This window comes from Candidatus Omnitrophota bacterium (assembly GCA_030688425.1).
Classification (GTDB): Bacteria; Omnitrophota; Gorgyraeia; order Zapsychrales; family JANLHA01; genus JAUYIB01.
On the sequence record JAUYIB010000016.1, the window covers coordinates 1 to 57,671 of the forward strand.

Here is a 57,671-nt window from a genome sequence, read left to right on the forward strand (position 1 = left end):
GACGCACCCGACAGCTTCCTGTGCAAGCCCTTCAAGGACCGCGACCTGACCGACCACCTGTTGACGGTGCAGGTCGCCCCCGACGACTGCACCGGGTGCGGGGTGTGCGTCGAGGCCTGCCCGGCGGTGTCGAAGGAGCAGGTCGGCCACCAGGCGATCGACATGGAGCCGGCCGCCGAGCACCGCGACCGGGAACGTGACAACTTCCGCTTCTTCCAGTCGATCCCCTACCCGGACCGCACCACGATCCGCCAGGACACGGTCAAGCACACCCAGACGTTGCAGCCGCTGTTCGAGTTCTCCGGGGCGTGCGCGGGCTGCGGCGAAACCCCCTATCTGAAGCTGATCAGCCAACTCTACGGCGACCGCACAATCATCGCCAACGCCACGGGCTGCTCCAGTATCTACGGCGGCAATCTGCCCACCACCCCCTGGGCCACCAATGCGGACGGTCGCGGCCCCGCCTGGAGCAACAGCCTGTTCGAAGACAACGCCGAGTTCGGTCTCGGCATCCGGGTGGGGCTCGACGAGCAGCGTGTCGTGGCCGAGCACCTGCTGGGTCAGCTCTCCGCGCACCTCGGGGGCGACCTCGTCGGCGCGGTGCTCGCTGGTGCGGCAGCTGGTGACGAGGCGGGGCTCGCCGCACAGCGTGAACGTGTGGCGCAGTTGCGGCAGCGGCTGACGGACGCACCCACGGATCTGGCGCTCGTGGCTCGTCAGCTGGAGGCCATCGCCGGCGTCCTGGTCCGCCGGGACGTGTGGATCGTCGGCGGGGACGGGTGGGCCTACGACATCGGGTTCGGCGGGTTGGACCATGTCCTGTCCTCAGGGCGGGACGTGAATGTCCTGGTCCTGGACACGGAGGTGTATTCCAACACCGGCGGCCAGATGTCGAAAGCCACGCCGCGGGCCGCCGTGGCCAAGTTTGCCACCGGCGGGAAATCCATGGCCAAGAAAGACCTGGCCCGGATGATGATGACCTACGGCTACGTTTATGTCGCGGCCGTGGCCATGGGAGCCAAGGATGAGCACACGGTGCGTGCCTTCCTGGAGGCCGAGGCCTATAACGGACCGTCGCTGATCATCGCGTACAGCCATTGCATCGCCCACGGGATCAACATGACGACCGGCCTGCAGGACCAGAAGGCGGCGGTGCTGTCGGGATACTGGCCGCTGTTCCGTTTCAATCCCCTCCTGGCGTTTGAAGGCAAAAATCCGCTGGTCCTGGATTCCACGGCTCCGAAAATTCCTTTGAGTGAATACGCTTACCGGCAGAACCGGTTTAAGATGCTGAGCAAAAGCAAGCCCGATGAAGCCAAACGGCTCATGGAGCTCGCTCAAAAAGACGTGCATGACCGCTGGAAGATTTACGAGGCCATGTCCGCGTCCGGTTCGAACGGTCAGCAACCCGTCAACGGTTAATGAGTCCCGCTTTTTGCCCAGGCAGCGGGACGAATTAACCCCAGCGCCTTGCCCGCCATGCGATTGGGCAACTGGGGTTAGCAACAGGGAAAGGGAAAAGATATGGATCTTTCAACAACCTACATGGGGCTGAAGCTCAAAAATCCCCTTGTCGCCTCAGCTTCGCCATTGTCCGAAAGCATGGATAATCTTCGCCGCATGGAAGACGCGGGGATCTCGGCGATTGTCTCGTATTCCTTGTTTGAGGAACAGCTGAACCGCGACGCCGATGAGTTTAACCATTATCTGACGTACGGCACCGAGAGTTTCGCGGAATCGCTCACGTATTTTCCCGAGCCGTCCAATTGTGTCCTGGGGCCCGAGGAATACCTGGAGCATATCCGCAAGGCCAAGGCCGCCATGGGCATCCCGGTCATCGGGAGCTTGAACGGATACACCGCGGGCGGATGGGTCAAATACGCTAAGCTCATCGAGGAGGCGGGCGCGGACGCCCTGGAGCTGAATATTTATTTCCTGGCCACGGACCCGGACGTTTCCGGGGAACAAATTGAAAAAACGCACGTGGACATTCTCAAAGCCGTGAAGGCCAGCGTGACGATCCCGGTGGCCGTGAAGATGGGGCCGTATTTCAGCTCGATGTCCAACATGGCCAAGCAGCTGGACGCCGCCGGCGCGGACGCCCTGGTGCTGTTCAACCGTTTTTACCAGCCGGATATCGATTTGGAAAATCTGGCCGTCGTTCCCAACGTCCTGTTGAGCACCCCGCAGGCCATGCGCCTGCCTTTGCGGTGGATCGCCATTCTTTACGGTAACGTGAAGGCGAACCTCGCGGCCACGAGCGGGATTCTGGACACGCGGGATGTGCTGAAGATGCTCATGGCCGGCGCCGACGTGACCATGGTCTGCTCCACGCTTCTGCGCAACGGGATCGATTACACCCGGAAGATCCTGACCGGGGTCGAACAGTGGATGAAAGAGCACGAATATGAATCCGTGAATCAGATGCGCGGCAGCGTGAGCCAAAAATCCTGCCCGAACCCGGAAGCGTTCGAGCGGGCGAATTATATCAAGATGTTGAAAAGTTATTATTAATGAGCACGTAACTTGCGGAACGAAGTGAACGCAAGTTACTGTGCGAATTAACCCCGGCCGCCTTGCCCCGCGAAGCGATGGGGCAGCCGGGGTAAGAGTCAGAGAGGACCATCACCTATGATCATGGCCAAAGAAAAGCACAAGTCCGAACTCCCCAAGGACGATCCGCGCACCAAGCTGATCATGGCGGCGATCAAAAAGGAGGGGAACAGGCCGGACGCGCTCATCCAGATTTTGCATTCGGCGCAGACCGTCTACGGGTATCTGCCGATGAACGTGATCCGTTACATCACGCGCGAACTGCGCCTGCCGCCGAGCCGCGTATTCGGGGTGGTGACGTTTTACCATTTTTTCACTTTGAAGCAAAAGGGCGAGCACAACTGCCTGGTGTGCACCGGCACGGCGTGCTATGTCAAGGGAGCCCAGTCCCTCCTTGAAGAATTTGAGAAAGAATTCCATCTCAAACCCGGGGAAGTCACGGAGGGCAACCGGTTCGGCCTGCAGGTGGCCCGATGCCTGGGGGCGTGCGGCCTGGCTCCGGCGATGGTGATGGACGAGGTCATGTTCCCCCGGGTCAAACCGGAAGATATTAAAGGGTTGGTCCATTCAAAGATTGGAGCCCAGAAATGAATTTGCAGGAACTTCACGACATCGCCAACAAGGTCCGCCAGGAAAACGCCGGCTTCAAGAAAAAAGTCTGCGTCTGCTGTGGGGCCGGTTGCATTTCCTCGGGAAGCGAGCAGGTCCTTAAGGGCCTGCAGCAGTCGGTCAAGGACAAGGGGCTGGACAAAGAGATCCGGGTGATCCCGTCGGGGTGCATGGGGCCGTGCAACCAGGGCCCTCTCGTCAAGATCCTGCCGGACGAAACGATTTATCAAAAGGTGACCGAGGACAATTTCAGGCCGATCGTGGAAAGCCATCTTGAAAAGCAGGAGCCGGTCAGGCCGATGTTGTTGTTTTCCGATTCGCGCAAAGAAGCCCCGGTCAAGACGTCCGAGGACCCGTTTTTCAAAAAGCAGCACAAGATCGTTTTGGAGAACTGCGGGAGGATCAATCCCGAGGTGATCGAGGATTATATCAGCGAGGAAGGGTACCTGGCGCTCAACAAAGCGATCCGCATGATGTCGCCGGAAGAGGTCATCGCCGAGATCAAGCACAGCCGCCTGCGCGGGCGCGGCGGGGCCGGTTTCCCGACGGGTTTGAAATGGGAAACGGTTTACAAATACGTGTCCAATGAGAAATATGTGATCTGCAACGGCGATGAGGGCGACCCCGGCGCGTTTATGGACCGGAGCGTCCTTGAAAGCGATCCCCACCGCGTGCTGGAAGGCATGATCCTGGCCGGTTACGCGATCGGGGCGCAGAAAGGTTACGCCTACATCCGCGGGGAGTATCCTCTTGCGATCAAGCGTTTTGAACAGGCCCTGAAGCAGGCGCGCAAATATGGGCTTCTCGGCAAGAATATCATGGGCACCGAATTCTGTTTTGACGTGGAGATCCGTATCGGCGCCGGCGCTTTTGTCTGCGGCGAGGAAACCGCTCTCATCGCTTCCATCGAAGGCAAGCGCGGGGTCCCGAGGCCCAGGCCGCCGTATCCGGCCGAAGCCGGGCTGTGGGGCAAGCCGACCTTGATCAACAACGTCGAGACGTTCGCCAGTGTCGCGCCGATCATCCTCAGGGGCGGTGAGTGGTACAGCGAGCTCGGCACGCCCAAGAGCGCCGGGACCAAGGTCTTCGCGCTCGCCGGCAAAATCAATTATTCCGGGCTGATCGAGGTCCCCATGGGCACGAGCCTGCGGGAGATCATCTTCGACATCGGCGGCGGCATCCCGGGCGGCAAGAAATTCAAGGCCGCGCAGACCGGCGGTCCGTCGGGCGGATGCATTCCCGAGCAGCACCTGGACACTAAGGTGGATTACGAATCGCTTGTCGGCCTGGGTTCCATCATGGGCTCCGGCGGGCTCATTGTCATGGACGAGACATCCGACATGGTGGACGTGGCGCGGTTTTTCATGGAGTTCTGCATGGACGAGTCCTGCGGGAAGTGCGTGCCCTGCCGGGTCGGCACCAAACAGATGTATGATCTGCTGAACAATATCTGCACCGACCAGGCGACGCTGTATGAACTGAAACTGCTCGAGGAGCTGGCGGTCTATGTGAAGGAAGCCAGTCTTTGCGGGCTCGGCATGTCGGCGCCTAACCCTTTATTGAGCACCTTGCGGTATTTCCGCAACGAATATATGGACCACATCCAACAGAAACCCGCGAACACCGCGGCGGCTTGAGGAGATCATAATGACCGTGACAGCCAAGATTCCCATCATGCTTGACGACAAGCCCCTGGAGGTCGAACCGCACAAGACCATCCTTGAGGTTTGCAAGGAGCACGGGGTCGAACTCCCCGTCCTTTGCCATTTCGAAGGGCTGACCGACGTCGGCGCCTGCCGCCTCTGCCTCGTGGAGATCGAAGGCGTTCCGCGGCTGCTGCCGGCCTGCACCACCAAGGTCGCGCCCAATCAGAAAATAAAAACGCAAACCGATCGGCTCAAAAAATATCGCCGGATCACCATGGAGCTGTTTTTCGCGGAGCGCAACCATGTCTGCGCGGTGTGTGTCGCCAACAACAAATGCGAACTGCAGGACCTCGGTTATAAGGTCGGCATGGAACATGTGAGGTTCCCCTATTTGTTCCCGTCCTGCAACGTGGACGCCTCGCATCCCAAGTATGTCATCGATCACAACCGTTGCATCATGTGCACGCGCTGTGTCCGCGTCTGCGGCGAGGTGGAAGGCGCGCACAACTGGAATATCATGGGCCGGGGTTTTTCGTCCCGGATCATTTCCGATTTCAATCAGCCGTGGGGCGAATCTGTGACGTGTACTTCCTGCGGGAAGTGCCTCAACGTCTGCCCGACGGGCGCGCTGTGGGATAAGAATGTTTCGCAGGGCCAGATGAGCAAGGCGCCCGAATCCATCGTTGACCTGGTCCAAAAGAGAAGGATGAACCTATGAGTAAAAAAAGGATTGGTACCGTATGGCTGGCCGGATGCTCCGGATGCCACATGTCCCTGCTGGACATTGATGAGAGGATCCTGGATGTGGCCAAGCTGGCCGACATCGTGAAAAGCCCCATTGTGGACGGGAAGGAATTTCCGGATGTGGACGTGGCCCTGGTGGAAGGGGCCGTGGCCAGCGACGAGCATCTGCACGAGATCCAGCTGATCCGGCAGAAGGCCAAGGTCCTGGTTTCGTTCGGCGACTGTGCCGTGACCGGCAACGTGGCGGCCATGCGCAACGCCGTCACCAAGGAAGCGGCCCTGACCCGCGCCTATGTGGAAGCGGAGAGCAACGACACTGAGGGCCAGGTCCCGGATTCTCCGGAGATTCAGAAGCTGCTCGACCGTGTGCGGCCGTTGCACGAAGTGGTCAAGGTGGATTATTACATCCCCGGCTGCCCGCCGTCGGCTGACCTTATCTTTTACGTGCTGTTTGAGCTGCTGAACGATCGAATTCCCGATCTCGAGCAAGGAAGGAAGCTGAAATATGGTTGATAAAGCGAACGAAAGAAAGATCACGATCAGCCCCGTGACCCGCATCGAAGGGCACGCCAAGATAACTCTCCAATTGAAAGAAGACGGCTCTGTTGAGGACGCCCGCTTTCACGTCAACGAATTCCGCGGGTTTGAGAAGTTTTGCGAAGGCCGCCTGTTCACCGAGATGCCGTCCATCACCCCCCGGATCTGCGGGATCTGCCCGGTGAGCCACGCGATTTCCAGTGCCAAGGCCTGCGAGATGATCATGAAAATCGAGGTGCCGTACACCGGCCATCTTCTGCGCCGGCTCATCCATCTCGGCCAGGTGATCTCCTCGCACGCGCTGAGCTTCTTTCATCTCTCTTCTCCTGACTTGTTGCTGGGATGGGATTCGGACCCGGCCAAGCGCAACATCATCGGCATCGCCGAGAAATTTCCGGACCTCGCCAAGCGCGGGATCCGTCTGCGCAAATTCGGCCAGGAGATCAGCGAACGGCTGAGCGGCAAAAAGATCCACATCATGGGGATCACGGCCGGCGGGTTCGCGTACCCGATGAAAGACAGCGACCGCAAGGCCCTGCTGGACTGGATCCCCGAGGCCCTGGAAACGACGCGGATGGGATTGGACATTTATAAAAAATATTACGAGGCAAATCCGGCCGAGGTGGATTCTTTCGCCAACTTTGAAACCCTGTACCTGGGCACGGTCGGACCCGAGGGAGAGTTTGAGCTTTACGACGGGCGTTTGCGCTTTGTGGACGCCGCCGGCAAGGTCGTGGCCGATCAACTGGATCCGGCGCGGTATCTTGAGTACATCGCGGAGCGGCCCATCTCCTGGTCATACCTGAAATACCCGTATTACAAACCGTACGGGTATGAAAAAGGTTTTTACCGGGTCGGGCCGCTGGCCCGCCTGAACGTGGCCAGCCGGATGAAGACGCCTTTGGCGCAAAAGGAATTCGAGAATTTCAAGGCCCTGGGCAAGGGCCGGCCCGTGCACGGCACATTCCATTTTCATTACGCGCGGTTGATCGAGACCTTGGGCTGCATTGAGGAAGCGAAGGTCATTCTCGATGATCCCGGGATCCTCTCGCAGGAGGTCCAGGCCTCCGCCGGGCGGAACCAGGCCGAAGGGATCGGCTGCAGCGAGGCGCCCCGCGGGACGCTGTTCCACCATTACACAACGGACGCCAACGGGGGCTTGACCAAGGTCAATCTCCTGATCGCCACAGGGCAGAACAATCCGGCCATGAACCGGTCCATCCTTGAGGTCGCCCGCCAATATGTCAATGGCAAAGATGTGCGCGAGGGGGCCTTGAACCGCGTGGAAGCGGCCATCCGCTGTTATGACCCGTGCCTTTCCTGCTCGACACATGCGATCGGGTCCATGCCGCTTCAGATCGAGATTTTGAACGAGAAAGGGGACGTGCTCAATCTTATCCAGAGGGGGTGACAGGGCAACGAGTGAAGAGCCCTGACTGTCACGCCCGGTGAGCTGGTGAGCCGGGGCGGGAGGTGTTACAATGTTGGTGATCGGGTACGGCAATCCAATGCGGTCGGATGACGGTGTCGCGGGGGTTGTCCTCCGGCGGCTGGAAGAACACCACATCCCCAACCTGACCCTTAAATCCGTCCATCAATTGCATCTTGAGCTTCTGGAAGAGGCCTGCGGGCACGACGGGGTCATTCTCGTGGACGCTTGCGAAACAGGCGAGGATGTATCTTTTGAAAAGGTCGGCGTGGATCCTTCCGCAGGCATGGCGTCTTCTCATCATTTAAGTCCTCAGCTTTTCCTCCATTTGGCCAGAATCATCTATAATAGAACGTTTCCTTTATATTTGTGCTCGATCCGCGGGGAGTCTTTTGAGATGGGGGAGACGCTGTCCCCCCGTGTCCTGGCCCGCGTTGATGAGGCCGTGGCCTTGATCAAGAAGTTTATTGTGGAGGGACCGCCCGATGCATGAAGCCGGTTTTACAGAGCAGATCGTCAAGGCGATCATCGCGCAGGTGAAAGAGGCGCCTGATATCTGGCCCAAACGCGTGAAGGTCAAGGTGGGAGAAATTTTCCATTTGAACAAAGAGGCCGTCTTGTTCCACTACGATATGCTTGCCCGGGGCACCGAGCTCGAGGGCATCATGGTTGAGCTGGAAGAGGAGCCGGTCCGGGTCCTGTGCCGCCATTGCGGGATGGAAGGCGGGGTCGAGGACCATCATCTGATGCTGTGCTCGTCGTGCGGTTCCCGCGACGTGGAGATGATCGCCGGAGGGAGCATCACGGCAGAATTGATCACCCCGGACCGCTGACGGATTGAGATGAGGAAACCGAAATGTCTTTACGGGCTTCACCCCATTGCCGGACGAAACGGATGCGCGTCGTTCTTGATGGAACGGTGCAGGGCGTGGGGTTCCGTCCGTTTGTTTACCGGCTGGCCACGGATCTGGGGCTCAAGGGCTGGGTGAACAATTCTCCATCGGGAGTGACCATTGAGGCGGAAGCCGGGGTGGACGCGCTCCGGATTTTTTTAAGCCGCCTTGTTTCCGAAAAGCCGCAGCACGCCGTGATCCGGGATGTCCGCCATTTCTGGCTGGATTCCGTCGGGGACACGGATTTTCGCATCCTGGCCAGCGAGTCTTCCGGTAAAAAAACCGTTTCTCTCCTCCCTGACCTGGCCACCTGCCCGGAATGCCTCAAAGAAATTTTTGATTCTCAAGATCGCCGGTTTTTATATCCCTTTACCAATTGTATCCACTGCGGCCCGCGATTTACGATCATCGAAGGCATTCCCTACGACCGGAAGAACACGGTCATGAAAAAGTTCGCGTTGTGCCCGGAATGCAGCCGGGAATATCATGACCCGTCAAACCGCAGGTTCCATGCCCAGCCGAACGCCTGCCCGGCGTGCGGGCCGCGCCTGCAGGCGAGGGATGAGGGCGGCGCGCTGCTCGGCGAGAACCACGATGCGCTCCTGGCCGCGGTGAAAACGGTGGAGGGCGGAAGAATCCTGGCCCTCAAAGGGATCGGCGGATTTCAATTGATCGCGGACGCCCGCAACGAAAAGGCCGTGAACGAACTGCGCCTGCGCAAACACCGGGAGGAAAAACCGTTTGCCCTGATGTTTCCGTCGATCGAGGACGCGCAGAACGCCTGTGTTGTCAACGGTCTGGAGCGCGGGCTGCTCCTGTCACCGGAAGCCCCCATCGTGTTGTTGCGGCGCAAGCCCGGCGGGGACATCTCCCTGTCTGTGGCGCCGGAGAACCCCAACCTGGGTGTGATGCTGCCGTACAGCCCCCTGCATCATATCCTGATGCGGGAATTGGGTTCTCCTGTGGTGGCAACCAGCGGCAATTTGAGCGACGAACCCATTTGCACTGATAATAATGAAGCGATGGCCCGGCTGAAAGGCATCGCGGACATTTTTTTGATCCACGACCGCCCCATTGTCCGGCCGATGGATGACTCTGTGGTGAGGGTGATGATGGACCGTCCCTTGGTGATCCGTCGAGCGCGCGGCTATGCCCCGGCACCGGTGGTATTACCGCCGGATGTCACGACTCCGCATGCCTCTGTTCTTGCTGTCGGGGCCCATTTGAAAAATACCGTGACTGTTTCGGTCGGCGGAAACGCGGTCATCAGCCCGCACATCGGCGATCTGGAAACCGAGGAATCGTTGCGGGCCTTCACGGCCAGCGTGCGGGACTTGCCGCGGTTGTATGGGGCGGACCTTTCGGCGGTCGCCTGCGACATGCATCCGGATTATGCCTCGTCACAGTATGCCCGGCGCCAGGGACTTCCTGTCCACGCCATTCAGCATCACCATGCGCATGTGGTGTCCTGCATGGCGGAGAACGGTTTGACGGGGACGGTGCTGGGGGTGGCCTGGGACGGGACGGGGTGGGGGCACGACGGGACGGTCTGGGGAGGCGAATTCCTGGTCTCCACGTTCTCATCGTTCCGCAGGGCGGCGTATTTCCGGCATTTCCGGCTGCCCGGAGGAGAAAAAGCGGCGCGTGAACCCTGGCGGTCGGCGATGGGCGTTTTGCACGAGATGTATGGGAAAGACATCTCGCTTTATAAGGATCTTCCTCCTTTTGCTGCGTTGACAGAGGCGCAGCTGGGGGTCTGTCTCAGGATCATGGAGCAGAACATTGCGGCTCCCCGCACATCGAGCGCAGGCCGGATTTTTGATGCTGTCGCGTCTCTGCTGGGCCTGCGCCAGGGCAGAAGTTTTGAGGGGCAGGCCGCCATGGCCCTGGAATTTATTTTGGAAGGATTTTCCACGGATATGTGCTATCGTTTTGATGCTGGCGGTCAGCAGGGCGGGGGGGCCGGCTTTGTGATCGACTGGGCGCCGATGATGGAGGATGTCATTCGGGACCGGGAGGCTGGAACGCCGACGGGTGAGATTTCGGCCAGGTTCCATAATACGATGGCGGAGGTCGTTGTGAAGATCGCCCGCCAATCGGACCTGCGGGACGTGTGCCTGACCGGCGGCTGTTTTCAGAACCGTTATCTGACCGAACGGGCCGTGAGGCGATTGAGAGAAGAAGGTTTTGTCCCGCACTGGCATCGTTATGTCCCCTGCAACGACGGCGGCATTTCTTTCGGCCAGGCGGTTGCGGCCCTGCAGCGGATGAAGGAGGAAAGATAGCATGTGCCTGGCGATCCCGGGAAAAGTGATGAGCGTGAACGGTGAAGACGTATTTTCACGTACGGGCAAGGTCAACTTCGGCGGCATCGTGAAAGACGTGTCCTTGGCGTATGTGCCGGAGGCCAATGTCGGGGATTACGTCATTGTGCATGTCGGGTTCGCGATCAGCGTCGTGGACGAGCAGGAGGCCCTGCTGGTGTTTGAGTATCTGAAAAAAATGGATGAATTGGAAGAATTGAAAAGCACGTGAGGTCAGGGAGGGAGGATTGAAAATGGAAGATGGACGGGGAAAGATTAGCGGGCTCACTTAAAAAGTTAGTTCAGCGGCTTTTAGTATCCATTTCCCATTCTCAGGTTTTAAGCCATGAAATACATCGACGAATACAGAGACGCGCAGGCGGCCCGGGTGTTGAGCCGTGAGATCCATAAGATCACCACTCGCCCGTGGACGATCATGGAGGTGTGCGGCGGCCAGACGCACGCCATCGTCAAATTCGGGATCGACGAGGTCCTTCCGGACAAGATCACCCTGGTCCACGGCCCGGGGTGCCCGGTCTGCGTCACGCCGCAGGAGCTCATTGACAAGGCGATCGAGATCGCCTCCCGGCCGGAAGTCATTTTTTGTTCGTTCGGCGACATGCTGCGGGTGCCCGGGTCGGACAAAGACCTCCTGGCCGTCAAGGCCGAGGGCGGGGACGTGCGCATCGTCTACTCGCCGCTGGACGCTCTGAAGATCGCGCAGGCCAATCCGCTCAACCCGGTCGTGTTTTTTGCCGTCGGATTTGAGACAACGGCGCCGGCCAATGCCATGGCGGTCTTTCAGGCCAGGCGCCAGAAGGTCCATAATTTTTTCATGCTGGTTTCTCATGTCCTTGTCCCGCCGGCCATGGAGGCTATCCTGTCTTCGCCCCACAACCGGGTGCAGGGATTTCTCGCCGCCGGGCACGTGTGCACGGTCATGGGGTATACGGAATACGCCCCGCTCGCGGAGAAGTACAAGGTCCCGATGGTGGTGACCGGGTTTGAGCCGCTGGACATCCTGCAAGGCGTCTATCTGTGCGTGAAGCAGCTGGAAGAAGGGCGGCATGAAGTTGAAAATCCGTATTCCCGCGCCGTCCGCAAGGAAGGGAACCGCCCGGCCCAATATCTGATCGGCGAGGTCTTCCGTGTCGTTTCCCGCAAGTGGCGCGGCATCGGGGAGATTCCGCAGAGCGGCTTGGGGCTCCAGCCGGAATACGCGCAATTCGACGCGGAGTCGCGTTTCCCGTTGACCGTGAAGGAAAACGAAGAGTCCAAAGAATGCATCAGCGGTATGATCCTGCAGGGGATCAAGAAGCCGCACGAGTGCCCGGCGTTCGGGACGCGCTGCACGCCGGAGCGTCCGCTGGGAGCCACGATGGTTTCCTCCGAGGGCGCTTGCGCGGCGTATTACCGGTATCGTCATGTTTATGCCAGGAAAACCGGCGGGGAGACGGCATCATGACCCCTCCTAAAGATTTTTCTCTGTCCTGCCCTGTTCCGATCAAGAAATATCCTCACGTGTTGATGGCCCACGGCGGCGGCGGGACGCTGATGCACGAGCTGATCAATAAAATTTTGCTGGCCGCTTTTGCCGATTGCGCGTTCAAGGCCGAACACGACTCCGCCGTCCTGACGCTGGAGCGGACGAAGATCGCCATGACCACGGATTCTTACGTTGTGCGGCCGCTGTTCTTTCCCGGCGGAGACATCGGGTCCATGGCGGTCCACGGAACGGTGAACGACCTGGCCATGTCCGGCGCCCGCCCGGTGTATATCAGCGTCGGGTTGATCCTCGAGGAGGGCCTGTCCATCGAGACGTTGTGGCGCATCGCCTGTTCCATCCGCGAGGCGTGCCTGAAGTCCGGCGTCAAGATCGTGACCGGCGACACGAAGGTCGTGGACAAGGGGAAAGGCGACGGGATTTTTATCAACACGACCGGCATCGGCGTCATTGAGCACGGGCTGACGATCGCGCCCAAAAGCGTCCAGCCCGGCGACGCGGTGATCGTCAGCGGAGATTTGGGCCGGCACGGGATCGCCATCATGGCGGCGAGAGAAGGCTTGGAATTTGAAAGCAAGATCGAAAGCGACTCAGCCCCGTTGTGGGGAGCGGTCAGCCGGCTGTTGGCCGAAGGGATCGGGGTCCATTGTCTGCGCGACCTGACCCGCGGCGGGCTTGCCAGCGCCCTGAACGAGATCGCGCAATCCTCCGGCGCGGGGATCGAGATCGAGGAAACATTGATCCCGGCGCGCGAGGACGTCCGCGGTGCCTGCGAAATGCTGGGGTTTGATCCTCTGTATGTGGCCAACGAAGGACGGATGGTGATTTTTGTCCCGGCTGGAGAAGCCGAAAAGGCGCTCGCAATTTTACGGTCGACGCCGGAAGGCAAAGACGCCTGTTTGATCGGCGTCATTTCTGGCAAGAATCCGGGGATGGTGACGATGAAGAGCCGGATCGGCGTCAACCGTATCGTGGACATGCTCAGCGGAGAACAATTGCCGAGGATCTGTTAAGAAGATTAAGGAAGATGGAACATGGAAGATAGAGGATGGATAAAAAATAGTAGCAGATTTTTCCATCTTCCATCATCCATTTTCTATCTTCGTTTTTCCAGACAAGCTTATGCAATACTACGAACCCTATAAATTCAAGAAACGTTCGCCCGTCTGGGTGGACGCCGACGCGGCGATCCGGAAGATCCATAAGGGCAAGCGGATCCTCGTCGGCTCGGGCTGCGCCGAGCCCCAGCACCTGGTCCGGGCGCTTGAACGGAACGCCTCGCATTTTCATGACAATGAAGTTGTCCATTTGTTGACGCCGGGGATCGCCCCTTACGCCGAAGTCCGGTACGCGCAGAATTTCCGCCACAACGCATTTTTCATCGGCCCCAACGTCCGCAAGGCGGTCGAGGACGGCTACGCGGATTATATCCCGATCTTTCTTTCCGAGATTCCCCGGCTGTTCAAGACCGGCCAGATGCCCATTCATGCGGTCTTGCTGCAGGTTTCACCGCCGGACAAACGCAATTATGTGTCCCTGGGCGTGAGCGTCGATATCCTGCCGGCGGCCATCGCCGTGGCAGACATCGTGATCGCCCAGGTCAACAGGCACATGCCGGAAACCCTCGGGCAAAGCAAGCTCCCGCTGAAGGCCGTGGATTATCTGGTCAAGATGGACGAGCCCCTGGTGGAATTTCCCCAGGGCGATCCGGATGAGACTTCGACCGAAATCGGCAGGCACCTGGTCCGGTATATCCGCGACGGAGACACGCTACAATTGGGGATCGGGAACATCCCGGACGCGGTCCTGCGGAACCTTTCCGATAAAAATGATCTTGGGATTCATTCCGAAATGGTGTCTGATGGCGTTGTTTCTCTCTATAAGAACGGGAACATCAACAACCGGCGCAAAAAACTGCACCGGGGCAAGTCCGTGGTCAGCTTCACGCTCGGCAGCCGGAAGATTTACGACGTGGTGGACAAGAATCCGGATTTTTATTTTTGCACGACCGAATACGCCAACGATCCGTTCGTGATCTGTCAGAACGACAACATGGTTTCGATCAATTCCGCGATCCAGGTCGACCTGACCGGCCAGGTCTGCGCCGACAGCATCGGCACGCGGTTTTACAGCGGATTTGGAGGGCAGGTGGATTTTGTCCGCGGCACCAAACGGTCCAAGGGGGGGCGGTCGTTCATCGCCCTGACCTCGACCGCCAGGCATGGCGAGGTGTCGCGCATTGTTACGGCGCTGTCCCCCGGCGCCGGCGTTGTCACGACCCGCGCGGACGTGCATTATGTCGTGACCGAATACGGGACCGCTTATCTTCACGGAAAAAATATCCGCGAGCGGGCCCTGGCGCTGATCCAGATCGCGCACCCCAAATTCCGGGACGGGCTGCTGGATTATCTTAAACAGAGAAATTATATCTACCTCGATCAGAAAACGATCAAGGACGACCATAGCCCGGTCAAGGACCTGATCCCCCACAGCCACATGTTCAAGGGCAGGACCGTGTACTTCCGCCCCCTGCGCCCCCACGACGAGAAAGCGATCCAGGATTTTTTTTACAGTCATGAACCGGACACGATTTATCAGCGGTATCTTTCCTATGTCGACGCCATGCCGCACGAGGTCGCGCAGGCCAGGGTCTCGGTGGATTATAACCGCGACATGGCCATCGCCGGTTTTGACAGCTGGCAGCCCTACGGTCAGATGGTCTGCCTGGGCCGTTACATCCGCCAGGACGACGAAGCCGCCGAAGTCGGGATCGTGGTGAAAGAGAATTATCAGCGCCTCGGCATCGGAACGTTCCTCTGTGAGTGCCTGACCAAGGCGGCCCGGAGCCATGGCGTTAAGCAGTTGTTTGCCACGATGTCCAAGACCAACAGCCCGATGCTGAAGATTTTCAAGCGCAACGGATTTTTGGCTGAGGAAAGCAAAAAAGTGGACGGTTATCACGTCCACCAGGACATGGCCCCCGGCAGTTCTCCGGAACAATCCCCCCGCACATAGGCAGGGCGCGCGGGCCCGCGCCGGTCGTGAAATTTTCAGATATCTCCCCCCGAGAATGTGTTATACTTTTATCCAGTGCTTTGCCGTCGCTGCCAACCCATCCAAGGAGGATTATGGGCAAACTCATCCTGTTGATGAAGCGCTTCCAGGTCAAGGTCGCGCTTTTGATGATTCTCTCTATGCTCGTCGTCCTGTCCGTCAGCAATTCCCTCATCTATAAATTCACCCTCGACGCCGAATTCAACATGATCCGGAATCACCTGAAATCCATCGCCCAGATGACCGCCTGGGGGATCGATCCCGACCTTCTCCAGCAGGTGCCTTTGCGCGAGGAGGGCCTGAAGTCTTCCGCCTACCGCCATATCGCCGACCAGCTGAGGAAAGTCAAGGACGCGAACCCACACATCAAATATGTATATACGATGAAAAAAACAGACAAGCATGGGATCTGGCAGTTCATCGTCGATCCTGACCCGGTCGAGCGCAAGGCCCACTGGGGCGACCTGACGTCTTATCCCGGCGACACCTATGACGCGTCCCGTTTTCCGGAAATGATGGCGGCCTTTGACGGCCCGTCCGTGGACAAAAATTTTGAGGTGGATGAATGGGCCGTCACCCTGTCCGGATACGCGCCCATCCGCGACCGGGAGGGGCGCGCGGTCGCGATCGTCGGCGTGGACGCCGAGTCCAAGGATGTTTATTTGATGCAGAGGGAGGTTTACCGCCGCACGATTTTCGTCCTGGTTCTGGGGATCCTGATCTGCTTTCTCGTGGGGGCCCGCCTGGCGTGGAGCGTCACGTCCCCCGTTGAAGAATTGATCGAGGGGACCCGGGTCCTGGCCAGGGGGGATCTGGACCATCGCGTCACGGTGAAAGGGGACGATGAGATCAGCGAACTGGCCTCGTCGTTCAACGACATGGCCCAAAGCCTGGGCGAATCGCGCAAAAGGATCATCAATTATTTTTATGACGTCGTGAGATCTTTGGTCCTCGTCATGGAGGCCAGGGACCATTACACCCGGGGCCATTCCGAGGCCGTGGCCGAACTGGTCGTCAAGATCGCGGGGCGCATGGGATTCCCTTCCGAGACCGTGGAGATGCTCAAGCAGATGACCCTCCTGCACGATATAGGCAAGGTCGGCGTGCAGGAAAGCATCCTCAACAAGAAGGACAAGCTGTCTCCCGAAGAGTGGGCGGTGATTAAGCAACATCCCGTCATCGGCGAGGAAATCTTAAAGCCGGTCCTTATCGATAAAGAGATGCTGGCCGTTGTCCGCGGGCACCACGAGCGGTATGACGGCAACGGTTATCCCGATAAGCTTCAGGGGGACCAGATCAGCATTTTCGCCTCCATCGTTTCCGTGGCCGACGCGTATCACGCCATGACATCCAATCGACCCTACCGCCATGCCATGAGCCGGGGGGAGGCGATTGAGGAGCTGAAGAAACACAAGGGAGGCCAGTTTAACCCCGAAGTCGTCGATATTTTTTTGCAGATTCTTCGTGAGGAAAAATTTTAAGATTTTCATGCTGGTCAACCTCGAGGCCTTGCGTCAAGAGGCGCGCCGCATCATGGATTTGGAATAGAAGGGATGAGCATTTTGGAGTTTTTTCGGTATTTGGGAGTAAGCGATTTCTGGAAGGTCCTGGTCGTCCAGCACTTGTTCCGGACGCTGGGCCGGGATATCGCCCGTTTTCAAAAGAGGACGCGCCTCGGATGCCAGCCGGGATGCGGGCGTTGCTGCGAAGGCCCCCATGTGGAAACGACTGTTTTGGAAATGATGCCGCTTGCCGCGCATTTGTGGCAAAAAGGCGAGGCCTCCCGCTGGCTGGAGACCGTTGAAAAGGCCGGCAACCCTTCCCCCTGTGTTTTTTATCAACCGGATCCCGCGGGACAGGGGAAAGGGCGTTGTTCCGTGTATCCCCTGCGTCCGTTGATCTGCCGCCTGTTCGGATTCTCGGCAAATCGGGACAAGCAAGGCCATCGGGTGCTTATGACCTGCGCCCGGATCAAAGAGAATCAGACCGCGGATTATCTGGACGTCCAAAAGCACATCGATTCAGGCCTCCCCGTGCCTGTCATGAGCGATTATATCCTGCGTGTTTCCCCCATCGATCCCGTTTTGGGCCAGAAGCAGGTGCCGATCAACGACGCGATCCACCGGGCCATCGAAAGGATCGGGCTGCGGATGAGCCTGCGGTCCCGCCGTTAACGGCGGGGCGCTGTCCTTGCCGTTTTCTTACCGGATGTAAGGCAATTCCGCATTGAGAAATGAGACGACGCTTTTTGGGGCGGACGCTTCCTTGAGGAGGAGCTGGACCGCGAGCCGGTCATGCCTCGCCTTCCAGGCCTTGAGCACAATGGTCCGGTTGTTATGCTTGAGGGTGAGGTCGTAAGCGTAAGCTTGGCGCAGCTTGGATCGTTCGACCCCGCCCAGCCATAGGGCTACCTGATTGTAATTCCTGATTTGGTTGAGGATCATCCAGGCGGCATTCAGGTCCCGCACATTTCCCAGCGAATTTACCAGAAGCGTGGCACTGAACAGCGCCACAAGGATGCCGCCCCTGGGGACGCGGTCGCGCACCATTTTCAAAAATAGGGCCATCATCACGGCGAACAGCGCGCTGAAACTGCTGGCGTACCAGCCGCACCCGGAAATAATGTTGTTGGTCGTGTGCAGGTAAGAGAAGAAAGCCGCGTAGAGGACCAGGGCGGCCACGGATTTGAACAGATAAAAAGGGATCGCACGACTGGCGTTGGTTTGTGTTTTTCTGGTCAGCGCGAAACCCCCCGCCGCCAATAAGGCCATGGTGAAGATGTTGTGGAGGACTTGAAGCAGGGAAGGGTCCCTGTTGAGGAGGATGTCCCATCCGATCCGGATATTGTCCGGATGGTCGAGCGTGTTGCGCACGGATAGAAAATTGGTGATGCAGACGCTGATGTCGGGATTTTTCAGCCCGGCGTTGAGTCCTGCCAGAAGGTTGTCGTGCAGGCAGAGAACAAAATTTACGGACGTTATCCACGGGTTGAATATGGGAAGACCTTTGTCGAAATCCGTGGCCGTGAACACATTGAACCCGGGGAAGCCGGCGGCCGCGTAAAGGGCCGGCAGGGCGGCGGTCACGGTCAGGAAAAACAGCGCGGCTGTGGCGAGGAATCCGGCGGTGGCCCATCCCTTGGCCGGGCCCGTGAACAGCCGGTGATAAAAAACCGGGATCAGCACAAAGAGAAACAGGGAATATTCGTCGAAGAAGAGGGAAACAAACAGCGCCAGACAGAGCCGGATGTATTCCTTTCGGAAATGTTTTCCATCGCCTGCTTCCGCCGCCCGGGCCGCCTTGAGCCCGAGGTAAAGACAGAGGATATAGAAGAAGTTGCTCATGGTCTTTGACGGATGAAAGAGCATGATGACCGGGATGAGGTTTCCGGCCGAGCAGAGGTAAATGAGGGCGCCGGCAAGCCCGGCGAATTTGTCGGCGGTCAATAGGGCGAGGAAACGGTAAAGGAGATAGGGCGACAGAAACAGCGCCACCGGAATCCACAGAGAGAGGGACGGGTGCGGCGGGACGGCATGAAAAAGTCCGTTGCGAAAGAGGATGTTGGCGACCTCCAGGATGTGGGACAGGATCCGCGGCCTCGACCGGGGGATCCCTTCGTAAGCCCCTTCGAGCAGTCCCCAGTTCAAGGCCTGGAGGAAGCGTTCCGGGGCGGAGGGCTGGCTTAAAACCGCCGGAGTGATTTGCGCGGTTTCATAGTGCATCCAGGCGTTCTCATAGTTGAAAAGAACGGCGAGAATATAGAGGTAAACAACGGCGAACGCGGCCATTCCCCAGAAACGGTCAAAACGCATGGGGTTATTATAACATCAATTTTCCAGGAGCAAGATGGCAAAAATTTTTCCGCTGGCTGACGGCGGTTTGTTTTAATGAAAGCCATGAAAAATGGCGGCATTCGGAGGAGGGCCATGCGGGTTTTTGTTTTGTTGTTCATGGTGATGACGGTTTGTGCCAACGGAGGGGCCGATGAAATGAACGCTCAGAGCGGAGGCGCTGAGCCGTCCAAGGTCCGCGTTTTTAAGGCGGCGAAGGGCGGTTATGAAGAAGTGGGCCGCGTGGTCAGGACAGAGGACGAGTGGAAAAAGATCCTGACTTCCGAGCAGTACAAGGTCACCCGCCGGAAGGGGACGGAGCGGGCTTTCACCGGCGAATACTGGAACTACAAAAGCCACGGGGTCTACGTCTGTATCGGTTGCGGTAACGATCTGTTCAGTTCCGAAACCAAATATGATTCCGGCACGGGATGGCCGAGTTTCTGGAAGCCATTGGCCGAGGAGAATATCCTTTACGAGGACGATAACGGCTTGTGGGCGAAGCGGATCGAGGTGTTGTGCTCCCGCTGCGGGGCCCACCTGGGGCATGTCTTTGACGACGGCCCTCCCCCGACGCACAAGCGTTATTGCCTGAATTCGGCGGCGCTGCGGTTCATCGAAAAACGAAAATAATCCCTGGCATGGCGTCAGGAAAACAGCTTGACATTCATCGAGTTTTTTATAGAATAAAACTTAATATTGCTTTAACAAATCCGCGGACTTCAATATTTCCAATTCAACCCAAGGATTTACGGAAAGCCTTCTCTCGAGCCGTCCTCATAAAGGCGGCGCGGGGGATGCTTGCTTAAGCACGTATAAAAATGGCCGGGCCAGGGCGCCTTGCCGGTTGGTATTAATCTTCCCAAAACAGGATCGTGAGAGATGAAAAAGAGCATTGTCGTGACGGGTGTCGTTCTCGGAGGAATCATGTTGGCCGGATGCGGCGGGCAGCAATCGAAGGAAGACAGTTTTTTGGAGGACATGGAGATCGTTCTGGAGGAGAATGCGACGACGGGGTCCAATGAAGCCGTCCTCAACGAGGTGACGATGATCGACCCGACCCAGCCAGTGGATCCGGCCGCGGTCGCTTCCGCCAACCCCGAGACAGCTCTGGAAATCACGGTGGCCAAGCATCAAGAGATCATGAACCAGTCGCGGGCGTTTGAGAAGCCGGGCGCGCAGGACATTCAACAGTCGTTAAAAAATGCCGGATTTTACGATGGCAGCGTGGATGGCGTGATAGGCCCCCTAACCCGCAGGGCCATCCGTGAATTCCAGGAACAGAACAGCCTGACCGCCGACGGCAAAGTCGGGCCGAAAACCTGGGAAAAGCTTGCGCCGTATCTCACGGCCAACCAACAGGCCGCTGTGACCCGGGGCGTCACCAATTAATATCTCGGCAGTGCCTTTTTAGGACTATTGTCAAAACCCGCTGGAGGGAATCCGTTGTTGATCCTTGCCGCGGGTTTTGTTTTTTGTCCCCGGGATGCGAATTTTCCGCTTTTCTCGTATTTTGGGGCAAGGTTTGGTAAAATGGGAACAGCTTGGACCTCTTTTTGAGAAGTTGACTTTCATGATCATCGATATCCTTTTCTTGATTTTGGGCTTTGGGCTGTTGATCAAGGGCGCCGACCTTCTGGTCGAAGGGGCGTCCTCTCTGGCCCGCCTGATGAAGGTCTCGGACCTTGTGGTGGGACTCACGGTCGTGGCGTTCGGGACCTCCATGCCGGAGATGTTCGTCAACGTCTTCGCGAGTTTTACCGGTCATTCAGAGCTGGCGATCGGCAACGTGGTCGGGAGCAATCTTTTCAATATCCTCGTGATCCTGGGGATATCGGCGGTGGTCTATCCTCTGCAAGTCACCAAAAATACGACCTGGAAAGAGATCCCTCTTGCTTTTCTCGCCGCCGTCCTTGTTCTGGTCCTGGCCAATGACCAGTGGATAGACGGCGCGGAGACTTCTTCCCTGTCCCGTATTGACGGCATTGTTTTTTTGTCATTTTTCGTCATTTTTTTGTATTATGTTTTTGTTGTTGCCCAGGACTATGAAAGTCTGGCCGAAGGGCATGAGCCGGTCCGCTTCGGGATGGCGAAATCGTTCGCCTTTATTGCCCTGGGCCTGGTCGGGCTTGTGGTCGGCGGGAAATGGATCGTCGATTCCGCGATTCACATGGCCACGGCTTGGGGTGTCAGTGAGTCCCTGATCGGGATCACGATCGTGGGGGTGGGAACCAGTCTTCCGGAACTTGTGACGTCCTTGGTGGCGGCCCGGCGGAAGAATACGGACATCGCGATCGGAAATGTGGTGGGTTCGAATATTTTCAACGTGTTTCTTATTCTCGGCGTCAGCGCCGTGATCCGGCCGTTGCCCTTTGCCCCCAAAAACAATTTCGATATTGGGATCATGATCGCGGCCACAGCGCTGTTGTTTGCCGCGATGTTCACCGGCAAAAAGCGCCTGCTGGACCGCTGGGAGGGGATGGCCTTTGTTGCGTGCTATGTGATTTATGTGATCGTCCTGATCAATCGGGGATAGTTGCACAGGGGAGGGGCCGGTGAAAGAAATTCCAGGAAATGCCGTGAAACCGAAGAGAGAGAATTGGTCGTCCAGGATCGGGGTGATCCTGGCCGTGGCCGGATCGGCCATCGGACTCGGCAATTTTTTGCGGTTCCCGGCCATGGCCGCGGCCAACGGCGGCGGCGCGTTTTTGATCCCGTATTTTATCTCGCTTCTCGTGCTGGGCCTTCCGCTTATGTGGATCGAGTGGACCCTGGGGCGTTTCGGCGGCGGCTTCGGCCACGGCACGGCGCCGGGAATCTTCCATACGGTCTGGCAGAAAAACCGGTTCATCAAATATTTCGGCGTGATCGGGATCTTTGGCCCGCTGGTCATTTTTATCTTTTACACCTATATCGGATCCTGGAGTCTGGCTTACAGCGTCTTTTCGCTGATGGGCAAGTATCAGGGGCTGGGGAACCAGGACGCGATGCGGAGTTTCCTGAGCGGCTACCAGGGGCTGGAGCAGAACCAGTTTTTTGACGGCATGGGATGGGCGTATTTATTTTTCCTGATCACGTTTGGGCTTAACATCTCTGTCATTTATTTCGGGATCAAGGGCGGGATCGAACGGCTGTGCAAGATCGCGATGCCGCTGTTGTTCTTTTTTGCGGTGATCCTTTTGATCCGGGTGGTGACACTCGGGACCCCGGACCCGTCGAGGCCGGACTGGAACATCTCCAACGGCTTTGGTTTTCTCTGGAACCCGGACTTCTCGGCCCTGACCAGGGCCAAGGTCTGGCTGGACGCGGCGGGGCAGATCCTTTTTACATTGAGCGTCGGGATCGGCGTGATTTTAACTTATGCCAGTTATCTGTCAAAAGCGGACGACGTCGTGCTTTCCGGCACCACGTCCGCCGGGACCAACGAGATCGCGGAAGTGATCCTGGGGGGCAGCATTGTCATCCCGGCGGCGTATGTTTTCTTCGGACCTCAGCAGATCCAGGAAATCGCGAGTAAGGGGACCTTCGACCTGGGTTTCGTGACCATGCCCATCATTCTGGGACATCTGCCCTGGGCCCAGATCATGGGATTTCTCTGGTTCTTTCTTCTGTTCCTGGCCGGGATCACGTCCTCGGTGTCCCTGGCCCAGCCGGTCATCGCATTTATGGAAGATGAATTCGATATTTCCAAAAAGAAAGCCGTGGCCATTTTTGGCGCGGTGTCATTTGTCTTGTGCCAGCCGGCGATCTTTTTCCTGAAAAACGGCGTGGTGGAAGAGCTTAATTTTTGGGGAGGGACATTTTTCCTCGTCATTTTCGCCACGATCGAAGTCGTACTGTTTTCCTGGGTCTTCGGCCTGGAGCGGGCGTGGGACGAGATCCACCGCGGTGCGGACATGCAGGTCCCCAGGATTTACAAGTTCATCATCAAATACGTGACGCCGGCGTTCCTTTTTATCATCCTGGGGACCTGGTTTTGGCAGGAATGGCTGCCGTTCATCATGATGAAGAACGTTCCGCCGGAAAACCAGATTTATGTCCTTGCCACGCGCATCGGTCTGCTGGTGATGCTGTTGGTCCTTGTCAATCTTGTCAGGCTCGCTTGGCAGAGGAAGAACAAGGAAGAGTTGTTTTTTAAGCTGGATTCGTACCAAGACTTCGACATCTAATGAGCGCATCTTTTACGGAGCCCCGTAGGGCGACGTAAATAATTTGCGCGAATTAGTCCCGACGGTTTGCCGAGCCATGGCGAGGCAGTCGGGATTCATGAGGGTTGTGCCCCGCTGTTTTGCTCCGTAGCATGAAGTAGCTGGGGCTTATGAGGGAGTTAGATATGACCATCGGCGGCTGGATTTTTCTTGTTTTGTCCTGGGGGACCATCCTCGTGGTCGCCGGGTATTGTTACAAGCGGGTCCTGTTTAAGAAGTGATTTTGGGGATGCGCACTGCCGGTCTGCGGGCGTTGTTTGGAGAAATCGTTTAAGGAGGGGTACATGAAAAAGTTCCTGGGGCATCTCCGGATGTATGTTTTCCGCGGCCTTTTGGCGATGATTCCCATCGCGCTGTCCGTGTTGGCCGTGCGGTTCATCTATTTCTTTATTGACAAGAAGATCATCAACCTGGTTTCAAAATATATCGGGTATTCGATCCCGGGGCTGGGGATCCTGCTGCTTTTGGTCGTGCTGTATGTTATCGGGCTCCTGGCCAGTATTGCCATCGGCAAACAGCTCTTTGGGCTCATTGAGAAGATCACCGCCCGGATCCCGCTGATCCGGACGATTTATCAGATCGGCCAGCAGGTGTCGTTCAGTCTCTCTCTTCCGGAGAAGCAATTGTTCGAGCGGGTGGTGCTGGTGGACTTCCACGGGATCTGGGCGATCGGTTTTGTGACGGGGGCCTTTAAAGAAAATAAAACCGGGCGTCAGCTTTTGAGGGTCTTTTTTCCAAACGTTCCCAATCCCACGACGGGATTTGTGACGGTTGTGGACCCCGCCAAGACCAGGGACCCCAAGTGGACCGTTGAGGAAGGGATCCGTGTCGTGGTTTCCGGTGGGATCATCGGGCCGGACATGGTCGACTAAAGGTCCCGAGGAGGGGAACATGCGCCGATTATTTTTTGTCCTCCTGTTCATCATGGTGACGTCCTGCACGGGTTGCGACGCGGTTTACCGGCTGTTGCAGAAAGAGGGGGCGGAGGAAAAGGATCTCCTGGGGGAGGTCGTGCCCGGCCAGAGCAGCCCCGCGGTCAAGGAAATCCAGAAGCTGCTGAAGCTTTACGGTTATACCGTTGGCACGCCGGACGGCGTCCTCGGCGTCAACACCCGCACGGCCATCCGGAGATTTCAGGAAGACAATGATCTGGAGATCACGCGGTTCGTGGACTACGCCACGTGGGAAGCCCTCAATCAGTTTGAGCCGTACGGGCTGGTCAAGGGTGGAGACCTGAACATCAAGATGGTCCAGCAGGCGCTTCAGAACGCCAAGGTGTCCCCCGGGGGCGTGGACGGGAAAATGGGCCGGAGGACCGTTGAGGCGGTCAAAAAGTTTCAGGCCATTAAAAAGCTCAAACAGGACGGGAAGATCGGGTTTAAGACGCTGAAAAATCTTGCCGTGTATCTCCCTCCGCCCAGCTCGGTCGAGGAAGCGAGACCTTCCGCGGCCGCGCGGAAGAAGCCGCCGGCCAAGCAGCGGGGCAGCCGATAAAATTTTCGACATCAAAAATGATCTGTGATAATATGTTTCATCCATTCCGCCCCGGGCGGAAATCTTTTTTCCTCTCATGAAAATCCACGAATATCAAGCCGTTGACCTTTTTAAAAAAGCCGGGCTTCCCGTGCTGGAAGGCCAGGTCGCGGCCACCCTCGAAGAGGCCCTGAAGATCGCGGACAGGATCGGGTATCCCGTGGTTCTCAAGTCCCAGGTCCTGGTCGGCGGCCGCGGCAAGGCTGGCGGCATCAAGGTCGTCAAGACCAGGGACGATCTCGCCAAATTGTTCCCGCAGCTGCGCAGCCTTGTCATCAAAGGCTACCCGGTCGAGAAGATCCTGATCGTCCGCGCCATCGATATCAAAAAAGAATTTTACGCGGCCGTGACGGTCGATCCTGTGCGCGGCGACGTGGTCCTGATCGCCAGCTCCGAAGGCGGGGTGGACATCGAGGAAACCGCCAAGACCCATCCGGAAAAGATCCAGAAATATTATCTCGAGGGGCAGAAACGCATCGACCCGGCCCGTTGGCCCGCGTTTATCAAGGCGGTCTTTGCCGACAAAGGATCCCAGGAGCAGGGGACGAAGATCTTTGAAGGGATTTTGAAGGTATTTTTTCAGTATGACTGCTCCCTGGCCGAGGTGAATCCTCTGGTGATCGATGCCAAAGGGGATTGGTATGCGGCCGATGCCAAGATCAATTTCGACGACAACGGGCTGTTCCGCCACGAGGAGCTCGTTGCTTTGCGCGACATGCGTTATGAGGACCCGGACGAGATCGAGGCCAAGGACCACAATCTGAGCTTTGTCAAGATGGACGGCAATGTCGGCTGTGTGGTCAACGGCGCGGGTCTGGCCATGGCAACTATGGACGTGACCAAGATCCTGGGCGGCGATCCGGCGAATTTCCTGGATGTCGGCGGGAGCTCCAATCCGGAGAAGGTCCTCAGCGCCATGAAGATCATTCTGAGGAACCCCAAGATCAAGGCGATCCTGATCAATATTTTCGGCGGGATTACCCGTTGCGACGACATCGCCAACGGCATCATCGCCGCGCGCCAGCAGCTCAAGATCAGCGTGCCGCTGGTGGTGCGGCTGGCCGGGACCAACGAGAAAGAGGCCAGGGATATCCTGGAGCCCACCGCGATCCACGCGTATTCGTCCATGCGCGAGGCCGTCCAGCAGGCGGTGGCATTGGCGAAATGAAATAACGTCGCACGACACAAGTCACACGTCACACGTAAAAGTGTCTTTGCGTGCGACCTTGTGACGCGCGACCTTGTGACATGTGACTTTCAACTATGAGCATCCTTGTCGATCAAAATACGCGTTTGCTGGTCCAGGGCATCACAGGCCGTGACGGTTCGTTCCATGCCCAGAAGATGAAGGAATACGGGACCAACGTCGTGGCCGGCGTCACCCCGGGCAAAGGCGGCCAGGACGTCGCCGGAATTCCGGTGTTCAATTCCGTTCAGGAAGCTAGGGTCAAGACCCAGGCCAACACCGCCGTCATTTACGTCCCGGCCAAGTTCGCCAAGGACGCCATGCTGGAGGACATCCGCGCCGGCATTGAGCTCATTATTTGTATCACCGAGGGGGTCCCGGTCCTGGACATGGTCGAAGTCAAGCAGGCCATGAAAACTTCCCAGAGCCGGCTGATCGGCCCCAATTGCCCGGGCCTGATTTCCCCCGGAAAGTCCAAAGTCGGCATCATGCCTGGCCATATCCACAAGCCCGGCCCCATCGGCGTTGTGTCCCGCAGCGGCACGCTCACGTATGAGGTCGTATATAATCTCACCATCGCCGGCATCGGTCAGACGAGCTGTGTGGGGCTCGGGGGCGACCCCATCATCGGCACCCGTTTTGTGGACGTCCTGGAGCTGTTCGAGAAGGACCCTGAGACCAAAGGGATCGTCATGGTCGGCGAGATCGGGGGCGAGGACGAACAGCTCGCGGCCCAGTTCATCAAATCCCGGATCACCAAGCCCGTGGCCGGGTTCATCGCCGGCCGCACCGCGCCCAAAGGCAAGCGCATGGGCCATGCCGGCGCCATCATCTCCTCCGGCGACAGCACCGCTGAGGCCAAGATCGAGGTCCTGCGCAAGGCCGGCGTTGCCGTGGTCGACCTCCCCGATGAAATCCCCGCTGTTTTCAGGAAAACCCTGGGCCTATAGCCCGTTTTCCCGGTCTCTCTTCGTGAAAATTCCTTAACCATTGCCCTGCAAAAGCGGTTATAATAATTTTAATTTTCCGCAAAGGGGAGCGTATGAAAAACGTCTTTGTTTCGTCCATCTATCAGAACGCCGGCAAGACAACGCTGTCGCTGGGGCTTTACAAGGTCTTTGTGGAGCGCGGCCTGGCCACGGCTTTTATGAAGCCGCTGGGCCAGCAGACGGTTGTCGTCAAAGAGCACAACATCGACAAGGACACCTACCTGATCGGCGAGGTCTACCACTGCCGCCGCCAATATAAGGAAATGAGTCCGGTCACCATCGGCCCCGGGTTCACCGAGGAGTATATCTTCAAGCCGAACAACGACGTTTTGCGCGCCAAAATCGAGAAATCGTTCAAGAGCCTGACCCGCGGCAAGGACGCCATCATCATTGAAGGCACCGGCCACGCGGGCGTGGGATCGGTCATCGATCTCTCCAACGCGGACGTGGCCGCGATGCTCGGCTCCAAGGTCATCATCGTCAGCGAAGGCGGGATCGGCCGCAGCATCGATGAGATCATGTTGAACAAGGCGCTTTTCGACCTGAAGCATGTCGAGGTTGTCGGCGTGGTGGTCAACAAGGTCCTCCCGGAAAAATACGACAAGGTCAAAAAGGCCCTGGCCCAGGGCTTGAAAAACAAGGGCATCCGGCTGCTGGGCGTTCTCCCCCTGGATTTGATCCTGAAGGCGCCGACCATTGAGCATCTCATGAGCCGTCTCAGCCTGAAACTGCTGAGCGGCAAGAGCCGCCTGAATTCCCATGTCCACGCCACGATCGTCGCGGCCATGGAACCGCACAACATGGTCAATTATCTGAAGGCCAATACCCTGGTGCTGACCTCCGGCGACCGGGTGGACAACATCATGGTGGCGGTGACGTCGCACCTGATCAACCCCGGTAAGCGCGGGCAGATCTCGGGCATCATCCTCACCGGCGGGCTCATGCCCAACGAGAAGATCATGGATTTGCTGAAGAAGAGCCGGATCCCGGTCTTGATCACCAATGACGACACATTTACGATCGCCGGTAAGATCGAAAATTTGATTTGCAAGATCCAGAAGCAGGACAAGGACAAGATCGCCGAGGCCTGCCAGCTCATCAAGCAGCACGTGGATGTGGACACGATTTTGAATGCGCTGTGAAAATGGAAGATTGAGGATAGAAGAGAGAAGAATAAAACCTGCGGGGTGAAGTGATTTCAACCTGTGAGGTTGAGCGGGGGAAGTGTGGGAAAGAGTTCATCGGTCTATCTGGTTGACGGGGTCCGGACGCCCATCGGCAGTCCGTTCAAGTCCCTGCGGGAATTTTCCGCGGCAAAGCTGTCGGCGCTGGTGCTGAAGGAGCTTGTGCGGCGAAACCGGATCGCCCCGGACCAAATCCAGGAAGTCATCTGGGGCAACGTCGTTTCCGCAGGCACAGGGCAGAACTTCGCGAGGGAGGCTGTGATCGCCGCCGGATTCCCGCCGTCCTTGCCGGCGTATCTGATCAATAATGTCTGCGGGGCCGGGCTGCAGGCGCTTGTCCTGGCGTCCCGCGCTATCCGGTCCGGAGACGGAGATTGTTTTGTGGTCGGCGGGGCGGAGAGCGTGTCTAACGCGCCGGGGCTGAATCTTGAGGGATTCGACCCTAACCATCCGGATCCTTCTAAACAAGTTAAAAGTTCGGTCCATGACGGGCTTCTGTGCCAGATGACGGGCCGAAGGATGGGGGAACTTTGCGAGGCCACGGCCCGCAAGTCCCGCATCTCGCGCGAGGACCAGGACCGGTTCGCTCTGGAAAGCCATCGCAAGGCCGTTGCCGCCCAGGAGCAGGGAAAGTTTGCGCGGGAGATCATTCCTTGCCGGACAGCCGACGGGAAAGTTGTTGAACGGGACGAACGGCCGCGGAAGAATCTGACCATTGAGAGATTGGAGGCCCTGAAGCCGGCTTTTGATCCCGCGGGGACGTTGACCGCGGGAAACTCTTCGATCCCCTGCGACGCGGCCGGCGGTGCGCTGGTCGTTTCCGAGGATTTTGCCGGGAAAAACCGGCTGAAACCTCTGGCGCGGGTCTTGGGTTACAGTTCGATCGCCGTTGATCCGGCCGAGGTGTTCACATGCGGCCCTGCGGTTGTCCGTTCGTGCCTGAAAAACGCCGGGATGGAATTAAAAGACATCGATCTTTTCGAGATCAGCGAGGCCTTTGCCGCGCAGATGATCCACACGGTCCGGGGCCTGGAAATCCCGGAAAGTAAAATTAATATTTGGGGTGGAGACGTGGCCCTGGGGCATCCGCTCGGAGCGGCCGGCGCAAGGGTGTTGGTGACCTTGATGCACGCGCTTGTCGACCAGCAGAAGGCGCGGGGCCTGGCTTGCGTCTGCTTCGGAGGGGGCGGGGCCATGGCCGTGGCGGTGGAACGGCTGGCGTAATCTTCATTTCGCGAATAATGATATTGGGACGGCACGGTATCCCCGTGCTCAAACAGCGATCCCGCTTTTCTCTGTTTTAAAATCATGGAAAAGCGGGCTCGAACTGCGCGCGGGGATACCGTGCCGTCCCCTTCTTACCGATGATTATTGGTGAGCTATGAAAAATTCGGACAGCAGTTATTTCATCAATAACCCCGTCTTTTTGAAATATAAGACGAGAATGAGGCTTGCCCCGCCGTTCGGGAGGGAAGAGTTTCTTAAATCTGTTTTCGTTAACGAGCGGATTGTCGAGATCCCGTTCGCCATCGCCTGTTTGAGCGCGCTCCCCAAAGGGAGCAAAATTCTGGACCTGGGTTGTACGGAAAGCACGTTTCCCCTCCAGGCGGCCTGCCTGGGATACCGGGTGACCGGTTTTGATTTTCGTCCTTACCCTTATACGCATCCCAGTCTGGAATTCGTCCAGGGGGACATCGTCAATCTCCCGTTTCCGCCGGCGAGCTTTGACGCGGTTTTCTGCATTTCCACCATTGAGCACATCGGGATCGGTTTTTACGCGGACCCGCTTTCTGGAGTGGACGCTGACCATCAGGCGGCCGGAGAGGCCGGGAAGGTTTTAAAAACGGGCGGGATCCTGGTCCTGACGGTCCCCTATGGCGCCGGGCAGGCCAACAAACACCACAGGATTTATGACCAGAAGACCCTGGCGGCGCTGCTCAAAGATTTTCGGGTCCAGGAACTCCGGTATTTTGTCAACTCCCGTTTCCCGGAAGGCCGGGCCAATTCCTGGATCGAGGTCGGGGAGAAAGACGCCGCGGTTGTTGAGTCGGGTGAGTCGGCCAACGGCGTGTGCTTGGTCAAGGCCGCCAAGCCCTGAAACAATGGATTTTTTTGTTGATTTCAAAAAAGTGGTGTGTTATCATGCACGCTTACCAAATAGATTCCACACTTAACTTTACTCCCTTGATAGATTTAGGTGATTGCAGGTAACAATCCTTTCCTGAGGATTGATACGATGGATACCATTCATATCCGCCAAGGGCGGAACATCAAGATCAAGGGGGCCGCGTCCAAAGAGATCGCCGCTGCCCCTTTGCCCTCGAAGGTCGGGGTTTACCCGTCGGACTTTCGCGGCATGCACTGGCGCCCTGTTGTCAAGGAAGGAGATGCCGTCAAGGTCGGCGCGCCGCTTCTTGAGGACAAGGCCCATCCGCAGATCAAGATCGTTTCTCCGGCGAGCGGCCGCGTGTCAGCGGTCAACCGCGGAGAGAAACGGGTCCTGCTGTCGATTGTCGTCGATACGGACGGCAGGCAGGAAGCGGCCGTTCATGCCAAATATTCTCCTGATCAGCTTCGTTCCCTCTCCCGCGATAACGTGATCCAGCAGCTTTTGGTTTCCGGCGTTTGGGCCTGCATCCGCCAGAGGCCGTTTTCCAGGATCGCCAGTCTTTCCGATACCCCGAAATCCATTTTTGTCCGCGCCATGAGCACGGATCCCCTGGCCCTTGACGTAGATTTTGTCCTGCAGGGCCGCGAACAGGAGTTCCAGGCCGGCCTGGACATCCTGTGCAAGCTGACCAAGGGTGATGTCCATGTCTGCTGCGACGCCAAGGCGTCTTCCAGGGCCCTGACCCAGGCCCGGAACGTGAAAATCCATGGATTTTCCGGGCCGCATCCCGCTGGTAACATCAGCACCCACATTCATTATGTTGATCCTGTCCGTAAAGGCGACATTGTCTGGTATCTCGGAGCCGAGGACGTCTTAAGGATCGCGGCGTTATTCACCCGGGGCGTTTTTTCTCCGGAGCGTATTGTGGCCGTGGCAGGGGAGGGTGTTGATCGCAGAGTTTATCTGAAAACCGTCATCGGCGCGCCGGTCAGCAGTCTGGTCGGCGGCCGCGTGAAGGAGAGCCTTCGCTATATATCCGGCAGCGTCCTGTCCGGGGCCAGCGTCGGCCCCAACGGATTTCTTGGATTTTATGATACCCAGCTCACCGTGATCCCCGAAGGCGGCAAACGCCGTTTCCTGGGCTGGATCACGCCGGGATTTGGATCTTACAGTTTTTCAAAGACTTTCGCGTCTTCTTTTCTGCCGGACCGCGAGGTTGCCCTGGATACGGACACCAACGGCAGTGAACGCGCGGTGGTCCTAAACGAAGTTTACGATGCGTATGTTCCCCTGGACATCATGACGTTCTTTTTGATGCGCGCCGTGATCGCCGGGGATATTGAGGAAGCGGAGAACCTGGGCATCCTCGAGTGTGATGAGGAGGATTTTGCGTTGTGCACGTTCGCCTGTCCGTCCAAGGTGGACGTGGGCGGGATCATCCGCGGCGGACTGGATTTAATAGAGAAGGAAGGGTAATAAAGGAGCGGATAGCGGTTAGCGTAAAGCGGATAGAATTCTTGTGTTTTTTCTAAACGCTATCCGCTAAACGCTCAACGCTAATGAATTATGAAATTCCTTGAAGAACACCTGAAAAAAGCCGAACACCTTTTCGAAAAGGGCAAGCCTCTGGCCAAATTTTATCCTCTTTTCGAGGCCTTGGATACGTTTCTGCTGACGCCCGGCAAGGTGACCAAGAGGGGCCCGCATGTGCGTGACGCCGCGGACCTGAAGCGCGTCATGGTTTTTGTTATCATCGCCCTGGTTCCAGCCACCCTCATGGGGATGTTCAACACCGGTCATCAGATGTTGCTGGCCAAAGGGCTGGCTTATGATTTTTGGCAATGCTGGATCCTGGGCGCGCAAAAAGTCCTTCCGATCATCATTATTTCCTACATGGCCGGCGGGTTCTGGGAAGTGCTGTTCGCGGTGATGCGCAAGCATGAGATCAATGAGGGTTTTCTCGTCACAGGGCTTTTGTTCCCGTTGACGCTTCCTCCGGACATGCCGCTGTGGCAGGCCGCGGTGGGGATATCGTTCGGGGTCGTGTTCGGCAAGGAGATTTTCGGCGGGACAGGCATGAACGTGTTCAATCCCGCGCTGGTGGCGCGGGCTTTCGTGTTCTTTGCTTATCCGGCCCAGATCTCAGGCTCGAACGTCTGGGTGGCGGTGGACGGGTTTACTCGGGCCACCCCCCTGGCCGTGGCTGCCGATGCCGGGCGCGGCCAATCGGCCATCGATGCCCTGCAGGCCGCCGGGTATAATTTTAACAATATGCTCACGGGTTTTATCCCGGGATCGATCGGGGAGACCTCGGCCCTTGCCTGCTTGGCCGGTTTGATATTTTTGCTCATCACGCGCGTTGCCAGCTGGCGGACCGTTGCCGGATGCGTCCTGGGATTGCTGGCGATGGCTTCCGTGTTTTATTTTCTCAAGGGCCCTAATCAGTTGTCGTTTTTTGCCCTGCCGCCGCATTGGCACTTGGTCATGGGCGGATTCGCCTTCGGCGCGGTGTTCATGGCCACGGACCCGGTGTCGGCCCCCGCGACCCAGTTGGGGCGGTGGATTTACGGATTTCTCATCGGGGTCCTGACAGTCCTGATCCGCGTGGTCAATCCGGCGTATCCCGAAGGCGTCATGCTGGCCATCCTGTTCATGAATATTTTTGCGCCCCTGATCGACTATTTCATTTTGCAGAAGCATATCCAGAAAAGATTGAAGGGCGTTACCTGGCCGGTCAAGGCCGGTTAAGGGATTTTTGAGAAAATAAAGGGTGCCGATGTGATAGACTTAAAAAGTAACCGTTATACGTTCCTGTTCGCGGTCATTGTCTGCGTGGTCAGCGGGGTCATGCTGTCCGCGGTGTCCGAGGGGTTCCGCGCGCGCCAAGAATTGAACATGGCCATGGACGTCAAAAAGAACATCCTGAAGGCCGTTGTTCTGAAAGAGCCCATCCCGCCCAAGGCCGCGCAGCAGGACATTTTAAAGGTCTTTGAGTCAAAGATCGAAGAGCATGTGATTGACGGCCAGGGGAATGTCATGGAAGGCCGCAAACCGGCGGATATCAAAGACCGGGAAACCGGCGTGTATCCGATGTATATTTATAAGGAAGACGCCCGGATAATGGCTTACGCGTTTCCCATTGTCGGCCAGGGGTTGTGGTCCACCCTGTATGGTTACTTGGCCCTGGAGCCCGATGCCGTGACGGTCAGAGGGATTACTTTTTATAAACACGGCGAGACCCCAGGCCTTGGCGGCGAGATTGAAAAGGACTGGTTTCAGAACAATTTCAAGGGTAAAAAAGTCTGGTCCATCAAAGAGAGCAAATTGACGCCGATCGTGGTCCTGAAGGGAAGGGTTGTGGACCATGCCCACGGAGATTCTGCGGAACATTCCGTGGACGGCATCACGGCCGCGACCCTGACCGGCAACGGCGTCACGGAGATGATGGACAAATGGTTGCGGATCTATGAGCCGTATTTGAGCAAGGCACGGAAGAGGTAGTCGTTTGTTCGCGCGCGGGTTGCGTGTTGCTGAATAACAAGGAGGTCGTTATGGCCGAGGCGTTATTGTCGAAGAAAAATCAGAAGATCATCAAGGACGGATTGTGGGATTCCAATCCCATTTCATTCCAGATCCTTGGCATCTGCTCAGCTCTGGCAGTCACCACGCAATTGAAGACCGCTATTTTTATGTCGGTCGGCCTGACGTTTGTCACGTCCATGGCGAACGTGGTGATTTCCCTTATCCGTAATTATGTCCCGCCGAAGATCCGTATCATCGTTCAGTTGACGGTGGTCTCGTCCTTGGTCATCACCATCGACCAGATTTTCAAGGCATTTTTCTATGATGTCAGCAAGCAGCTGAGCGTTTTCGTCGGGCTCATCATCACCAACTGCATCGTCATGGGGCGGCTGGAGGCCTTTGCCATGAGCAACCCGCCGTGGAAGTCTTTCCTGGACGGACTGGCCAACGGTCTGGGATACAGCGCGGTGTTGATCCTCATCGGGATTGTTCGGGAGATTCTCGGATCGGGGACGTTGCTGGGATTCCACGTGATCCCCGAAGCGTTTTATGCCCATGGCTACGTGAATAACGGCATGATGGTCCTGGCCCCGGGAGCGTTTTTCCTCTTGGGGATCATTGTGTGGATCCAACGGGCCATTTCGGGCTACGCTGAGAAATAATGAACACGCAACTTGCGGCGCGAATTAGTCCCGGCGGTTTGTCCCGCAAAGCGATTGGGACATCCGGGGCCGATATCAGGGAGGACATACGTTGGACATCGTTCATTATGTGAATTTGGCCATCAAAGCCATCTTTGTTGAGAATATCCTTTTGGCGTTCTTCCTGGGCAACTGCTCCTATATCGCCTGTTCCAAGAAGATCGACACGGCGATCGGGCTGGGGATCGCGGTTATTTTTGTCACGTTGATCTGCACGCCGGCCTGCTGGGCCATTAAAAATTTTCTTTTGGCCAAGGGCGCGCTGGGCTGGGCCGGGTTGCCGGGCGTGGATTTGAGTTTCCTGGTTTTTATTGCGTTCATCGCCGTTATCGCGGCCATGACGCAGATCGTCGAGATGGTCGTTGAAAAGGTCAGTCCGGCGCTTTACAGCGCGCTGGGGATATTCCTGCCATTGATCGCGGTGAACTGCGCGATTCTGGGGGCGGCCCTTTTCATGGATCAGAGAAATTATAATTTTCTGGAATCGGTGGTTTTCGGTTTGGGCGGCGGGATCGGCTGGGCCATGGCCATCGTGGCCATGGCGGCGCTCCGTAAGAAGCTGGCCTACTCCAATATCCCGGCGCCGTTGCGAGGCCTGGGGATCACCATGCTGTTGTCCGGGATCATGTCCATGGGCTTCATGTGCTTTGCCGGGATCCGGCTATAAAAGGAAATTCCAATGCCTTTGCCGCTTTACATATTGCTTAGCACCGCGGTCTTCACCGGTCTCATCGTCCTTCTGGTCGCCATCCTGGCCTTTGTCGAGTCCAAGGTCGTCAAGGCCGGCAACTGCAAGATCTTCATCAATGACGATCCGGAGCCGGTCCTTGTTGCCGCCGGGAAAAACCTGCTGTTCACGCTGGCCAACACCAAGATCTTTCTGCCGTCGGCCTGCGGCGGCGGCGGGTCCTGTGCGATGTGCAAATGCCAGGTCCTGGAAGGCGGCGGCAACGTTCTCCCGACGGAAACGGGCCAGCTCACGCGCCGCGAGCAGAAGAATCACGTGCGCCTGGCCTGCCAGGTCAAGGTGCGCAACGACCTCAAGATCCGCATCCCGGACGAAATTTTTCATATCAAGAAATTCGATTGCACGGTCCGCTCCAACCGGAACGTGGCCACGTTCATCAAGGAGCTGGTTCTGGAATTGCCGGCGGGCGCTCACCTGGACTTCAAGCCCGGCGGTTATATTCAGATGGACGTTCCGGTGTATCATTTGAACTTTAAAGATTTCGACATCGATCCCAAATACCATCCGGACTGGGACAAATACAACCTTTGGTCCCTGAAGGCCCAGAACGACGAGCCGGTCTTCCGCGCCTATTCCATGGCCAATCATCCGGGGGAAAAGGGCGTCGTGATGCTCAACATCCGCATCGCCACGCCGCCGCCCAACGACATGACGATCCCCCCGGGCAAATGTTCTTCTTACGTCTTCGGTTTGAAACCCGGGGACAAAGTGGTTGTGAGCGGGCCTTACGGCGAGTTTTTCATCAAGGACACCAAGAGGGAGATGATGTACATCGGCGGCGGCGCCGGGATGGCTCCTCTGCGCAGCCACCTGTTCCATCTGTTCCATACCCTGCAGACGCGCGACCGCAAGGTGACGTATTGGTACGGGGCGCGTTCCAAGAGAGAGATGTTTTATACCGAGGATTTTGAGCAGATCGCGAAGAATTTTCCGAATTTTGCCTACAACATCGCGCTGTCGGCGCCCCTGCCCGAAGACAATTGGAAGGGGGACGTCGGCTTCATCCACGACGTCGTTTACCGCAACTACCTCAAGAACCATCCTGAACCCGAAGAGATCGAATATTATCTCTGCGGCCCGCCCATGATGCTCTCGGCGGTCCAGAAAATGCTGGATTCTCTGGGCGTGCCTAAAGAGATGATCGCCTTTGATTCGTTTGGATAATGACGGCTTGATTTACGGAACGAAGTGAACGCAAATCAAGCGGGGCTCATGTATTGTGGCGGATGGTGTAAGGCGAGCGATGATGGATTACGCTTTGTGCTCGCAATCGTCCGAAGATTTCGGAGGATCATTCTTGCAGTGGCAGTCCGGCCCCAGCGAACACCCTTTCTTGAGGGTTTTTCTCGCCAGGATGAGGCCGATGGCCATCATTCCGAAGCAGCCAATCAGAACCAGAATGCTGAGGAATTTTTCCATGCCCGTAGTATAATGGAAGAATCAAAGTTTTTCAAATCTTGTCTTTTGGGAGATTCATGACAACCTCTCCGGCAAACAAAAATATTAAGCTCACCACCAGCCCCCAGGAAGAGATCAAGATCCTGCGTAAGATCGTGGACCTGGCCAGTTCCGACATGGATTTGAATCTCGTCCTGAAGGAAGTGGTCAAGGTGGTCAACGAAATGACGCTGGCCGATTCGATTTTTATCTACCTTTTTGACGAGACGCGCAAACGGCTGGTCCTCCGCGCTTCCAAGATCCCCCATAAGAGCATGATCGGCAAGATCGTCCTGCATGTCGGAGAGGGGATCACCGGCTGGGTCGCCCGCGAGAACAGGCCTGTCGCGATCCCGAAGAACGCTTATCAGGATTCCCGGTTCAAAGGGTTTGATGTCCTTCCCGAAGACCGCTATGAGGCCTTTTTGTCCGTGCCCATCATTTACAAGGGCAGGGTCAGCGGCGTCATCAATGTCCAGCACCGCAACCCGCATGTCTACCCGGCCCGCGCCGTCAATCTCATCAACACCATCGCCAAGCAGGTCGGCGGCGTCATCGAACATGCCCGGCTTTTTGAAGATGCCGAAAAAAAGGCGGCGCAATTTGACAGCCTGGTCAAGGTCAGCCAGTCCATCACGTCGGAACATTATCTTGACGAGATCCTTAGCCTCATCGTGGTCGTCACCGCCGAGATGCTCAATTCCAAAATTTGCTCGATCCTGCTCTTGAACGAAACCGGCGAAGAGCTGGTCATCAAGGCGACCCAGAGCCTGAGCGAGGATTACAAGCGCAAACCCAACGTTAAGGTCAATGCGAGCCTCATCGGGGAAGTGGTCAAATTCGGCAAGGCCCTCACGGTCGCGGACGTCCGGCAGGAACAGAGGTATTTTTACAGGGAGCTGGCCGTCAAGGAACATTTGAGTTCTATGGTCGCGGTCCCGATGACCGTCAAAGACAAGGTGATCGGCGTGATTTGTGTCTACACCCAGGAACCGCACGAGTTCACGGCCGAAGAAATCAATGTCCTGCAGATGGTCGCGAACCAGGCCGCGGTGGCTGTCGAGAACACCAAGCTTGTCGAAGAGGCCCTGAAGGCCCGCGAAGCGCTCGAGACCCGCAAGCTCATCGAGCGGGCCAAAGGGATCCTGATGCGCATGAGCAATCTCTCTGAAGAAGCCGCTTACAAGGTGATCCACAAGAAGAGCATGGACACGTGCAAAACGATGAAAGAGATCGCCGAGTCGCTCATCCTGATGGACGAAATCCAAAATGGCGCCCATAAGCGTGTTTGAGAAAACGATATTTCACGACGGACAAAAGTTGTTGGGCGGGACGATTTTAAAAAAGTTCTTGACAAGGTTTGCGCCGGCGTGTATCTTTGTGGTGTAAAGACACTGATGTTTTTACGATGAACGGGCAAAGGAGTCCTCAAAAGGCCGTGTAACCTTTTGGGGATTTTTTATTTTTGAGCATCCCGTTTTTCATCAGGGCATTGAGGCCCTCATTCCTCTGCGTGGGATCGCTGGGGGATGAGGGCTTTTTATTGAGTTAATCCCCGGCGATGTCGGTCGGGATTTCGGGGCGCGGAAGTCCCCAATGGACACCGGGATGGTGTCGGTTGGGGATTTTTTATGCCTAAACTTAGACCGGCAGGGAGAGCCGCAACAGGGAAAGGAGCAGGAACCATGAAACAGATCATCACGCCGGCACGGTCAGGGATTTTGAAGTCTTTTCAATCTGGGCGCAGGGGGGCGGTGGAAGCTTTTGTGCTGCTTTTGACCTTCCTGGCGTTCCCCGTCCATGCGGGCGCGCAGGAAACGGAAGAGTCCCAAACCCTTCTGGGTGACTTTTTTAAGGAGCACAACATCGATTTCTCCGCAGGGGGCACGCTGGATTATTTCGACAAATACGTGTGGCGGGGTCAGTATCTGGACAAAGACAGCGTCCTTCAGCCGGGGTTCAGCCTTTCGGCCAAAGGCCTCACCTTCGGTTACTGGGGGAGCTATGACATGGAGAACCAGGACGCCCTGGCATCTGATGAGAGTGATTACTATGTCTCGTATTCCCGCGGTTGGGAACCGTTCACATTCACGGTCGGGCACACTTGGTATGATTTTCCGGAAGGCAACACGTCTTCCAAAGAATTTTTTCTGACCGTGGCTTGGGACACCTTCCTCGCCCCGACGCTCACCTACACCCATGATTATGAAGACGGCAAGGACCTGAATACCGACAAAGACGGGAATTACTGGGCCCTGGGTGTCAGCCACAGCATCCCTGTTGTGGAGAAATACGGGATCACCCTGGACCTGGCCGGCAGCGTCGGCTTTGTGGACGGCCAGTGGCTGTCCGGTGAAGGCGGGCATTTCACGCCGACCGTCGGGCTCAAACTGCCCTTGTCCGATTCCATCACGATGACCCCGACAATGGGGTACAACGTCCCGTTCGGGGACCTTTCAGACGACAACATCGGCAATCAGGATGAGGAATTTTTCGGAGGCGTCAAGGTGGCTTTTGCGATGTGAACCCTATAAACCCATCAAAAGGAGGGAGACCTATGAGGAAAAAGTTGACTGTGTGAAGGCATAAAATCGTTTAAGACATTAATGAAGGAGGTAATAAAAATGAGTTTTTTCAGAAAATTATCGCAATGGAAATTATTGTTGGGGATCGGCGTTCTGCTGTGCACGGCGGCCCCCGTATTGGCTGAAGATACCCCGCCGACGATGGAATCGTTGAGCCAGATGGCGGCAGATCACCAGATCCTGCTGGACACGATCTGGACTCTCTTGGCCGGGGTCCTGGTGTTTTTCATGCAGGCGGGTTTTGCGCTCGTGGAAACAGGTTTTACCCGGGCCAAGAACGCCTGCAACATCCTGATGAAGAACTTGATGGATTTCAGCCTCGGGACGGTCGCGTTCTGGGTCGTCGGGTTCGGCATCATGTTCGGCGCGGGCAACGCGTTCTTCGGCACCAGCGGGTTTTTCCTGCATGATGCCGGGGGGACGTTTGCGTCCCTGGACTGGACCAAGGTCCCTCTCACGTGTAAATACTTCTTTCAGCTGGTCTTTGCCGCGACCGCCGCGACCATCGTGTCCGGGGCCATGGCGGAACGCACGAAGTTCGGGTCTTATATCATCTACAGTCTCGCAGTCACGGCATTCATTTATCCGGTCTCCGGGCATTGGATCTGGGGCGGCGGCTGGTTGGCGAGTCTTGGTATGTGGGATTTCGCTGGATCCACAGTCGTTCACTCTGTCGGCGGCTGGCTGGCTTTGGCTGGAGCTATCATGCTGGGCCCGCGTTTGGGGAAATATAATGCCGATGGATCATCCAATGCCATCCCCGGGCACAATCTGCCCCTGGCAACATTGGGGGTCTTTATCTTGTGGCTCGGCTGGTTCGGGTTCAACCCGGGCAGCACCATGGCCGCGACAACCAGCATTACCCATATCGCGGTGACAACCAACATGGCGGCGGCCGTTGGCGCCATTGCAGCCATGGTCACATCCTGGGTTTTGTTCAAGAAGTCCGACATCAGTATGGCCTTGAACGGAGCCTTGGCTGGTTTAGTGGCCATCACCGCGGGCTGCGCGTTTGTGTCCGTGGGCAGTTCGTTCTTGATTGGGCTTGTGGCCGGTGTCTTGGTTGTGTTTTCCGTCGTTTTCCTCGATAAGGTCCTGCATGTTGACGACCCGGTCGGTGCCATTTCCGTCCATGGCGTTTGCGGCGCCTGGGGGACTTTGGCGGTCGGGCTGTTTGCCCAGGATATGTTCTCCCCGGGCACGACCGGTAACGGATTGTTGTTCGGCGGCGGAATGAAGCTGCTCTCGGCCCAATTCATCGGTGTCGCGTCCGTGTTTCTGTGGTGCGCCGTGATGGGGTTCATCATGTTTTCGATCATCAAGGCGGTTGCCGGACTCCGCGTCAGCAAGGAAGAAGAGCTTCGCGGCCTGGATATCGACGAACACGGGATGGAAGCCTACTATGGGTTCCAGATCTTTGTGACCCAATAACTGCGGGATCAACCGGAGGTCCATCGCCATGAAGATGCGTTCGACCTTGAGGGCAGCACCGTACATCCTGTATCAGAGGATCCAGCACAGCGTCGGGCCGCATGAGCATATCCCGGCCAACGGGTGGATCCGTAAACTTCACGTGAGCGCAAGAAGAGGAGGAAACAAAAGATGAAAATGATCATCGCCATGATTCAACCGCACAAACTGCCGGATGTCAAAAAGGCGCTGTTTGACGCGGATGTTCATAAAATGACCGTGACCAATGTTCTGGGTTGCGGGCAGCAAAAAGGGTTCAGCGAGACGTACCGCGGCGTTGTCCATGAGATCAACCTTCTCAAGAAGATCCGGCTGGAGATCGCGGTCAACGACGACTTCGTCAAGCCGACGGTCCGGGCCATCATCAAGGGGGCCAAGACCGGGAAGATCGGGGACGGGAAGATCTTTGTCATGGACCTGCCCCAGTGCATCCGGATTCGGACCGAAGAAGAGGGGCACCTGGCCATCGGCTGATTTTTTTGCCGCTCTCCGGGGAGGGGAGAGGAGGGAGTCGGCGGCCTTTATCTCCCTCCTCTGTCCCGGACCTGCACGTTGTCCTGGGGCAGGGGAAAAGGCCGCCGTTTTTAACGATTGCGGAAGAAGAGCTTCGCGTCCTAAAAAAATTCTTGACAAATTTTTGGCGCGACGCTATACTTTCATCAATCTGAAGGCGTTGAAGTCTTTGGAGACATCTTCGGTTTTGTCGCCGTGCGGCTCCCGGAAATTCATGGGGAGATTGCCAAAAGCCGAAACGAACAGGGCATAGAAGTCCTCGAAAGCCACGCGTGTGGTTTGCGGGGATTTTTTTTTGGGCAATGGGGTCCGAAGATATGCCGCGACGGGTCAGTCAAAGGGCAGCTTAAATCTAAATTCAAATTGTGGAGGGAGAACACAATGGACATGATCAATAGCGGAGATACAGCGTGGGTCCTGGTTTCATCAGCGCTGGTTATGCTGATGACGCCGGGGCTGGCGTTATTTTACGGCGGCATGGTCCGTCGTAAGAACGTTTTAGGGATTTTGATGCAGTGCTTTATCATCCTCTGCATCCTGAGTCTTCAGTGGGTTTTGTTCGGCTACAGCCTGGCTTTCGGCAAAGGTTCGGCTTTTATCGGCGGGCTGGATTGGTTCGGCTTGAATGGGGTCGGACAGGAACCGAATGCCGATTATGCCGCAACAATCCCGCATCTGGCGTTCATGATTTTTCAGGCCATGTTCGCGATCATCACCCCGGCCCTGATCATCGGGGCCTTTGCCGAACGTATGAAGTTTTCGGCCTTCATCCTTTTTAGCCTTCTCTGGGCGACATTTGTTTATGACCCGGTCTGCCACATGGTTTGGGCCGTGGGCGGCTGGATCCGCGACATGGGAGCGCTGGATTTCGCGGGCGGAACGGTTGTCCATATCAACGCCGGGATCGCCGCGCTCGTGACAGCGATCGTGTTGGGGAAAAGATCCGGCTACATGAACAAGCCGACTCCTCTGCACAATATCCCTCTGACCGTTCTCGGGGCCGCCCTTCTGTGGTTCGGGTGGTTCGGGTTCAACGCCGGCAGCGCCCTGGGCGCCAACGGTTTGGCCGCCAACGCGTTTGTGACGACCAACACCGCCGCCGCAGCAGCCGGTTTGAGCTGGGCGCTGTTGGAATGGTGGAAGAGCGGCAAGCCGACGATGTTCGGGACCGTGACCGGCGCCGTGGCCGGGCTCGTGGCCATCACGCCTGCCGCGGGTTTCGTGACAACGATGTCCGCTATCCTGATCGGCCTTTCGGTCAGCGTGGTCTGCTATTTCGCCGTTGGGATCCTCAAGCCGAAATTCGGATATGACGATTCCCTGGACGCGTTCGGTGTCCACGGTGTCGGCGGGATATGGGGCGCTTTGATGACCGGCCTTTTTGCCACAAAGGCGGTCAACCCTGCTGGCAACGACGGGTTATTTTACGGCAACCCGGCCTTGCTCGTGATTCAGTTCAAAGCCGTTGCCATTACGGTGATTTACTCCCTGATCGTGACCTTCATCATCCTGAAGGTGGTAGACCTGTTGGTGGGAGCCAGGGTCAGTCAGGAAGATGAAGCGATGGGCCTTGATTTGACGCAGCATCATGAGAGGGCCTATACAATTCTCGAATAAAAAATGACCTTGGGGTCCCCAACGGCGGGACAAAGGTTAAAACATATTGGCTCTCATAGGGATTATGGGCAGCCATGAGATAGGGAGGAATGACCCATGAAACTCGTTATTGCCATTATCCAGCCGCACCGGCTGGAGCAGGTGAAAGAAGCCCTGTATGAAGCGAATGTCAACCTCATCACCGTCACGGAGGTGTTGGGGCACGGCCGCCAGAAGGGCATCGATGAATATTACCGCGGCGCCAAGGAAACCGGAAATCTCCTTCGTAAGATCCAGTTGGAGATCGCGGTCAACGAAAATTTCGTCGAGCCGACCATCAAGGCCATTATCAAGGGGGCCAGGACGGGCAAGATCGGCGACGGCAAGATTCTTGTTGTGGATTTGCCGCGTTGTATTAGAATTAGGACCGGAGATGAAGGTTCTGAAGCGATTGGTTGATGTCGCACGAGCCGTGCCGCCCCGAAGGGGAAGCGTTGTCCGCTTCCCCCTTGGGGTAGCCGGATTCGTTGCCATCGGGTAGTGTCAAATCCTTCGGCTGACAGGGGTTTGAATCTTAACAAAAATATGGAAAGGACAGGTTGGGAGTTATGAACGAAATGACTAAAATTCGTAAAATCAGGCCTCTCGCGCAGGGGGAAGGAGAAAAAAAGTCCATGAGCAGTATGACCAGCAGCAGTGACAACGAATCCCTCGTGGATCTGTACGGCAAGAACGTTTTCAATTTGAAGGTCATGCGCAATTACCTTTCGGAAAAGGCCTATCAGTCTCTGAGCGCGACCATCAAGCTGGGGGGGAAACTGGACCCGAACATCGCCGATGAGGTTGCCGAAGCCATGAAGACCTGGGCAGTCGAACGCGGCGCCACCCATTTCACGCATTGGTTTCAGCCGATGACCGGAACCACGGCGGAGAAACACGACGCTTTTATTTCTCCGGATGAAGAGGGCAACGTGGTCCTGAAATTTTCCGGCAAGGAATTGATCCAGGGCGAGCCGGACGCTTCGAGTTTTCCGTCTGGCGGTCTTCGCGCGACGTTCGAGGCCCGCGGGTATACCGGTTGGGATCCCACCAGCCCGGCCTTCCTTAAAGAGGGCCCTGAAGGCGCGACCCTTTGCATTCCGACCTTCTATATCGGATATCACGGGGAAGCGTTGGACAAGAAGACCCCGCTTTTACGCTCCATGACCGCTCTGTCAAAACAGGTTTGCCGCTTGGCGAACTTGTTTGGCATTGATATCAAGGGCAAGCGCGCATTTTGCACGCTCGGCCCGGAGCAGGAATATTTCCTGATCTCGAAAGAGCATTATAAGTCCCGTTTGGATCTGGTGCAGACGGGCCGCACGCTGTTCGGGAGTAAACCGGCCAAGCACCAGCAGCAGGAAGACCATTATTTCGGCGCTGTCAAGCCGGTGGTCATGGCCTTCATGGAAGACCTTGACCGCACGATGTGGTCTTTGGGCATGCCGGCGAAAACCCGCCACAATGAGGTGGCCCCGGCCCAGTACGAAATGGCGCCGATTTTCGAAGACCTGAACATCGCCGTTGACCATAACATGATCATGATGGAAGTCATGCGCCAGGTCGCCGATAAACACGGCCTGGTCTGCCTGCTCCATGAAAAGCCGTTTGCCGGCATCAACGGTTCCGGGAAGCACAACAACTGGTCCATCGTCGGGCCGGATGGGAAGAACTGGCTGTATCCGGGCAAAACCCCGCATGAGAACGCCAAATTCCTGACCATCCTGTGCGCCGTGATCAAGGCGGTCGATTCCTACGCCGATCTGCTGCGCGTGTCCGTCGCGTCCGCGGGTAACGACCATCGCCTGGGCGCCAATGAGGCCCCGCCGGCGATCGTTTCGATTTTCCTCGGCGATCAGCTGACCGACATCATTGAGCAGATTGAAAAAGGCGGAGCGAAAAGCTCCAAGCAGGGCGACGCCATCAGCGTCGGCGTGAACTCTTTGCCGTCGCTGGCCAGAGACACGACGGACCGCAACCGCACCTCGCCGTTCGCTTTCACCGGCGCGAAATTCGAGTTCCGTGCGGTCGGGTCCAACATGAACCCTTCCGCGGCGAACATGGTCCTGAACACCATCGTCGCCGAGGCCATCAGTGACATCTGCGACCAGTTGGAGTCCGCTGGGAAAGCCGGCAAGGATTTCAATGCCAGTCTGCAGAAGGTCCTGCAGGGCATCATCAAGGAGCACAAGCGCGTCCTCTTTAACGGCGACAATTACACGGCCGAATGGCACGCCGAAGCCAAGAAGCGCGGGCTGCCGAACTTCAGGACGACGCCCGAGGCCTTGGAAACGATCAAGCTCAAGAAAAACATCGCTGTGTTCACCAAGCACGGCGTGTTGACGGAAAAAGAGTTGGCGTCCCGTTATGAGATCAACAAGCACGCCTATGAGACCGTCATCGCGCTCGAGGGCAATTGCGCTTTGATCATGGCGCGGACCCAGTTGATCCCGGCCGCCATCCAGTATCAGAAAGACTTGGCCGAGACCATCAAGTCGATCGGCGCGGCGGGCAAAACCGTCGCCCAAAAGAAGCTGCTCAAAAGCGTTTCCGGCCTTGTCGAGGGATCGTTGGCCGCCTGCGATGCGCTGGAATCAGCCATTGTCAAGCACGATGCCGCCAAGACCAACGCGTGCATGAGCCGGCTTCGTGAATCGATCGACGAGCTGGAGGGTTTGGTTCCGGCCAAGCTCTGGCCCGTTCCGTCGTATGCGGAAATGCTGCTGATGAACGCCATGTAATAAAAATTGCGTTCTTCATTCACCTGATCAAAGAGACAGCCCCGCTAAAACGGGGCTGTCTCTTATTATCGCCCCATGATCCTGATCATCAAACATATCGGCATTGAAGGCCCCGCCCTTTTGGGTGATTACCTGCAGGAGAGGGGGATTCGCTCGCAGGTCATTGACCTGGGGGCTGGGGATGCCCTTCCCTTGGATTCGAAGGCTGTTGACGCGGTTGTTGTGCTCGGCGGGCCGATGAACGTGGATGAAGAGGACCGGTACCCGTTTTTGAAACCGGAAAACATCTTTATTCAAAATATATTGAAAAAGCGGATTCCCTTTCTGGGAATTTGCCTGGGGTCGCAGCTCCTGGCCAAGGCCGCGGGCGCGAAAGTGGTCAAATCGCCGGCGAAGGAAGTTGGCTGGTTTGATATTCAATTGACCGATGCGGGAAAAAGAGATCCTTTTTTCAATGCCCTTGCCCCGGAATTGCGGGTTTACCAATGGCATGAGGACATGTTTATGATCCCGGCCGGCGGAGAATTGCTGGCCACGGCGCCGGGGTGCCCTCATCAGGCCTTCCGCGTCGGAGAGAACGCTTACGGGCTTCAGTTCCATTGCGAGATCACGGACCGGAGCATCACGGAATGGTGCGATGAGTACTTGAAAAACCACCCCCGTGACCTTAGAATCAAGAAAGCCGGGATGCTGGAGGAATACCGTTTGAAGAAAGCCGAATATTTTAAGGCCGCCCGACAGATGTTCGGGAATTTTGTGAAAATCATTGAGTCCAAGAGAAACCTTGCGGCCGGTTCCGGGGCGCAGGGTGTTCCCGGCGGGCTTAGGTAAAAATTTTTTATCCGGAGTTGCACAAAAAACAGGCAGGGGGACAGAATGATCCGCGTGGCTTTGGCCCAGATCAACACGACCGTCGGGAACATCTCCGGGAATTGCGGGAAAATCCTGGATGCCCTGTCGCGCGCCAAGGCGCAGGCGGCGGACATCGTCGTCTTTCCCGAGCTCGCCGTGACCGGATACCCGCCGGAGGACCTTTTGCACAAGGATCGCTTTGTCCGCGACCAGATTCGGGCCTTGAGATCCCTGGCCGGCAAGGTCCGCGGGATCAGCGCTGTGATCGGCTTTGTGGACACCGGCAAGGACAAACGGCTTTACAACGCGGCGGCGGTGATCAGCGGCGGCCGGATCGCCGGTGTTGTGCATAAAAAGGAGCTTCCCAATTATGGCGTTTTTGATGAAAAGCGGTATTTTTCCGAAGGCGTGGTCAGCCCGTTGTTTTTGCTCAACGGCTCCCTGATTGGGATCAATATTTGTGAAGACATTTGGGTGAAGAACAGTGTTTCCCGCGACCAGGCCAGGGCCGGTGCGCGGCTGATCATCAATATTTCTTCATCGCCGTTCGATTGGGAGAAGCTGGAGCTGCGCAAGAAGATCCTTGTGGAAAGGGCCAGGTCAACGGGAGGGTATCTTTGTTACGCCAATCTTGTGGGGGGCCAGGACGAGCTGGTCTTCGACGGGGGAAGCATGGTCCTGGATCCGAGGGGGCGGATCATGGCGGCCGGCCGCCAGTTCGAGGAAGATCTGGTTGTCGCGGACCTGGATGTCCCCCGGGCGGCGAGGCCGGGGAAGAAAGCCGTGGTTTTATCGGCCGATCCCGGCGTGAAGAAGGCCCCGCTTTCACCGCGAAAAGCTCCGGGACCCCTGAGCCGGGTGGAACGGATCCACAAGGCGCTGGTCCTGGGCACGCGCGATTATGTGCTGAAAAATGGTTTTCAAAAAGTGGTCATCGGTTTGAGCGGCGGCGTGGATTCGTCTTTGGTCGCGGCGATCGCCCGGCAGGCCTTGGGTGCCGAAAACGTGATCGGCGTCTCCATGCCCTCGAGGTTTTCCTCGGAAGGCACGCGCAGCGACGCGCGCCAAACCGCCGAAAATCTGGGGATCCGTTTCCTGGAAATCCCCATTGAAGATATTTTAAAGAGTTTCCTCAAGACCCTGGAAGGAGAGTTCTCGGGCCTGCCCTTCGGCCTCGCGGAGGAGAACCTTCAGGCCAGGATCCGGGGCACGATCCTGATGACGTTTTCCAACAAGTTCGGCTGGCTGGTGTTGACGACGGGGAACAAGAGCGAAATCGGGGTAGGGTATTGTACGCTTTACGGCGACATGTCGGGCGGGTTCGCGGTCATCAAGGACGTCCCTAAGACGACCGTCTATGAACTGGCCCGTTTTGTCAATGACCGGTCCGGCGCCTGGATCCCGGAGAGCGTCATCGACCGCGCCCCAACGGCGGAGTTGAGGGAAAACCAGAAGGACCAGGATTCTCTTCCCCCGTATGACGTGCTGGATGAGATCCTCAAGGGGTATGTGGAAGACCATCAATCGGTCGAGCGCCTGAGCCGGGGCCGGGCCGGCCGCGATCTGGTGAGCCGTGTCATCCGGTTGATCGACCGCAGCGAATACAAGCGGCGCCAGGCGCCTCCGGGGGTCAAGATCACTCCGCGCGCGTTCGGCAAGGACTGGCGCTTGCCGATCACCAATGGCTATGACGGAGCGAAATAAAGGACCGGAGTTTTTGAAGCAGGACTTAAAACATAGCCCCCGCAGTCAATTAGAAGACAGAGAAGTTGTTTTTTCAATTGCTTTTGACAGTGGAAAAAGATAAAATTAACAATTTGGATATCGTCGATACGGCGTTCCAAACGCGTGGCCGAGGCGAAGTCTACCGTTGCGTCATGGACCAGATGGAACAGCTGTTGATCGAGAAAGCCCTGGAGCGTTCCTCCGGAAACCAGCTGACCGCCGCAAGTATCCTGGGCCTCAACCGCAACACCCTTAGACAAAAAATCAGGAAATTCCGGATTGACGTTGGCCGTTTCCGGTCCGTTGCTAATCCGTCCTAATCCAGCGAGAGTGAAAAAGCGATGAGCGAGCATTATCCTCCCAAACAAGGCTTGTATGATCCCTGTTTTGAGCATGACAGCTGCGGGGTGGGCTTTGTCGTCAATATCAAGGGGAAGAAATCCCACGAGATCATCCGGTCTGGGATCCAGATCCTGGAAAATTTGACCCACCGCGGCGCCTGCGGGTGCGATCCGGAAACCGGTGACGGCGCGGGGCTCCTCATCCAGATGCCGGACGCCTTTCTTCGCAAGGAATGCGCCAAGATCAACATGGAATTGCCGCCGTTAGGCGAGTATGGCGCCGGGATCGTGTTCCTGCCGCCGAGCCCCGGGGACCGCAATGTCATCGAGGAGTGGACCGAGCACATCATTCATGAAGAAGGCCAGAAATTGCTCGGCTGGAGGGAAATCCCGCATGACCCGACTAAGATCGGCAAGGTCGCCCGTTCGGTGATGCCGGCCTTCAAACAGCTTTTCATCGGCCGCGGGAAGGATACGCCGCCCGAGCTTCTTGATATCAAGCTTTACACCATCCGCAAGCGGTTGTACAACAAGGTCCAGCAGTCGACCCTGAGCCAGCGCAATTTTTACTATTTTTGCAGTCTGTCCACCAAGACCATGGTTTATAAAGGGCAGTTGATGGCCGAACAGGTCGACCGGTTCTTCCCGGACCTGGCCGACCCGGCCATGGTCTCGGCCCTGGCCATGATCCATTCGCGGTACAGCACCAACACCTTCCCAACTTGGGCCCTGGCGCACCCTTACCGCATGATGGCCCATAACGGCGAGATCAACACGCTGCGCGGCAACATCAACTGGATGCATCCCCGCGAGATGCAGTTCGTTTCCGAGGCCTTTGGCGACGATATCAAAAAAGTCCTGCCCATCGTGGTCCCGCACGGCAGCGATTCGGCGACCTTTGACAACGTGCTGGAGATGCTGGTGCTGAGCGGACGGTCCCTGCCGCACGCCATGATGATGATGATCCCCGAGGCGTGGCGCGGGCATGAGAGCATGCCGGAAGCCAAGAAGGCGTTTTATGAATATCATTCCTGTCTGATGGAGCCGTGGGACGGTCCCGCGTCCATCGCGTTCACCGACGGGCGCTATATCGGCGCGGTCCTGGACCGCAACGGCCTGCGCCCTTCCCGCTACTGGGTGACCAAGGACGACCAGGTCATCATGGCGTCGGAAACGGGCGTGCTGCCGGTTTCCCCGGAGAACGTGGTCCTCAAGGAGCGCCTCCAGCCGGGTAAGATGTTCCTCGTGGACACCCAGGAAGGCCGCATCATCGATGACGCGGAGTTGAAGAACACGTACGCGACCCGCCAGCCCTATGGCCAATGGCTGAAAGATCAGATCGTTGACATCAACGACCTCCCGGAGCCGAAGAAGGTGCACGGCCTCAACGAAAAAAAAATTCTGGGGCGCCAGCGGGCGTTCGGTTACACCCTTGAGGATCTTAAGATCATTTTGTATCCGATGGCTGTGAGCGGCGAGGAGGCCACCGGGTCCATGGGCGCCGACACGCCGATCGCGGTGTTGAGCACGCGCCCACAGCCTTTGTACAATTATTTTAAACAGCTGTTCGCCCAGGTCACCAACCCGCCGATCGACGCCATCCGCGAGGAGGTCATCATGGATGAAGGCGTCATGCTCGGTTCGGAAGGCAATCTCCTGGATGAAACGCCCCAGCATTGCCATCGCCTGCGCCTGCCGCGCCCGATCCTGAAGAATAAAGAACTGGAAAAGGTCCGGCAGGTCAACAAGGGCGGACTGAAGGCCGCGACCTTGTCCGCGGTTTTTCCGTTGAGCAACGGCCCGTCCGGGCTGGAGCGTGCCCTGGAGGAACTGTTTCTCAAGGCCGATGAGGCCATTGAGGAGGGGTACACGATCCTCATCATCTCCGACCGTGACGTTAATAAGGACAACGTGGCGATCCCTGCCCTGTTGGCGTGCGCGGGAATGCATCATCATTTGATCCGCCAGGGGACGCGGGCCAAGGTGAGCCTGGTCATCGAGACCGGCGAGGCGCGCGAGATGCATCATTTCGCGGTGCTTATCGGTTACGGCGCCAACGCCATCAATCCGTATTTGGTTTTTGAGACGATCGAAGATCAGCTGAAAAAAGGCTACTACCCTCCGGCGCTGACCGCCGAGGACGCGTTCAAGAATTTTGTCAAAGCCACGCGCAAGGGGCTTTTCAAGGTCATCTCCAAAATGGGGATCTCGACGATCCAGTCTTACTGCGGCGCGCAGATCTTTGAGGCCGTGGGGCTGGGGCAGGCGCTGATCGAAAAATATTTCACGGCCACGCCGTCGCGCATCGGCGGGATCGGCATCGTGACCGTTGCCGAGGAATCGATCCGCCGGCACAAGGCCGCGTTTCCCGACACCAATGTTTACGACGGACTGCTGGATGAAGGCGGCGATTACCATTGGCGGCGCGACGGCGAGCACCACCAGCTCAACCCCCAGACGATCGCGACCCTTCAGCACGCGGTCAAAAGCCGGGACTATGAGCTTTTCAAGAAATACGCGAAGCTGGTCAACGACCAGCAGACGAATCTGGCCACCATCCGGGGGCTGATCGGTTTCAAGAAGGCCAATCCGATTCCCCTGGCCGAGGTCGAGCCGGCGTCGGAAATCGTGAAACGTTTTGCCACCGGCGCGATGAGCTACGGCTCCATTTCCAAGGAAGCGCATGAAACCCTGGCGGTCGCCATGAACCGCCTGGGCGGATTTTCCAACACAGGCGAAGGCGGCGAGGACCCGGAACGTTTTAAAACTCTCCCCAACGGAGATTCCAAGCGGAGCCGCATCAAGCAGGTGGCCCAGGGCCGGTTCGGTGTCACCATCGAATACCTTGTCAACGCCGACCAGCTTCAGATCAAGATGGCGCAGGGCGCGAAGCCCGGCGAGGGCGGCCAGCTTCCCGGGCACAAGGTGAGCAAGGAGATCGCAAAGACCCGGTACACGACCCCGGGCGTGCAGCTCATTTCCCCTCCGCCGCACCATGACATCTATTCCATCGAGGATCTGGCCCAGCTGATCCATGATTTGAAAAATGCCAACCCGCGCGCGGACGTCAGCGTCAAGCTTGTTGCCGAGGTCGGGGTGGGGACGGTGGCGGCCGGCGTGTCCAAGGGCAAAGCCGACCACGTTCTCATCAGCGGGTACGAGGGCGGCACCGGGGCCTCTCCCCAGACGTCTATCAAGCATGCCGGCCTTCCCATGGAGCTTGGCATCGCCGAGACCCAGCAGGTCCTGGTCATGAACGACCTGCGCGGCCGCATCCGCGTGCAGACCGACGGCCAGCTCAAGACGGGACGCGACGTGGCCATCGCCGCGATGCTCGGGGCGGACGAGTTTGGTTTTGCCACGATCGCCCTGGTGACGATGGGCTGTATCCTTTTGCGTAAATGCCATCTGAACACCTGCTCCGTCGGAATCGCCACCCAGGACCCGGAATTGCGGAAAAAGTTCACAGGTTCGCCCGATGACGTGGCCGCCTTTTTTACGTTTGTGGCCGAGGAGGTCCGCGAGATCATGGCCCAGCTCGGCTTTCGCCGTTTCCAGGAGATGGTCGGCCGGGTGGATGTGCTGGACACCCAGGATCTCATCGGTCACTGGAAGGCCAAGGGCATTGACCTGACGAATATCCTTCATAAGCCGGACGTGCCCCGTCACGTGGCCATTTCCCACGTGAGCCGCCAGGACCACGGCCTGGAAAAGGCGCTCGATAACAAATTGATCGAGGTCTGCCTTGAAGCCATCCAGCACAAAAAACCGGTGCGTTACAGCTGCCCGATCCATAACACCAACCGGACCGTCGGGACGATGCTGAGCTCTGAGATCGCGCGGCGCCACGGGCTGTCTGGATTGCCGGAGGAAACGATCCAGATCAACTTTGAAGGCTCGGCCGGGCAGAGCTTTGGCGCATTTTTGTCGCGCGGGGTGACTTTGACCCTGGAAGGCGACGCCAACGATTACGTCGGGAAAGGGCTCTCGGGCGGCCGGCTTGTCATTTATCCGCCGAAAAAGGCCACGTTTGTTCCCGAGAAAAATATCATTGTCGGCAACGTGGTGCTTTATGGCGCGATTTCCGGGGAAGTCTTCTTCCGCGGGCTTGCCGGCGAGCGTTTCGCGGTGCGCAACAGCGGCGCCCACGCGGTCGTCGAAGGGATCGGCGACCACGGGTGCGAGTATATGACCGGAGGGCGGGTCGTGGTCATCGGCCCGACAGGTCGCAACTTTGCGGCCGGGATGAGCGGCGGGATCGCCTATGTTTGGGACAAGGACGGCAATTTTAGAAATCGTTGCAACCTGGGCATGGTCGAGATTTTTCCGGTGCAGGATCCTGCCGACATTCGGGAGATCCGGTCGCTGGTGGAAAAGCACGTCCAGTATACGAGCAGCACGGTGGCCAAGGACGTCCTGGAACGCTGGGACAGCGTCGTGGGGCAGTTCGTGAAGGTCTATCCGGTTGATTACCGCCGGGTGGTGGAAGAGGCGGCCAAGGCCGCGCAGCCTTCCGCCCCGACGGCGGGCGTGAACAGATAAATTTTTCTTTGTTGAGAAAGGATCCTGCTGCATGGGCGACGCCAAGGGTTTCATGAAATACGACCGGGAAGATTTTCATAAACAGCCCGCCCCGGACCGCATCAGGCATTGGAAAGAATTCTACCTGGAGATGCCGGAGGAGGACCTGCGCAAGCAGGGCGCCCGCTGCATGGACTGCGGGGTCCCGTTCTGTCAGTCCGGCTGTCCGATCGGAAATATTATTCCCGACTGGAATGACTTGGTTTATAATAACCGCTGGCAGGAAGCCATTGAGCGGCTGCACAAGACGAACAATTTTCCGGAATTCACCGGCCGGGTCTGCCCGGCGCCATGCGAAAATTCCTGCGTTCTGGGGATCAATGCGCCGCCGGTGACCATCAAGAATATCGAAGTTTCGATCATTGAAAAGGCTTATGAGGAAGGTTTTATCAAGCCGCTTTCTCCGAAGCATCGGACGGGCTTGAAAGTCGCTGTTGTCGGGTCAGGCCCGGCGGGCTTGGCCTGCGCGGACCAGCTTAACAAGGCCGGCCATACGGTCACCGTTTATGAGAAGAATGAAGAGGTGGGCGGGCTTCTCATGTTCGGCATCCCGGATTTCAAGCTGGGGAAATGGGTCGTCAAGCGGCGGGTCAAACGCATGGAACAGGAGGGCGTGAAAATCAAGGCCGGGGTTCATGTGGGGGTTGATGTTTCGGCCCGGGAATTGGCCGGTAAGCATGACGCGGTTGTGCTTTGCGGGGGAGCGGAACAGCCGCGGGATATTCCGATTCCAGGCCGAGAGCTGAAAGGCATTCATTTCGCCATGGAATTTTTGGCCCAGCAGAACCGGGTCAACATGGGCCAGCACATCAAGGCGGAAGACCGGATCCTGGCCGAAGGGAAGAGCGTGGTCGTTCTCGGCGGCGGAGACACCGGTTCCGACTGCATCGGGACGTCCAACCGCCAGGGCGCCAAACAGGTTTATAATTTTGAACTGCTGGCCCGTCCTCCCAAGTCCCGCGACGCTGACAATCCGTGGCCGCAGTGGGCCTTCATTGAAAGGTCTTCCACTTCCCATGATGAGGGATGCGAGCGCGATTACGGGGTCATGACAAAGCGCTTCAGCGGAGAAAACGGCCGTGTCAAGAAACTCCATGCCGTGCGGCTGGAGTTCGGCCCGAAAGACCCCAAGACTGGGCGCCGGGACATGAAAGAGATTCCCGGCTCCGAGTTTGAGGTGGACGCGGATCTCGTTCTTTTGGCCCTGGGGTTCCTGGGGCCTGTGAAAAACGGGATGCTCCAGGAATTGGGCGTTGCCTTGGACGAGCGGGGGAACGTCAAGACGGACAATAACCGCATGACCAGTGTTCCCGGGATTTTTGCCGCCGGCGATATGCGCCGCGGCCAGTCCCTGGTGGTCTGGGCGATCAATGAAGGCCGCGCCGCCGCGGAAGGAGTCCACGGGTATTTGATGAGCGCGAAGGAGAGCGGTGCGATAAAATAGATTCTTTACCTTTCGAGGAGGCTTCCATGAACAAATTGGTGATGGTGTTGATCGTGATGTTTGTTTTCAGCGGGTGCGGGGGATCTCAGCAATCCCAGCAGGACAAAAAAAATGAGGCCGGCATGGCCGAATTTCAACAGCTTGTGACCACGGGCCAGGCCACGGGCAGCAACGCGGGTCAGATCAGCGCCGGGTTGCAATCCCTGCGCGAAGCGGACGTGTCCTCGGCGATCAAGAATTTCGACGAGGCGATTAAAAAAAATCCGCGCGATCCGGCAGGATACCTGATCCTGGGGCAGACATACCTGCGTTTGGGGGATTTTAACCGCGCCAGTGACACCTTCGAGGCCGGGACGCGGGTCGCCCCGTCAAGCGGCGAGCTTTTCTATCTTTTGGCCTTCAGCCAGGGATTGGCCGGCGATCGTGAAGCGGCCCAGGCGAACGCGCAGAGAAGCGTGGAGATTTTTCAGGAGGATAAAGACCAGGAAAAGTTTTTGCGGTCTGTTGCCCTTTTGCAGGGCCTGATGCAGGTGGAGGGTGCCCCTTCCTCCTCTGATGCAGCCAAGACCCAATAACGGTTCAGGAGAAGCGTCATGACGGCCTCTATTCGATCATGTCGGTTTACGGCGTTGCCGTTTTTGGCGGCGGCGATGGCCATGGCGGTGTTCTTTCCGACTGGACAGAAACCGTTGTTGGCCGGTGATGCCAATATGGTCAATGGGCCTGTCTCCAATACCGAAGTCCCTGCCAAGCCGGAAGACCCCCGCGTTAGGGAGCTGCAGGAAAAGCAGAAGGAATTGAAAAATGGGTATGAACTCCAGCGGGACGCCATGGAAGAGGATTTTAAAAAGGTTTTGGAAGAGACTCCTTCCAGTCCGGCCAGGCAGGATTTGATCAGGGAGTTTAAGGCCAAGCAGGATCATTTGAAGAGTCAATTTCAGTCCAACCTGCGGGAATTCCAAAAAGAAGAACGTAAATTGCGGTTTGGGCGGGAGGACCTGCACCGGGATATCTTCATCGAATCACCGGTCAATGGGCCTGCAAAGGCTGATGGTCAGGAGGGCTGGCGCAGGGACTTTGAAGAACGCAAGCGCCGCCAGGATGTCCTTCTCCAGCAGGACCGGATGAAAGAAGAGAACGCCACGCGGGAAAAGTTCTGGAAAACGGAAGGAGAGCCCGAGGGGGAGGTTGAAGGGCAACCGGTTCCTGATCCAGATGACGTTCAGCCCGAGAACCCGCAGCCGGACGCCGCGCAACCGCCTATGCCGCCGGAATCCAATCCCGCGCCCAAAGTCATGCAATTTTGATGGTATGATTTTTTTCGCCGCCGCTGCGGCACTCTTGTCTTATCTGTCTTTCCCCAATGTGTTGTTCCCCCGGGGATTGCCGTTCCTTGCCTGGGTTTCGATCGTTCCGCTTTTTGTCCTTCTGGAAAATCCGTCGTTGTCCCGCCGCCTAATGGCCGGATGCGTATTCGGTTTGGTCTTTTACGCACTGGTGACCCAGTGGTTGATTCCTTACAGCTTTTCGGGTTATCTTTTGCTGACGATCATTCTCGCGCTCCAGCCGGTCCTGTTCTCATTTCTTTACCGCCGTTTTCCAACGCCGATTCTTTTGTTTTATGTCCCCGCCCTGTGGGTCGCGGCGGAATTCCTGCGCGCGCTTTTGATGTCCGGTTTTTCCTGGAACACCGGGTTGTCCCAGGCCTTTGTCCCCCCGGTCATCCAGGTAGCCGGCGCGCTGGGGTCATTTGCTGTGTCATTCGTTGTGGTCCTGGTCAATGCGGCCGTTTATCTTTGCTGGAAAGATGCCCGGCACCGGACCTTTGTCCTGACCGCCGGGGCAGGCGCCATTGTGCTGGTCTTGGGATATGGATACCATGCCCTGGGAGATCGTCCGTCCGCTGTTTCCCCGGGGTCGTTGTCTGTCTGCGCGGTCCAGCCCAACATCGATTCCCTGGAAAAGACCGATCCGGAAAAAGTCGCGGGACATGTCCGGCAGCAGGCCGTGCTGTCACGGGAGTGCCTGGAAAAGGGCCGTCCGGATCTGGTGATCTGGCCGGAAACCGCCGTTTCATCGGACTTTTTGCAGGATGAGACGTTGAAAAGCGCGGTGCAGGAAACGGTCCGGGCTGCGGGTGTGCCGTTTCTCATCGGCGCGGCTTTGTTCGAAGGCGCATTGAACCGCAACAGCGCGGTTCTGCTGGACCGGAGCGGTGATGTTTCCGGGATCTATCACAAAAGGTATCTGGTCCCTTTCAGCGAATATTTGCCGGGCGGGAGATTGCAGAGGATTTTTGAAATCCTGGGCCTTCGCAGCCAGAGTTTTCTGGCAGGGGACAAGCCCGGACTTTTTGATCTGCCGGGGCACGGCCGGTTCGCCGTGACCATCTGTTCCGAAGACACCATTGCCTCTGTGTTCCGCGATGAGTCGGCGGAGGACATCGGATGGGCGGTTGTCCTTCTCAATGACGGGTGGTTCCGCCAGGACGCGGGGCTGATGATGCATCTGCAGAACAGCGTCATGCGGGCTGTTGAGAATCGGATCCCGGTGGTGCGCGTCGCCAACACCGGCGTGACCTGCCTCATTGATCCCAGGGGGAGGATCGTGTCTTCGCTCTCGCCGAACCGAGGAGATACCGGCGTTTTTACCGTGGCTCCCGGCCGGGGCCGTTCTCTTTACGGCAAAATCGGCGATGTTTTTGCGGTGTTTTGCCTGGGTTTTGTTATAATTATTTTTGTCCTGTTGAGAGGCCGCATCGAGGATGGAAGATCGAAGAGGGAAGATGGGAAATCGTAAGCACATGGGACGGGTTTTACTGGTTTTTTCCATCTTCCATTTTCTATTTTCAATCTTCGTGTCTTCCTCCCACGCCAGCGGGGCCGCCGCCCGCCGGAATGTCCGCGTTCAGGCGCCCCAGATCCGGACACGCCCGGCTCCCCGCGCCCCTGTCCGCCCTGCTGAAGAGCCGCAAGAAGAGGAAGCCAAGCCCGCCCCTGCTCCGAAAAAGGCCGAGACCGTTTATCCGTCCGGCCGGGTTCTGATGAGTTCCCCGGGGGGGCAG

At 57.3% G+C, this 57,671-nt stretch carries 51 protein-coding genes (1 of these 51 running past the window's edge); 48 read left to right on the forward strand and 3 right to left on the reverse strand.

Annotated elements, in window-relative coordinates; all coding sequences use genetic code 11:
- From Q8Q08_05795 to Q8Q08_05870, 16 genes are all read left to right on the forward strand, one after another.
- Positions 1 to 1,422, forward strand: a 1,422-nt coding sequence (locus Q8Q08_05795; protein ID MDP2653530.1) for a thiamine pyrophosphate-dependent enzyme, incomplete at its 5' end; no start/stop codon positions are given.
- A 102-nt stretch (positions 1,423 to 1,524) separates the two neighbouring features.
- The gene (locus Q8Q08_05800; protein ID MDP2653531.1) at positions 1,525 to 2,514 is read left to right on the forward strand and encodes a dihydroorotate dehydrogenase-like protein; all 990 of its coding nucleotides are present in this window, start codon (positions 1,525 to 1,527) and stop codon (positions 2,512 to 2,514) included.
- A 117-nt stretch (positions 2,515 to 2,631) separates the two neighbouring features.
- Complete coding sequence (locus tag Q8Q08_05805) at positions 2,632 to 3,144, forward strand: NAD(P)H-dependent oxidoreductase subunit E (protein MDP2653532.1); 513 nt, start codon at positions 2,632 to 2,634, stop codon at positions 3,142 to 3,144.
- Positions 3,141 to 4,799 (forward strand): NuoF family protein, encoded by a 1,659-nt coding sequence (locus Q8Q08_05810; protein MDP2653533.1) that lies wholly within the window; start codon positions 3,141 to 3,143, stop codon positions 4,797 to 4,799. The genes Q8Q08_05805 and Q8Q08_05810 overlap by 4 nt, the downstream gene beginning before the upstream one ends.
- 10 nt (positions 4,800 to 4,809) lie before the next feature.
- Positions 4,810 to 5,526, forward strand: coding sequence for a bidirectional hydrogenase complex protein HoxU (gene hoxU / locus Q8Q08_05815; protein ID MDP2653534.1), 717 nt, complete (start codon positions 4,810 to 4,812; stop codon positions 5,524 to 5,526).
- Entirely contained in the window at positions 5,523 to 6,065 is a 543-nt protein-coding gene (locus Q8Q08_05820) for an NADP oxidoreductase (protein ID MDP2653535.1), read from the forward strand. Before hoxU ends, Q8Q08_05820 begins: the two co-directional genes overlap by 4 nt.
- A complete protein-coding gene (locus Q8Q08_05825; protein ID MDP2653536.1) occupies positions 6,058 to 7,500 on the forward strand; it encodes a Ni/Fe hydrogenase subunit alpha in 1,443 nt (480 codons plus the stop codon). The genes Q8Q08_05820 and Q8Q08_05825 overlap by 8 nt, the downstream gene beginning before the upstream one ends.
- 70 nt (positions 7,501 to 7,570) lie before the next feature.
- Positions 7,571 to 8,011 carry a hydrogenase maturation protease gene (locus tag Q8Q08_05830; protein MDP2653537.1) on the forward strand — a complete coding sequence of 147 codons (441 nt, stop codon included), beginning with the start codon at positions 7,571 to 7,573 and terminating at the stop codon, positions 8,009 to 8,011.
- Positions 8,004 to 8,351, forward strand: a complete 348-nt coding sequence (locus Q8Q08_05835) for a hydrogenase maturation nickel metallochaperone HypA (GenBank protein MDP2653538.1) — start codon at positions 8,004 to 8,006, stop codon at positions 8,349 to 8,351. The genes Q8Q08_05830 and Q8Q08_05835 overlap by 8 nt, the downstream gene beginning before the upstream one ends.
- A gap of 23 nt (positions 8,352 to 8,374) precedes the next feature.
- Positions 8,375 to 10,696, forward strand: coding sequence for a carbamoyltransferase HypF (gene hypF / locus Q8Q08_05840; GenBank protein MDP2653539.1), 2,322 nt, complete (start codon positions 8,375 to 8,377; stop codon positions 10,694 to 10,696).
- A 1-nt stretch (position 10,697) separates the two neighbouring features.
- Complete coding sequence (locus tag Q8Q08_05845) at positions 10,698 to 10,946, forward strand: HypC/HybG/HupF family hydrogenase formation chaperone (protein MDP2653540.1); 249 nt, start codon at positions 10,698 to 10,700, stop codon at positions 10,944 to 10,946.
- Positions 10,947 to 11,060: 114 nt separating this feature from the next.
- Positions 11,061 to 12,179 carry a hydrogenase formation protein HypD gene (gene hypD, locus Q8Q08_05850; GenBank protein MDP2653541.1) on the forward strand — a complete coding sequence of 373 codons (1,119 nt, stop codon included), beginning with the start codon at positions 11,061 to 11,063 and terminating at the stop codon, positions 12,177 to 12,179.
- A complete protein-coding gene (gene hypE, locus Q8Q08_05855) occupies positions 12,176 to 13,231 on the forward strand; it encodes a hydrogenase expression/formation protein HypE (GenBank protein MDP2653542.1) in 1,056 nt (351 codons plus the stop codon). Before hypD ends, hypE begins: the two co-directional genes overlap by 4 nt.
- A 109-nt stretch (positions 13,232 to 13,340) precedes the next feature.
- Positions 13,341 to 15,233, forward strand: a complete 1,893-nt coding sequence (locus tag Q8Q08_05860; protein MDP2653543.1) for a GNAT family N-acetyltransferase — start codon at positions 13,341 to 13,343, stop codon at positions 15,231 to 15,233.
- Between the two features lie 113 nt (positions 15,234 to 15,346).
- Positions 15,347 to 16,753: an HD domain-containing protein gene (locus tag Q8Q08_05865; protein MDP2653544.1), complete on the forward strand. Its 1,407-nt coding sequence runs from the start codon at positions 15,347 to 15,349 to the stop codon at positions 16,751 to 16,753.
- Between the two features lie 72 nt (positions 16,754 to 16,825).
- Positions 16,826 to 17,446, forward strand: a complete 621-nt coding sequence (locus Q8Q08_05870) for a YkgJ family cysteine cluster protein (protein ID MDP2653545.1) — start codon at positions 16,826 to 16,828, stop codon at positions 17,444 to 17,446.
- A gap of 27 nt (positions 17,447 to 17,473) precedes the next feature.
- On the opposite strand, the gene Q8Q08_05875 is transcribed toward Q8Q08_05870, so the two are convergent.
- Positions 17,474 to 19,084, reverse strand: coding sequence for a hypothetical protein (locus Q8Q08_05875; GenBank protein ID MDP2653546.1), 1,611 nt, complete (start codon positions 19,082 to 19,084; stop codon positions 17,474 to 17,476).
- 252 nt (positions 19,085 to 19,336) lie between these two features.
- On the opposite strand from Q8Q08_05875, the gene msrB reads away from it, so the two are divergent.
- From msrB to nqrF, 17 genes are all read left to right on the forward strand, one after another.
- The gene (gene msrB, locus Q8Q08_05880) at positions 19,337 to 19,735 is read left to right on the forward strand and encodes a peptide-methionine (R)-S-oxide reductase MsrB (GenBank protein ID MDP2653547.1); all 399 of its coding nucleotides are present in this window, start codon (positions 19,337 to 19,339) and stop codon (positions 19,733 to 19,735) included.
- A gap of 249 nt (positions 19,736 to 19,984) precedes the next feature.
- On the forward strand, positions 19,985 to 20,494 hold the full coding sequence (locus Q8Q08_05885) for a peptidoglycan-binding domain-containing protein (GenBank protein MDP2653548.1): 510 nt from the start codon (positions 19,985 to 19,987) through the stop codon (positions 20,492 to 20,494).
- A gap of 181 nt (positions 20,495 to 20,675) precedes the next feature.
- Positions 20,676 to 21,638, forward strand: a complete 963-nt coding sequence (locus Q8Q08_05890) for a calcium/sodium antiporter (GenBank protein MDP2653549.1) — start codon at positions 20,676 to 20,678, stop codon at positions 21,636 to 21,638.
- A 43-nt stretch (positions 21,639 to 21,681) separates the two neighbouring features.
- Complete coding sequence (locus tag Q8Q08_05895; GenBank protein MDP2653550.1) at positions 21,682 to 23,271, forward strand: sodium-dependent transporter; 1,590 nt, start codon at positions 21,682 to 21,684, stop codon at positions 23,269 to 23,271.
- Positions 23,272 to 23,594: 323 nt separating this feature from the next.
- A complete protein-coding gene (locus Q8Q08_05900) occupies positions 23,595 to 24,182 on the forward strand; it encodes a DUF502 domain-containing protein (protein ID MDP2653551.1) in 588 nt (195 codons plus the stop codon).
- 19 nt (positions 24,183 to 24,201) lie between these two features.
- Positions 24,202 to 24,804, forward strand: a complete 603-nt coding sequence (locus Q8Q08_05905; GenBank protein MDP2653552.1) for a peptidoglycan-binding protein — start codon at positions 24,202 to 24,204, stop codon at positions 24,802 to 24,804.
- Between the two features lie 76 nt (positions 24,805 to 24,880).
- A complete protein-coding gene (gene sucC, locus Q8Q08_05910) occupies positions 24,881 to 26,011 on the forward strand; it encodes an ADP-forming succinate--CoA ligase subunit beta (protein ID MDP2653553.1) in 1,131 nt (376 codons plus the stop codon).
- A gap of 95 nt (positions 26,012 to 26,106) precedes the next feature.
- On the forward strand, positions 26,107 to 26,979 hold the full coding sequence (gene sucD, locus Q8Q08_05915; GenBank protein MDP2653554.1) for a succinate--CoA ligase subunit alpha: 873 nt from the start codon (positions 26,107 to 26,109) through the stop codon (positions 26,977 to 26,979).
- Positions 26,980 to 27,071: 92 nt separating this feature from the next.
- The gene (locus tag Q8Q08_05920) at positions 27,072 to 28,160 is read left to right on the forward strand and encodes an AAA family ATPase (GenBank protein ID MDP2653555.1); all 1,089 of its coding nucleotides are present in this window, start codon (positions 27,072 to 27,074) and stop codon (positions 28,158 to 28,160) included.
- Between the two features lie 84 nt (positions 28,161 to 28,244).
- Positions 28,245 to 29,426 (forward strand): thiolase family protein, encoded by a 1,182-nt coding sequence (locus Q8Q08_05925; protein ID MDP2653556.1) that lies wholly within the window; start codon positions 28,245 to 28,247, stop codon positions 29,424 to 29,426.
- A 157-nt stretch (positions 29,427 to 29,583) separates the two neighbouring features.
- A complete protein-coding gene (locus Q8Q08_05930) occupies positions 29,584 to 30,300 on the forward strand; it encodes a class I SAM-dependent methyltransferase (GenBank protein MDP2653557.1) in 717 nt (238 codons plus the stop codon).
- 138 nt (positions 30,301 to 30,438) lie between these two features.
- Positions 30,439 to 31,788, forward strand: coding sequence for a Na(+)-translocating NADH-quinone reductase subunit A (locus Q8Q08_05935; GenBank protein MDP2653558.1), 1,350 nt, complete (start codon positions 30,439 to 30,441; stop codon positions 31,786 to 31,788).
- A gap of 90 nt (positions 31,789 to 31,878) precedes the next feature.
- Positions 31,879 to 33,060, forward strand: a complete 1,182-nt coding sequence (locus Q8Q08_05940) for an NADH:ubiquinone reductase (Na(+)-transporting) subunit B (protein ID MDP2653559.1) — start codon at positions 31,879 to 31,881, stop codon at positions 33,058 to 33,060.
- 30 nt (positions 33,061 to 33,090) lie between these two features.
- On the forward strand, positions 33,091 to 33,813 hold the full coding sequence (gene nqrC / locus Q8Q08_05945) for an NADH:ubiquinone reductase (Na(+)-transporting) subunit C (protein ID MDP2653560.1): 723 nt from the start codon (positions 33,091 to 33,093) through the stop codon (positions 33,811 to 33,813).
- 50 nt (positions 33,814 to 33,863) lie between these two features.
- Positions 33,864 to 34,496, forward strand: coding sequence for an NADH:ubiquinone reductase (Na(+)-transporting) subunit D (locus Q8Q08_05950; protein MDP2653561.1), 633 nt, complete (start codon positions 33,864 to 33,866; stop codon positions 34,494 to 34,496).
- Between the two features lie 97 nt (positions 34,497 to 34,593).
- Positions 34,594 to 35,202 (forward strand): NADH:ubiquinone reductase (Na(+)-transporting) subunit E, encoded by a 609-nt coding sequence (gene nqrE / locus Q8Q08_05955; protein MDP2653562.1) that lies wholly within the window; start codon positions 34,594 to 34,596, stop codon positions 35,200 to 35,202.
- A 12-nt stretch (positions 35,203 to 35,214) separates the two neighbouring features.
- A complete protein-coding gene (nqrF, locus tag Q8Q08_05960; protein MDP2653563.1) occupies positions 35,215 to 36,447 on the forward strand; it encodes an NADH:ubiquinone reductase (Na(+)-transporting) subunit F in 1,233 nt (410 codons plus the stop codon).
- Positions 36,448 to 36,534: 87 nt separating this feature from the next.
- Here nqrF and Q8Q08_05965 read toward each other — a convergent pair whose 3' ends face one another.
- The gene (locus Q8Q08_05965) at positions 36,535 to 36,702 is read right to left on the reverse strand and encodes a hypothetical protein (protein MDP2653564.1); all 168 of its coding nucleotides are present in this window, start codon (positions 36,700 to 36,702) and stop codon (positions 36,535 to 36,537) included.
- 56 nt (positions 36,703 to 36,758) lie between these two features.
- On the opposite strand from Q8Q08_05965, the gene Q8Q08_05970 reads away from it, so the two are divergent.
- The 9 genes from Q8Q08_05970 (at position 36,759) to Q8Q08_06010 (ending at position 48,220) form a co-directional block, all read left to right on the forward strand.
- Positions 36,759 to 38,012 (forward strand): GAF domain-containing protein, encoded by a 1,254-nt coding sequence (locus Q8Q08_05970; GenBank protein ID MDP2653565.1) that lies wholly within the window; start codon positions 36,759 to 36,761, stop codon positions 38,010 to 38,012.
- 393 nt (positions 38,013 to 38,405) lie between these two features.
- Positions 38,406 to 39,245 carry a TorF family putative porin gene (locus Q8Q08_05975; GenBank protein ID MDP2653566.1) on the forward strand — a complete coding sequence of 280 codons (840 nt, stop codon included), beginning with the start codon at positions 38,406 to 38,408 and terminating at the stop codon, positions 39,243 to 39,245.
- Positions 39,246 to 39,446: 201 nt separating this feature from the next.
- Positions 39,447 to 40,736, forward strand: a complete 1,290-nt coding sequence (locus Q8Q08_05980) for an ammonium transporter (GenBank protein ID MDP2653567.1) — start codon at positions 39,447 to 39,449, stop codon at positions 40,734 to 40,736.
- Between the two features lie 171 nt (positions 40,737 to 40,907).
- Entirely contained in the window at positions 40,908 to 41,249 is a 342-nt protein-coding gene (locus tag Q8Q08_05985) for a P-II family nitrogen regulator (protein MDP2653568.1), read from the forward strand.
- Positions 41,250 to 41,669: 420 nt separating this feature from the next.
- Complete coding sequence (locus Q8Q08_05990; GenBank protein MDP2653569.1) at positions 41,670 to 42,905, forward strand: ammonium transporter; 1,236 nt, start codon at positions 41,670 to 41,672, stop codon at positions 42,903 to 42,905.
- 96 nt (positions 42,906 to 43,001) lie between these two features.
- The gene (locus Q8Q08_05995; protein ID MDP2653570.1) at positions 43,002 to 43,343 is read left to right on the forward strand and encodes a P-II family nitrogen regulator; all 342 of its coding nucleotides are present in this window, start codon (positions 43,002 to 43,004) and stop codon (positions 43,341 to 43,343) included.
- Positions 43,344 to 43,558: 215 nt separating this feature from the next.
- The gene (locus Q8Q08_06000) at positions 43,559 to 45,664 is read left to right on the forward strand and encodes a glutamine synthetase III (protein MDP2653571.1); all 2,106 of its coding nucleotides are present in this window, start codon (positions 43,559 to 43,561) and stop codon (positions 45,662 to 45,664) included.
- A 75-nt stretch (positions 45,665 to 45,739) separates the two neighbouring features.
- Positions 45,740 to 46,495 (forward strand): type 1 glutamine amidotransferase, encoded by a 756-nt coding sequence (locus Q8Q08_06005; protein MDP2653572.1) that lies wholly within the window; start codon positions 45,740 to 45,742, stop codon positions 46,493 to 46,495.
- 45 nt (positions 46,496 to 46,540) lie between these two features.
- Positions 46,541 to 48,220, forward strand: a complete 1,680-nt coding sequence (locus tag Q8Q08_06010) for an NAD+ synthase (GenBank protein MDP2653573.1) — start codon at positions 46,541 to 46,543, stop codon at positions 48,218 to 48,220.
- On the opposite strand, the gene Q8Q08_06015 is transcribed toward Q8Q08_06010, so the two are convergent.
- Positions 48,202 to 48,594 (reverse strand): hypothetical protein, encoded by a 393-nt coding sequence (locus tag Q8Q08_06015; protein ID MDP2653574.1) that lies wholly within the window; start codon positions 48,592 to 48,594, stop codon positions 48,202 to 48,204. The genes Q8Q08_06010 and Q8Q08_06015 overlap by 19 nt on opposite strands.
- Here Q8Q08_06015 and gltB point away from each other — a divergent pair.
- The 6 genes in view from gltB to Q8Q08_06045 are tightly spaced (at most 31 nt apart) and all read left to right on the forward strand, a layout consistent with a single transcriptional unit that may run on beyond the window.
- On the forward strand, positions 48,583 to 53,124 hold the full coding sequence (gltB, locus tag Q8Q08_06020; protein ID MDP2653575.1) for a glutamate synthase large subunit: 4,542 nt from the start codon (positions 48,583 to 48,585) through the stop codon (positions 53,122 to 53,124). The two genes, Q8Q08_06015 and gltB, sit on opposite strands and share 12 nt — an antisense overlap.
- 31 nt (positions 53,125 to 53,155) lie before the next feature.
- Positions 53,156 to 54,607, forward strand: coding sequence for a glutamate synthase subunit beta (locus Q8Q08_06025; protein MDP2653576.1), 1,452 nt, complete (start codon positions 53,156 to 53,158; stop codon positions 54,605 to 54,607).
- Positions 54,608 to 54,633: 26 nt separating this feature from the next.
- Positions 54,634 to 55,182, forward strand: coding sequence for a tetratricopeptide repeat protein (locus Q8Q08_06030; protein ID MDP2653577.1), 549 nt, complete (start codon positions 54,634 to 54,636; stop codon positions 55,180 to 55,182).
- Between the two features lie 18 nt (positions 55,183 to 55,200).
- Positions 55,201 to 55,914, forward strand: coding sequence for a hypothetical protein (locus Q8Q08_06035; GenBank protein MDP2653578.1), 714 nt, complete (start codon positions 55,201 to 55,203; stop codon positions 55,912 to 55,914).
- A 4-nt stretch (positions 55,915 to 55,918) separates the two neighbouring features.
- Positions 55,919 to 57,406, forward strand: a complete 1,488-nt coding sequence (gene lnt / locus Q8Q08_06040) for an apolipoprotein N-acyltransferase (GenBank protein ID MDP2653579.1) — start codon at positions 55,919 to 55,921, stop codon at positions 57,404 to 57,406.
- A protein-coding gene (locus Q8Q08_06045) for a hypothetical protein (protein ID MDP2653580.1) crosses the window boundary here: on the forward strand, positions 57,393 to 57,671 show its beginning. Its footprint extends 420 nt past the window's final position; 279 of the gene's 699 nt are visible here — the first part of the coding sequence; the start codon lies at positions 57,393 to 57,395; its stop codon lies beyond the right edge, outside the window. The genes lnt and Q8Q08_06045 overlap by 14 nt, the downstream gene beginning before the upstream one ends.

Bases quoted from the DNA above. Each gene is read 5' to 3' on its own strand.
- Q8Q08_05800 (MDP2653531.1), top strand. From the start codon at position 1,525: ATGGATCTTTCAACAACCTACATGGGGCTGAAGCTCAAAAATCCCCTT.
- Q8Q08_05805 (MDP2653532.1), top strand. From the start codon at position 2,632: ATGATCATGGCCAAAGAAAAGCACAAGTCCGAACTCCCCAAGGACGAT.
- Q8Q08_05810 (MDP2653533.1), top strand. From the start codon at position 3,141: ATGAATTTGCAGGAACTTCACGACATCGCCAACAAGGTCCGCCAGGAA.
- hoxU (MDP2653534.1), top strand. From the start codon at position 4,810: ATGACCGTGACAGCCAAGATTCCCATCATGCTTGACGACAAGCCCCTG.
- Q8Q08_05820 (MDP2653535.1), top strand. From the start codon at position 5,523: ATGAGTAAAAAAAGGATTGGTACCGTATGGCTGGCCGGATGCTCCGGA.
- Q8Q08_05825 (MDP2653536.1), top strand. From the start codon at position 6,058: ATGGTTGATAAAGCGAACGAAAGAAAGATCACGATCAGCCCCGTGACC.
- Q8Q08_05830 (MDP2653537.1), top strand. From the start codon at position 7,571: ATGTTGGTGATCGGGTACGGCAATCCAATGCGGTCGGATGACGGTGTC.
- Q8Q08_05835 (MDP2653538.1), top strand. From the start codon at position 8,004: ATGCATGAAGCCGGTTTTACAGAGCAGATCGTCAAGGCGATCATCGCG.
- hypF (MDP2653539.1), top strand. From the start codon at position 8,375: ATGTCTTTACGGGCTTCACCCCATTGCCGGACGAAACGGATGCGCGTC.
- Q8Q08_05845 (MDP2653540.1), top strand. From the start codon at position 10,698: ATGTGCCTGGCGATCCCGGGAAAAGTGATGAGCGTGAACGGTGAAGAC.
- hypD (MDP2653541.1), top strand. From the start codon at position 11,061: ATGAAATACATCGACGAATACAGAGACGCGCAGGCGGCCCGGGTGTTG.
- hypE (MDP2653542.1), top strand. From the start codon at position 12,176: ATGACCCCTCCTAAAGATTTTTCTCTGTCCTGCCCTGTTCCGATCAAG.
- Q8Q08_05860 (MDP2653543.1), top strand. From the start codon at position 13,341: ATGCAATACTACGAACCCTATAAATTCAAGAAACGTTCGCCCGTCTGG.
- Q8Q08_05865 (MDP2653544.1), top strand. From the start codon at position 15,347: ATGGGCAAACTCATCCTGTTGATGAAGCGCTTCCAGGTCAAGGTCGCG.
- Q8Q08_05870 (MDP2653545.1), top strand. From the start codon at position 16,826: ATGAGCATTTTGGAGTTTTTTCGGTATTTGGGAGTAAGCGATTTCTGG.
- Q8Q08_05875 (MDP2653546.1), bottom strand. From the start codon at position 19,084: ATGCGTTTTGACCGTTTCTGGGGAATGGCCGCGTTCGCCGTTGTTTAC.
- Q8Q08_05885 (MDP2653548.1), top strand. From the start codon at position 19,985: ATGAAAAAGAGCATTGTCGTGACGGGTGTCGTTCTCGGAGGAATCATG.
- Q8Q08_05890 (MDP2653549.1), top strand. From the start codon at position 20,676: ATGATCATCGATATCCTTTTCTTGATTTTGGGCTTTGGGCTGTTGATC.
- Q8Q08_05900 (MDP2653551.1), top strand. From the start codon at position 23,595: ATGAAAAAGTTCCTGGGGCATCTCCGGATGTATGTTTTCCGCGGCCTT.
- Q8Q08_05905 (MDP2653552.1), top strand. From the start codon at position 24,202: ATGCGCCGATTATTTTTTGTCCTCCTGTTCATCATGGTGACGTCCTGC.
- sucC (MDP2653553.1), top strand. From the start codon at position 24,881: ATGAAAATCCACGAATATCAAGCCGTTGACCTTTTTAAAAAAGCCGGG.
- sucD (MDP2653554.1), top strand. From the start codon at position 26,107: ATGAGCATCCTTGTCGATCAAAATACGCGTTTGCTGGTCCAGGGCATC.
- Q8Q08_05920 (MDP2653555.1), top strand. From the start codon at position 27,072: ATGAAAAACGTCTTTGTTTCGTCCATCTATCAGAACGCCGGCAAGACA.
- Q8Q08_05930 (MDP2653557.1), top strand. From the start codon at position 29,584: ATGAAAAATTCGGACAGCAGTTATTTCATCAATAACCCCGTCTTTTTG.
- Q8Q08_05935 (MDP2653558.1), top strand. From the start codon at position 30,439: ATGGATACCATTCATATCCGCCAAGGGCGGAACATCAAGATCAAGGGG.
- Q8Q08_05940 (MDP2653559.1), top strand. From the start codon at position 31,879: ATGAAATTCCTTGAAGAACACCTGAAAAAAGCCGAACACCTTTTCGAA.
- Q8Q08_05950 (MDP2653561.1), top strand. From the start codon at position 33,864: ATGGCCGAGGCGTTATTGTCGAAGAAAAATCAGAAGATCATCAAGGAC.
- nqrF (MDP2653563.1), top strand. From the start codon at position 35,215: ATGCCTTTGCCGCTTTACATATTGCTTAGCACCGCGGTCTTCACCGGT.
- Q8Q08_05965 (MDP2653564.1), bottom strand. From the start codon at position 36,702: ATGGAAAAATTCCTCAGCATTCTGGTTCTGATTGGCTGCTTCGGAATG.
- Q8Q08_05970 (MDP2653565.1), top strand. From the start codon at position 36,759: ATGACAACCTCTCCGGCAAACAAAAATATTAAGCTCACCACCAGCCCC.
- Q8Q08_05975 (MDP2653566.1), top strand. From the start codon at position 38,406: ATGAAACAGATCATCACGCCGGCACGGTCAGGGATTTTGAAGTCTTTT.
- Q8Q08_05980 (MDP2653567.1), top strand. From the start codon at position 39,447: ATGGAATCGTTGAGCCAGATGGCGGCAGATCACCAGATCCTGCTGGAC.
- Q8Q08_05985 (MDP2653568.1), top strand. From the start codon at position 40,908: ATGAAAATGATCATCGCCATGATTCAACCGCACAAACTGCCGGATGTC.
- Q8Q08_05990 (MDP2653569.1), top strand. From the start codon at position 41,670: ATGGACATGATCAATAGCGGAGATACAGCGTGGGTCCTGGTTTCATCA.
- Q8Q08_05995 (MDP2653570.1), top strand. From the start codon at position 43,002: ATGAAACTCGTTATTGCCATTATCCAGCCGCACCGGCTGGAGCAGGTG.
- Q8Q08_06000 (MDP2653571.1), top strand. From the start codon at position 43,559: ATGAGCAGTATGACCAGCAGCAGTGACAACGAATCCCTCGTGGATCTG.
- Q8Q08_06005 (MDP2653572.1), top strand. From the start codon at position 45,740: ATGATCCTGATCATCAAACATATCGGCATTGAAGGCCCCGCCCTTTTG.
- Q8Q08_06010 (MDP2653573.1), top strand. From the start codon at position 46,541: ATGATCCGCGTGGCTTTGGCCCAGATCAACACGACCGTCGGGAACATC.
- gltB (MDP2653575.1), top strand. From the start codon at position 48,583: ATGAGCGAGCATTATCCTCCCAAACAAGGCTTGTATGATCCCTGTTTT.
- Q8Q08_06015 (MDP2653574.1), bottom strand. From the start codon at position 48,594: ATGCTCGCTCATCGCTTTTTCACTCTCGCTGGATTAGGACGGATTAGC.
- Q8Q08_06025 (MDP2653576.1), top strand. From the start codon at position 53,156: ATGGGCGACGCCAAGGGTTTCATGAAATACGACCGGGAAGATTTTCAT.
- Q8Q08_06030 (MDP2653577.1), top strand. From the start codon at position 54,634: ATGAACAAATTGGTGATGGTGTTGATCGTGATGTTTGTTTTCAGCGGG.
- Q8Q08_06035 (MDP2653578.1), top strand. From the start codon at position 55,201: ATGACGGCCTCTATTCGATCATGTCGGTTTACGGCGTTGCCGTTTTTG.
- lnt (MDP2653579.1), top strand. From the start codon at position 55,919: ATGATTTTTTTCGCCGCCGCTGCGGCACTCTTGTCTTATCTGTCTTTC.